This window comes from Klebsiella electrica (assembly GCF_006711645.1).
GTDB lineage: Bacteria > Pseudomonadota > Gammaproteobacteria > Enterobacterales > Enterobacteriaceae > Klebsiella > Klebsiella electrica.
Map to the genome: position 1 here is coordinate 1 of NZ_CP041250.1, position 56,659 is coordinate 56,659.

A 56,659-nucleotide genomic window follows, 5' to 3' on the forward strand; every position below is an offset into this window, starting at 1 on the left:
ATGAATGAGAATGTTTATATCGGCGAGGTTATAGGTCCAGATTGTGAAAGTGTTAACAATAAACTCACCGTCACAAGTAAGGCCACAGTTCAGCCTGTAGCCCTGATGAGATTAAATGTTTTTGTTCCTTCAAGCAGGCCTGCAAAGGGCACCAGAACATCAATCGATGCGACCTCTGTTCTCAAGGATCTGGAATTCTCAAGGCGGGAGGGGTACGACGATATTCGTATAACCGGTGAACGGTTGAGTATGGCCATCGACTTCAAGGTATGGGTCGGTATCATAGAAGCTTTCAGTAAGTACGGTTTAAAAACCAACAGCATTAAGCTTACTTTTCATGAGTTTGCTGGAATGTGCCGCTTTGAGTCTAAGAGATTCGATTCCCGTCTTAGAAAAAGTATTTCAGAAGCTTTGACCAGGATACGTGGCAAGACCATTACCTTTACCCGTAGCGACTCAGAGGGCCTTCAAAAAGTTTCCGTAACAGGTTTGCTTAAGACAGGTGAACTGGATTTTGCAAACGACCAGGTGGAACTTGAAGCTGATCAGCGACTATGGGAACTCTACCAAACTGATTACACTGTTCTGCTACGACATAAACCGATAAACGCTTTAACCCGAAAGGAAGCAGCTCAGGCCCTGTATACTTTCATCGAAAGCCTGCCTACGAACCCAGTCCCCATATCTTTCAAACGAATACGAGACAGGCTCTCATTGCTCTCTCCGGTAAAGGAACAGAACCGTATCATTAAACTGGCCCTCAAGCAGTTGCAGGATATTGGGTACCTTGACCACAGCATCACCAAAAAAGGTAAAGAGACTTTCATTCTGATCCACCGTCGCTCAGCAAATCTGAAACCAGGAACAGCTGTATAAGGTGTGTCAAAACGGGAAAGCAACGCGATTAAGGTGTGTTGAAACGGGAGGTCTCTTCTTAAACATCTTGATAGGTGTGTTGTAGGGGGAAGCCTCGCCTTAAACGTCTTAATAGGTGTGTTGTAGCGGGATGAGAACCTGTTAAATGTGTGTTTTTATCTGTATATACTTACGCACCTTCCCACTTCAACACACCTTTTTGGATAGAAATGAGAAGCTATCCCGCTTCTCACCACCTTTTACCAAATTTGTCTCACCGACTCCCCACTTCGACACACCGAAGATTCAAAGGCTTCCCACTACGCCCCACTTTTTGCTTCACGCGGTCATAACTGGTTGATACTACCCTCCCTAAAGGTAGCCTGGAGTTGAAAGCCGCATTATGTGGTTCTATGGGGATTTCGGATAAAGGCACCACTTTGCCATCTTGTTATCTTGTTATCTTGTTATCTTGCTATCTTGCTATCTTGCTATCTTGTTATATTGTTATCCTAACATCTTACTAATTTGTTAAGATACAAAAACAATTCAGTTATAAATCACACAGTTAACAACTTAACAAGATATTAACTTAATAAAGAAATTGCAATATTGTCGCCTGTTTGGCAATATTAAGTTGTTAACTTAACAACTTAATATGAGGCTATGATGATAATAGTATTGGGTAGTCAAAAGGGTGGGGTTGGTAAAAGTACACTGGCGGTATCTATAGCTGCGTATCTGATGTCACTGGGCAATAGAGTGATCATTGTCGACGCAGATGACCAGAAATCTGTATTGACCTGGTACAACAATCGTCCTGAAGATCTTCCCCATATTCCGGTTACTGGCGCAACAGGCAACATCAAAGCCATGCTAAAGGAACACGAGAAATCTTATGACTTTGTCATCGCAGACTGTGCTGGCCGCGACAGTGCAGAAATGCGTAGTGGGTTGATGGCCGCTGACGTATTCATTTCTCCGTTGCGGCCTTCTCAGATGGACCTGGATGTAGTGCCTCATACATGCTCTGTTTTTACAGCAGCAAAAGATTTTAATGAGGACGTCCGGGGATATCTCGTTTTAAACATGACGCCCACGAACATGTTTGTCAATGAAGCAAATCAGGCAGCTGACGTACTCAAGGATTATCCTGAAATGCGTCTGGCTAGTTCCCGAGTTTGTGATCGAAAAGCGCATCGAGATGCCTGGGCAGAATCAATGACAATTTTTGAAACGCAAAATGACAAAGCACAACAAGAAATCGAATCGTTAGTTAAAGAGGTTATTCTGTGAGAAATAGAGCAAATACTCCATCTCGTGATGAGGCAGCGTTTATTAACGGTGGTACTGCTGGTATTGATAATACCAAAGTGACTTCAGAGAGACCATTGGCTGTAAGTAAAGCAAAACCAGTGAGCATTTCCTTTTTTGAAGAAAACTTAAAAGACATTGATGATCTTATAACGGGTGAAATGATTTCAGGTAAAAGCAGAGTGAATCGTTCTGACGTAGTCAGGGCAGCGGTAGAGGCACTAAAAAGTTTATCAAAAACAGAGATATCCAGATTAATCGCAGAAGCGAAACAACGATAATATCTTGTTATCTTGTTATCTTGTTATCTTGTTATCTTGTTATCTTGTTATCTTGTTCAGGGTGGTAACACCTTTTATATCGAGGCAACAACTTCGTGATAGTGAAAATTTGCGGATGGCCTCAGTCCTATACATAAGGGGATATACATGAATTCAAATACTACAATCGCCTTACATTTTTCGCTTGCATTACTATTTACGTTGCTATCAGTGGCTGGTAGCAACCATGATTTAGCAGGAGTTGTATCTCAATTATTCCTTATTTTCATGGCTGCATTTTTTTTCTTTAGGGCAATGAGGGCCTTTCTGAACATAATTAATGTGATTGAAAGCTGTAAAAAGTGAGGCTGGATAAGCCCCCATTAAGCTTGGACTGTTTCCCACACAAGAACTACTTTTGGTCGAAACCTGGGGTATTACCCATAGTTGACCTATGTAGATTGGTTTGGGGTTAACTTTTTTATCAACGCAACAGCTTCAGCTTCCGGCATAGCAAACTGCACCCGGTGCCGTGCCGCGACATCGAGCGCAAACACCTTCGTATAGACCTCCGTGGAACTGATCGATTTGTGGCCCATCAGGCTCTGCAAAACCTTCAGAGGTATGCCGGCGTACAGCATATGCATCGCGTAGGAGTGACGGAACGTATGGGGGGTAACCGGTACTGAGAACGTCACCCCGTCGGCCGCTGCGGCCTCCACCGCTTCGCTAAGCCAGGTGCGCACGGTACGGTCTGTGATCTCCCAGATACGTGCCTTCTCCATTCTGCCGGTGCGCTTGTTTCGTCTTTCCAGCGGAATTTTCAGGGTGGCCACCATCATCTGCAGCTGGCTGACATAGTGGTGATCGGAAAGGGGAACCAGACGATGGACCTGACTGCCTGCGGGGGCACGACCTGCCGTCCTGGCCGCTTTCTCGGTGCGCTGCTTGAGCGTGGCCAGCTGCACGAACGGATACGGCGGCACCAGCGAAAAATCCCCCCGGGTCAGCGCGAGCGCTTCATTAATGCGCGCGCCGGTGTTCCACAGCGTCGCCAGCAGCATCTTGCGGTGAAGATCCGGCACGTAATGGAGCAGGGCGCTGACTTCCGGCGCCAGCAGGTATTTCGGCAGTTCATCCTGCACGAGCGCCATCTGGCGCAGGGCGAGGGCGGCAGGGTAATCGATGGCCACCGGGAGCAATGTTCCGGGAGATGCCGGAGATCCAACTGGAACCAGGTTATTCATAATTTCTGTTAACTTTTTTCGGCTATTTGCATTCTGAGGTAGGATCGCAAATTTAGCTAGGAATTGAAATACATCCCCTTTTGTGCAAAATCTGGTTGACATTCGCAGATTGACTACATTACCGTTCCGTGCAAAAGGTGGTTGGAGTCCAAAATGAACGAATTTACGGGATCGGCAGCTTCACAGGCTGACTTTATTTGGAAGAATGCGGAAGACCTTTGGGGGGACTTCAAGCATACGGACTTTGGCAAGATCATTTTGCCGTTTACCTTGCTGCGCCGCCTGGAGTGTGCGCTGGAGCCGACCCGCGAGGCGGTGAGAGAAGCGCATGACGCTTTCAAGGATGCAGATGTTGAGCTGGATACCATTCTGCGCTCAACCGCTGAATACCCCTTCTACAACACCTCTGAATACTCCCTTGGCACCCTGGGTAGTACCAAGACGCGCCGCAATCTGGAAGACTACATCGCCCTGTTTTCGGATAACGCCCGCGCTATCTTCGAGGAGTTTGAGTTTGGCAATACGGTGATCCGGCTGGAGAAAGCGGGCTTGCTGTACAAGATTTGCCAGAACTTTGCCAAGATCGACCTGCACCCGGACGTGGTGCCGGATCGGGTGATGAGTAACATCTACGAACACCTGATTCGCCGCTTTGGTGCCGAGGTCAATGAAGGGGCCGAGGACTTCATGACGCCGCGTGACATCGTTCACCTGGCGACCGCATTGCTGCTTGACCCGGATGATGCCCTGTTTGAGGCCAGCCCCGGTTTGATTCGTACTCTGTATGACCCGACCTGTGGCACGGGTGGCTTCCTCACCGATGCCATGAACCATGTGGGCGACTACGGTAACCGCGACAAGATCCCGCCAGTGCTGGTGCCGCACGGGCAGGAGTTGGAGCCGGAAACCCATGCGGTTTGTGTGGCCGGTATGCTGATCCGCCGTTTGGAGTCCGACCCTGGCCGAGATCTGTCGAAGAACATTCGTCAGGGCAGCACGCTGTCCAATGACCAGTTTGCCGGTGAGCGTTTCCACTACTGCCTGTCCAATCCGCCTTTTGGCAAGAAATGGGAGAAGGACAAAACCGCCGTCGAAGCGGAACACAAAAAAGGCGAGCTGGGCCGGTTTGGGCCGGGCCTGCCGAAAATTAGCGATGGCTCCATGCTGTTTTTGATGCACCTGGCGAGCAAGCTAGAACTGCCGATCAACGGCGGTGGCCGCGCCGCTATCGTGCTGTCGGGTTCGCCACTGTTTAACGGCGGTGCCGCGTCTGGCGAATCGGAAATCCGCCGTTGGTTGCTGGAAGACGACCTGATTGAAGCCATTGTGGCTCTGCCAACGGATCTGTTCTTCCGCACCAATATCGCCACCTACCTGTGGATTCTGTCCAACAAGAAGCCGCAGGAGCGCAAAGGCAAGGTGCAGTTGATCAACGCCACCGACCTGTGGACTTCAATCCGCAACGAGGGTAACAAGCGCCGTATTGTCAGCGATGAGCAGCGCCGCCAGATTCTGGACATCTACGCCGCATGCGAAACCGGTACGCTTTCCCGTATGCTGGACTACCGTACCTTTGGCTACCGCCGTATCAAGGTCTTGCGTCCGCTGCGCATGACCCTGGAGCTTGATAAGGTGGGCATGGAGCGGCTGGAAGCCGAAGCTGCCTGGGAAAAGCTCTCTGAGGCGCATCAGACATTCTGGCGCGAAGCCCTCAAGCCGTTGATCGGGCAAACGCAGCCCTATAGCTGGGCAGAAACCTTTGTCAGGGACGCGATCAAGTCCGTCGAAGCCAAGCAGCTCAAGGTCAAATCCAGCAAGACATTGATCACCGCGCTGATCAACGCCTTTGGTCACAAAGACCCGAAAGCCGAGCCAGTCACGGATTCAAACGGCGAGCTGGTGCCAGACACAGATTTAACTGATTACGAGAACGTCCCCTATCTGGAGGACATCGACGACTACTTTACCCGCGAAGTGCTTCCTCATGTGCCGGATGCCTGGCTGGATGAGAGCTTTACCGATGCAAGGGATGGCCAATTGGGCCGCGTTGGCTACGAGATCAACTTCAACCGCTTCTTCTACCAGTACCAGCCTCCGCGCAAGCTGCATGATATTGATGAAGACCTGAAGCAGGTAGAAGCCGAGATTGCCGCGCTACTGGCGGAGGTGGCCAGCGAATGAGCCAGTACAGAGCATATCCCGCGTATAAGGATTCCGGCGTTGAGTGGATTGGGCAGGTGCCTGAGCATTGGAAGGTAGCGAGAGTCAAGCGACTGGCGTCATTGCGCAATGAACGACGAAATGATGTATCTACTGATACCATTTATATCGGACTTGAGGATGTAGAAGCAGGATCAGGGCAGTACAAGCCAACGAATGGAAGCTCCCGTCAATCAGAAGATTCAACTGTAGGCATCTTTTATGAAGGGGATGTCCTGTACGGTAAGCTGCGTCCATATTTGCGAAAAGCCATTATTTCAGAGATGGCAGGGTGCTGCTCAACAGAATTTTTGGTTCTGAGGGCTGAAAAAACAGAACCCAGATGGCTGCAAGAATGGCTTTTAACTCCTGATGTAACGCATCAAATAGTGTCAGGATGCGAGGGAGCGAAAATGCCTCGTGCAGATTGGGGGCATATCGGTTCAATTGAAGTTGTATACCCAGATCAGCCTGAGCAAGCGAAAATACTAACCTCCCTCGACCGCGAAACCGCCCGCATTGATGCGCTTATCGAGAAGAAAACCCGCTTTATCGAGCTACTGAATGAAAAGCGCCAGGCGCTGATTACCCATGCTGTCACCAAGGGGCTAGACCCCAACGTGAAGATGAAGGATTCCGGCATTGAGTGGATTGGGCAGGTGCCTGAGCATTGGAAGGTAGCGAGAGTCAAGCGACTGGCGTCATTGCGCAATGAACGACGAAATGATGTATCTACTGATACCATTTATATCGGACTTGAGGATGTAGAAGCAGGATCAGGGCAGTACAAGCCAACGAATGGAAGCTCCCGTCAATCAGAAGATTCAACTGTAGGCATCTTTTATGAAGGGGATGTCCTGTACGGTAAGCTGCGTCCATATTTGCGAAAAGCCATTATTTCAGAGATGGCAGGGTGCTGCTCAACAGAATTTTTGGTTCTGAGGGCTGAAAAAACAGAACCCAGATGGCTGCAAGAATGGCTTTTAACTCCTGATGTAACGCATCAAATAGTGTCAGGATGCGAGGGAGCGAAAATGCCTCGTGCAGATTGGGGGCATATCGGTTCAATTGAAGTTGTATACCCAGATCAGCCTGAGCAAGCGAAAATACTAACCTCCCTCGACCGCGAAACCGCCCGCATTGATGCTCTGATTAGCAAGGCGGAACAAAGTATCACCCTGCTCAAAGAACGCCGCGCCGCCTTTATCACCGCCGCTGTCACCGGCCAGATTGATTTGCGAGGAAAACAATAAATGCAATCAGCAGCACATCAGGAAAAACACTTCCAGCAATACATCATTGACCGGTTGGTAGATCAGGGCTGGAAGCTGGGTGATTCCAAGTTCTACGACACCGAGCGGGCGGTGTACCCCGAAGACCTGGAAAGCTGGATCAAAACCAGCGGCCAGCAGGAAAAATGGGACAAGCTGGAACGGCTCAACGGGGCCAAAACCCTTGAAGTGCTGATGGACCGCCTAGATAAAGCACTGGAGAAACAAGGCACCATGCAGGTGTTGCGCCAGGGCTTTTCTATTGCCGGTTGCGGCCTGATCGAGATGACCGAGGTCGCACCGGAAGACAAGCGCAATGCAGCAGTCATTGAGCGCTACCAGGCCAATATCCTGCGCGTGGTGCCGGAGCTGAAGTATCACCCGGCCCGTGAATTTGCCATTGATCTGGTGCTGTTTATCAACGGTCTGCCGGTGGCAACCGTCGAACTGAAGACCGACTTCACCCAGTCCTGCGAAGCGGCCATGGATCAGTACCGCAATAATCGCCTGCCATATGACGCCAAGACCAAACGCAGGGAACCGCTGCTGACCTTCAAGCGTGGGGCTGTGGTACATTTCGCCATGTCCGACTCTGAAATCATGATGGCGACCAAGCTGGATGGAGAAAACACCTTCTTTCTGCCGTTCAATAAGGGGCGCAAGGACGAAAGCGGCACGGTACATGCGGGTAACCCGCCAGGTGAGATTAAGGCCGATGGTACTCAGGAATACCCTGTAGCCTACTTCTGGGAGGAGGTCTGCCAGCCGAATGCCTGGCTGCGGATTTTCCATAGCTTTGTCTACGTCGAGAAAAAGGACGTGGTGGATATTCAGGGCAACTGGTCGAAGAAAGAAACCCTGATTTTCCCGCGCTTTCACCAATGGACGGCAGTGAACCAGATGCTGGCCGATGCTCGCGAAAATGGCGCAGGCATGACCTACCTGTGTGACCACAGCGCAGGTTCCGGCAAGACCAGCACCATTTCCTGGACGGCCCATGACTTGGTGAAACTGCGCGAAGATAACGGCGACGCGGTGTTTAACAGCGTGATCATTGTCACCGACCGTAATGTGCTGGACGGCCAGCTTCAGGACGCGGTGAAGCAGATTGACCATCAGTTTGGTGTGATCGCCGCCATTGACCGGCAGAAGTCATCCAAGTCCAAGAGCAAACAGCTCTCGGATGCCTTGTTGTCTGGCACGCCGATTGTGGTAGTCACGATCCAGACCTTCCCCTACGCGATGGAAGCCATCATCACTGACAAGGCCCTGAAAGGGAAAAACTTTGCTGTGATCATTGATGAGGCGCATAACTCGCAGACTGGCTCTACCGCCGCTAAGCTGCAAGCCGCGCTGGGGATGAGCGGACAAGGCAAGATGTCCACCATGACGGTGGATGAACTACTGGAGCAACTGCAAAAGTCCCGCGCCCGCCCGGACAATATCAGCTACTTCGCCTTTACCGGCACGCCCAAGCACTCCACTTTGATGCTGTTTGGTCGCCCGACAGATCCAAGCCAACCGATCTCGGACGATAACCCGCCGCAAGCCTTCCATCTGTACACCATGCGCCAGGCCATTGAGGAGAAATTCATTCTCGATGTGTTGAACGGCTATGTGCCCTACAAAACGGCCTTCAACCTTTCCAAGCAGCTTGAAGACAGCAAGCGGGTAAGCGGCAAGGCCGCCAAACGCGCCCTGGCACAGTGGATGTCATTGCATCCCACCAATGTGACCCAGAAGGTACAGTTTATCGTTGAGCACTTCACCAAAAACGTCGCCCACCGGCTGGATGGCAAGGCCAAGGCGATGGTCGTGACCAGCTCCCGTGCCGCTGCCATTCGCTACAAAAAGGCGTTTGACCGCTATATCGAGCAGCACAGCGAGTACGGCTTTATTCATTCACTGGTGGCCTTCTCCGGCAAGATGACCGGTAAGCAGGTGATGCACCAGGATGACAGCGAGTTCAAGGATGATGTGTTTATCGTCGATGAGAACGAGGAATTCACCGAGCAGAGCATGAACCCGGATGTCCACGGGCAGGATTTGCGCTTTGCCTTTGACCGCCCGGAATACCGGGTGATGTTGGTGGCCGACAAGTTCCAGACTGGCTTTGACCAGCCCAAACTGGTCGCCATGTACGTGGACAAGAAAATCGCCAACCATGTGGAGATTGTGCAGACCTTCGCCCGCCTGAACCGGACGGCGCCCGGGAAGGATGAAGTCTTTATCATCGACTTCGTGAACGATCCAGAGAACGTGCGCAAGGCCTTTGCCACCTATGACAAGGGCGCTCACATCGGCGAAGTGCAAGACCTCAATGTGGTCTACGAGATCAAGGAGCGACTGGACGAGCACGGCCTGTACGACGAGAAGGACTTGGCCGCGTTCAAAGAAGCCCGCTTCAAAACCATACGTGACATCACCCATACTAAATCGCCACAGCACAAGGCGCTGTATGCCGCTACAGCTGGAGCGACGGCCTTGTATAACGACAAGATGAAAATGTTGCGCGGTGGCATGGCAACCTGGGAAGCAGCGTTTGAGAAGGCCCGCGCCAAGGGTGATGAGGCGGGCATGAAGTCTGCCGATCACCACCAGGATGAGTATGCCGAGCAAATCAAGGCGCTGATGGGCTTCAAGTCGGACCTGGGGCGCTTCTGCCGTACCTATTCCTATATCGCCCAACTGATTGATTTTGGCGACCCGGAGTTGGAGAACTTTGCCGCTTTCGCCAAGCTGCTGCAAAAGCGCCTTCAGCACGAAGCACCGGAAACCGTGGACTTGACAGGCCTGGTGCTTACTGGCTTTGACATCAATGCTCGACCCGATGACGTAGAAGACGAAGGCAAAACCCCGGTATTGCAACCAGCAGGTGCAGGCGGTGGTGGCGCGGCAGGCGACAAGCCGAAATTCGTCAAAGAGATTATCGAGAAGCTCAACAGCCTGTTTGGTGAGGCGACGCCGATCCAGGATCAGGTTGCTTTCGTTAATCAGATTTCAGCGATTACCGGTGAAAGCGATGTCGTCATGGCTCAGGTGGAAAGCAACACCCGTGAGCAGGCTATGAAAGGCAACCTCCCCGGTGCTGTGCAGCAAGCGGTTGTTCGTGCTTTGTCCAGTCATCAGAAGCTGGCAACCCAGGTGCTCAAGTCTGACCGTCAGGGCATGACCGCATTGGTTGATATGGTGTATGACCTGCTGCGTGAAGGCAAAGACATCGATCTGGGTATGGATTAAGCCGATGCTCGACCTGCTGAATCTGCCAGGCATCAAGCCGGTCGATATGCGCCACGAAGGCAAGTGCCTTGTGATAGTTGCTGAGCCGGTAACGGTCCAGGTGCCGTTATGTGGGGACTGCAACATCCCTATGCACAGACACGGTACGCGCAAAAACAAGTTCATGGACACGCCGTTGTACATGGAGCCCGTCCGCCTTGAAGTTCAGCGCCCGCGCTTTCGCTGTGAGTCGTGCGGAAAAATGTCCATGCCGGAGTTGAGTTTTCTGGATGACAAACGCCGAGCCACCAAACGGCTGGTCGATGTTATTCGGCAACAGTGCCTGGGAACCACCTTCCATGCTTTAGCCGAGCAAACCGGTGTGGCGGTGAACACCGTCAAGAACATCGCTCACGATCTCATTGAGGAACTCTCCCAAACCGTTCGTTACGAAACCCCTGTCATCATGGGTATTGACGAAGTGAACCTGGCCGGAGGGTATCGCTGTGTAATCACCAATCTGGCAACCAACAACGTCTTTGATATGTTGGAGCATCGTACTCAAGAGAATTTGAATCCCTTCTTCAAGGATTTGCCGGATGCTGACAAGGTGGAATGGGTCTGTACGGATATGTGGCGACCCTTCAAGCGTTCCTTTGCTCAGTATCTGCCCAACGCCAAACTGGTGATCGATAAGTTCCATGTCGTCAAGATTGCCTCTGAAGCCCTGGAAGCGGAGCGCAAGAACTATCAGGCACAGTTAAGCAAAGAAGATCGCATTTACGTCAAAAAGTCCATTCGCTGGCTTACCCTGAAGCGACCCGGCAACCTGACGCCCGCAGAGCAAAAGGCGCTGGAGGTTGTAAAGCAGGCGATCCCAGCACTTGCCATGGCCTATGACTTCAAGGAAGCCTTCTTCTGCATCTACGACGAACCCGACAAGCAGAGTGCTCAGAACGCCTTTGAGGCTTGGAAGAACAGCCTGCCGCCTTATGGCATGGAGCCTTTCAAAAAACTGGTAAAAACGGTACACAACCATTACGACGACATCTTTGCCTACTGGGATGCGCCGTTCTCACTCACCAATGGCTATACCGAAGGGCTCAACGGTTTGATCAAGATGTCCAACCGGTTAGGTCGGGGTTATAGCTATGAGATCATCCGTGCAAAGACGTTGTACTCCAAAGAAGCCCGCAAGGTTGGCAGTGGTATTCGAGCAGGACGAGGCAAGGTCGAGTATGGACCGCACATTCCGACATTGTTGAAGCAGGCAGAAGGTGGAGAGTTGGATTAACGCGAGAGAGGGCGCGTCTGAGAATCCAACCAATGTTAGATTTTCGCAGGGTGCTGAAAAACAGAGAAATCCAACCAGAAGCAGCTTTTTGTCCGACTAAGAATCAAGGGTTAGAATGGATGAATTCCAACCCTAGAATGCAAATAGCCCTTTTTTCTTTGCCGAGAATTTTCTTCGTAATATTACCGGAGTCAGGATGACTAACCAGCCAGCGACGGCCAGCCAGAAAACAGACGAAGTCACAAACAAAACTACCCCGTCAATGACGGTAGACACGATATTTTCGGGCACAGGTTTCACTCCTCTTCAGTGGGTGGCTATGGAACGGGAACATTCATGACACCAACATCCAGTAGATAAAGCACAGAAAACCCATCCCCCATCCCCAGAACAGGATCTGGCCGCGGTATTTATCCCGCAGGTTAAAAAATGGATGTGCCTGCAGGTCAACGAGCTCCTCACTTTGCGAGGCAAGCTCCCTTTCCAGCTCCAGGATTCTTTTCTGCGACTGAGCACACAGGGTAGCCAGCCGGATGACCCCGGTTGCCCGTTGCGCCACCTCCAGGTCTGAATCCCCGCTCTGCGGCAGAGACAGTTTTTCTGCCCGCAGCGGCAGGGCGTCACATTTATCGTCCGGGAGCTGGCCCTCTTTCCTGTGCAACAGATGATAAAATGGACGATTCTTAAGTGAAGTAATTAACTGTTTTTGCGACCGTTTTTTGCCTTCGAGCTGCGCGATTTTTTCCTGCAGCCCGCGATAACAGTCTTCCAGCCGGCGTACCGCGGATACCAGGGGCTCCACCCGGAGCGTTGAGCACCTGCCCCGTGGCAACTGCAGTTCGTCTGCCCGCAGCGGCATTGAGCTGGTATCCCCCGCCGGGAACCGGAAACCCATTGCGTGCCACAGCCTGTCCCTCCGGATCTTGTTTTCTTCGTTTTCTTCATCAACCCGGGAAATTTCAATCGGCAAAACCAGGGTTGCTGGCGGAAGGCCTCTGGCCCAGAGAACAAACTGCTGCGTGATCCAGCTACCCAGGCCGAGTCCCTGCAGGCGGCGTTCCAGTCTGAACTCATCTGTAAACAGATGCAGGGCCTTCTGTTGAGGCCAGTAGATTGCAGTGAAAGTCTGAGTCTTCGTCAGTTCGGTATCGGCCAGGTACAGTGTCATTATGCAGGAGACCCGGTACAATCCGTCGGGAAAATGGTCAGAAGTTGGCCCCCACGATTCCTCCCTGCTCAGAATAACGACCAGATTTTCCTCCTGGCGGGTACTGTTATTTGTAATGATCTCCGGCAATGTCACGAGCCACATTGTTTTGTCGTCACCAGTCCGGGTAACACAGTCGGTCATGTATTTTTCCCTAACAGTGAACAATACACTTTAAAGACCTTATTGATGAGGCAGGCTTTCCACGGCGGAGCGCTGTGTTCAGACTGCGGCAGATGGTAGTCACCCGTGAGCACCCAGAAATCAGGCTGGCCTGATTGTTCTGCCACCATTCTGCCGTTTCGTTTGAGAATTTTTGGAGATCGCCATTTCTGACGCCTGCGGGCTGTCTCGATGGGGCTGTCCTCATTAAGGCCAGAATAAAGCCACAGCTCCTGGTGGCCATATACATCCTCAAGCTCCCGGACCACATCGTTAAATGAGCTAAATGTTGGTGTACCCATACCTCGCCTCAAAAATAGTATCCGGTTCAATAGTCATTCTTGCCAAACAGCTGAGGCAGTTCATCAAACAACATCACATGGCGGGTGCGCTTTCCCTTGAAAATGCGCCTCATCACTGGCGTGAAATCCGCAGGCTCCCAGCCATAGGGCCACGTATAGAAGATTCCGGCTTTCAGCGTGTTATCTGGTCGTTCAGGGCCAGCGACGATACGTCTTACCTCCGCGCTCAGGGCCTCACCGCGCAGGCCGTACTGTCCCAGGTAACGACGCAGCCGCGTTCTCGGCATCCGCGGATCGGATTTCACGTAAGCATTAATATCCATATGCTGCGTGGCGGTGATGATATTCATGCCGCACTTGCGCATGGTGCTGAAAGCGGTGGCCATCACGTCTGTCTCTGGTTCGCCATCAGTTCTGTTCATCTGGTTTCCTTTTACTGACTTAAGGGTGTTTGTGTGAACCGTTCGTTTAAGCTGACCCCGCGAAAGCCTGCAGGGCATCCGCTCCGGAGGGCAGTTCATGCTGAGGGTTAAGCTCTGCGGCAATGCTTCGTTTTGACATCCTCGATGTCTTTCAGGGCGGGGAGGCTGTCAAATTCCCCAGAACATCAGGTTTATCGCATTTTTGATGTCATTTTCCCGGTGGCTGAGATCGGCCACTTCCTCCCCGGTGACGGAGGACGTGACGCTGGCCATGTCCGTGGTCATCAGGCGGTAGCTTTCGTCCCCGATGTGCACCACCGGATAGAGTTCACGGGAAACCTTATCCGACAGCAGCCAGGCGCTGGCCAGCGGGATCACCATCCGTCGCCCGGGGGTATCGATGATGTCACTCTGCACATCCACGAACAGACGATAGCGGCTCTCTCTTTTATAGGCATAAACCTTAAACTGCATCTCACCAGTCCCTGTTTTCGTCGGCGAATGAACCGTTCATCTCAATAAAGCGGGCAACCTCGGCCATCCCTTCCTGATTTTCAGCCTGCCAGCGTTCGGAACGCAGACGACGGGCCTCATTCTGCATGGCCCTGTTCACCAGGGCGGAGATATTGACGTCTGCGGATTTCAGTAACTGATAACTGTCGCTGTCTATGGTGACGGTGATGCGCTGCTTCATAATGCACTCCGGAATACATACTAATGATATGCATATCAGTATAGCGTAAGGATGCAGCTGACTCACGCCCGCCTGAAACATACTGTTATGTCGCCATTCATTTCACACCGTGAAATTCACATACAAAATAATCACCTTAGAGATAACAAGCAGCCATACAGCCACGCCGTTAAATTACCGGATGGCCGTTCCGGCCGGATCCGATTTTTCACGTTTTGAGAAGTTTCCGGAAGTGAAACACGGTCAGGGAATAAGCAAAGCGCCCTTTTAGGGTAGTGAGCGGCCGGTCACGGGGCAGGGGAGGAACATAACATATAGCGTTGTTGCCAGCTTCATATACCGCTACATCTTGTGTCAGGGGGCCATTTAGCACCGGGGCGGTTCCGGCAGATCCGGGACTCAGGGTTTTCGGATCTGCGGAGAAATGAGAAGAGGCAGGCGTTGTTGTAGCATTAAAATGCTCACATGCAGTAATTTTAGAAGCATCACAATTTTCAAAAACTAAAAAACTGATTAATAGCTAATGATGGAATGCTAGGTTAGCATTAAGAACAAAACAAACATGAAAGGAACGATGATGCTCAGCCAGCTTAACCTGCGTTTTCATAAAAAGCTGATCGAGGCACTGAAAGTGCGTGCCGGTCGCGAAAATACTTCGGTCAACGCCCTGGCCGAACGCTTCCTCGATAACGGACTGAAAACGGTCGCGCCCGGCGACGGGTATTTCCAGCTGATCGCCGACCCTGAAAGCACGATCCGGCAGCTGTACCGCAAGATCGTCGTCGGCATGTCCTTCGAGCCAGTCTCCCGGGACGAACTGCGGTTCATGCTGGTCAGCGCCCGACAGGGTTTCCTGCGCGGACGTCACCGCCTGGTCACCCGGCCGGCGCTCAGCACGCTGCTGCAGATCGTCCAGGAACTGCTGACCTGGCAGGTGGAACAGGACAGGGTGCGGGACGAACATTATTTGCGGGGAACCTACCGGCTGCGCGACGGGGATCTGCTGGCAGACTATGACCGGTTTCTGACCGGACTGCGCCCGGTCATCGACCACGCCACCGCCGAGCAGCTGCTGCGCCCGCTGGAAAGTGGCTGTCTGGAACTGACAGATTTTCCGGATTCCGTGCTGGCAGGGAGTTTCACTCTGGCCAGACTGAGGGAGGTTTTTCCGCTGGTGCTGTGCGGACTGGAGCGGACCGAGACCCAGGTCGAGGCCCTGGTGCAGGAGCTGCGCCCGCTTATCCCGGCCGTGACGGAAACTATTGCAGCCGGTACGTTGCGCCTCGATATTCAGATCGACGGACTCCAGCCTGGGCAGCGTCCTGGCGCGCTGTACAGGACACCGAAACTACATATGATCCTGACCGGGCAGGAGTTTGTGTTCCCCTGCGGCTGGGCGGCATTCTCTGAACTGCTGGGCCTCCTCACTCTGTACACCCGTCACCCGGAAGCCCTGCAGCATGGTCATCAGGGGGAGCGGGTGATGTTCTCTCCGCCGGGGAGCGTAACCAAAGAGGGGTTTTTCGGGATCGACGGCCTGCGGATTTTTTTGCCGGCGGAGGCCTTTGATGTGCTGGTCCGGGAGCTCACCACGCGGTGTAATGAAGGCTCGCTGGCGGAGGCCCTGACCGGGCTGCGCTGCCTGTACGGGGATGTCTGACATGGTGCGTCGGCGATAGCCGGGCCTGGTACTGGAAGACTGGGCGAGATAAAGGAATAAGGCCGCCATCCGACGGCCTGACCACTATTTTGCGATGTCAGTCGTATTCATTTTCAGCGTTAAAAAAGGGCTCGATGCGGATACGTGTATCATCGTGAGTGAGTTTCGGCGGCCTGATAAATCCACTATTTCCCAGCTGGACAGCTAGTTGCCACATGGCATCACTCCAGGGAATGCTACGATAACTCCTCTCTATGAGGAAAGCAGCATAATCCTGATGCCCGAACGTCAAGAGCATCTGTCTGATGAACTGGTGCGACACTTTGTCATTTTTAAGGCATTGCATCAGCAGTATCTGCTTCTGCCGGTCATCGGTTATTTTGGTGGAGAACCTGATCAGGGCTTGCTGGCTGAGAAGTGGTGCCTCAGAGAGCAGGGCTTCATCTTTTTCCCAGAGCCAGTTCAGGATACTGATACAGACTTCGTCTGCAATCTTATCGCCATTCAGAATTAAACGGGTAATGTCCCGATCAAACTCTTCATCAGCAAACAAAACAAGCTCGTAATTCTCACTTAATAATACAGGACGGGCACAGATAAGCGCGTAAAGCAGTGGTGTCAGTTTATCACCGTCTTCGTGCAGTGCCTGATAAAGTTGTTCAAATACGGTGCTGGTTGGTGCCAGCCATTTCTGCTCCATCAGAACTGCAGCATTGTTAATCAGTAAGTTATCAGGTAATTGAATAAGAGATAGCCTGAATGTTTGAGTGACCACGACAAACGCTGCTTTACTGATGATTGCTGACGATACCGTTTTTATAAGTAATTGTGAAAGCTGAACGTCGGTCAATGGCAATGTTTCATCTGGCAGTAATGAGTAATGAATGTTTAGCCATTCACAAAAAGTATCGCCAGCAATAGATACACTATTATCAAGCAGGAATAACATATTATCCCATGTTGGGGTTATATGATTATAATGTGCCAGAAGTGAATGCAGATTTTGCTCGTAATAAAGTTCTGTGGTTTCTGTATTCTCTTTGTTCAGGATAACCGAAACATCTTCTAGCATGAAGCTCATACTTTCTGTCAGGTACTTTGCATCCTCCCAGTCAACAAAAGTCGCATTAAGGAACTCAGGAATGATTTCATCCTCTTCAGAATGAATGAAAATATCACGGATAAATGATGATATATTTTCATTCACATATTTTTCCAGTGCTGGAACGCAAAGCGACCTTATCGTTGATACCGGCCTCTTGCGGAAGATATCGCTGTTATTCTCTGACTCATGAGTAAGTGAGAAACAGAGGCTTTGCAGATTGAAGGCGGAATAGGACCACAATTTTTCCTGTGCTACCAAATGCAGCGTCTGCTGGCCAGATGGGCTCCGAACCAAAGGAATGTTAGTCAGAAGACAGCCTGAATCCCGCAGATTTTCACAGAAATGCTGCGCACAATTATCTGGTAAGGACGCGACGAGATTAGATTGTAAATCAATGAGCCGCTGTAGCGCTTCCCGAGTTGCCTGAGATACGGTGCTCCAGGGCAAAGCCGATAAGGACAGTAATAACGGCAGTAGCGTTTGTTCAGCTTCGGTATCCCTCAGGCTACCAATCTGGTGGATCATACTGGACAAATGGCCATCTCCGTCGACCATCAACCTGATGTATTTCAGCTGCGTGGTGGTGTCCCAGCGAGGGAAGATCTCCTTGGCCAGCCTGATCATGCGCTGCTCGGCTCCGGCCTCTAACTGCATTTGCATGATAGTCTTCATGGAAATGTTATCATTATACAGAAGATGCCTGAGAAGCTGAGAATGCCATGCATTGTCATGCATCAGCATGCCTAGGTTACGCAATTTTACGACAGTGTTAGCAATATTACTGATAGGCATTTTTGCCGTTTCATCTGGGCTTCTTCCTGACGTCACCGCCCTGATAAAGTTATTGTCTTCCGTGCTCAGGCTGCCCGGCATAAATACAGAACGGTAGGCCATATAGTCAGTTGAAAGATAGCCGTGAGATAAAAGGAAAAAAATGAAATCAAGGTTGCTGGAATTATCAGCAGAGGTCACACCTTCGTGATGAACGGATATGTCACTGCCTGCAAACCGTTTTTCGAAGCCTACTCTCCCCATATTTTTGATAAAAAAAGCAAGATCATATGAGAATGTATTCTGAATATCATATTTAATTTTCTTGATAGTTTCCTCTAAACGAAAAATCTCTCCATTTGTTTTTTTTGAATAAAGGCATATCTTTCTTGATACTCTTCTTTTAGCATATTGGCAACTGTTTTATTTATTGTGGCAATAGCAAAATTATATATTCGTGGTTTAATGGTCACATTACCATTGAGCAAAGAAAGAAATGAAGATTCATTACCAATAACATCTTCAATATTGTATTGTGATCCAATATCAGTTACAAAGTGCAACATGGGTCCTGTTTCTTCACTAATATAAGGGCGCAGAATCTCACTCCTTAATCCGTGTTCATTGACCATTCGTTCATTCTGAAGTTGTGTTAGCTCAGATAGATACTCCTCTAATTGAATATTCATTTCGTCGCAAAACTCAGTTCTTAAATTACCCGATGTATACTCGGAAACAATGCCAAAAAGCAGCCCTTTTTTCTGGTCTATCCTGTGATAATCTTCCGCGCAAAGATTTTTATAAGCGATAAGGGAAATAAGCCGCTTTAGATCCTCTCCATTACTCACAATATTCCGGTAAAGACGAAATTCGTTCGCAATGTTATGCATCACCCGCATATCAGGAATAAACAGAGCCAGTCTGGCAAGGCAATCTTTGAACCCACTCTGACTCAGTTCATCGGGTGTAAATTTGCCAAAAAAATGTTCGGAAGCATTCTCACTGTCCATCACCGGAATCACCGGCATGACGAAATCAAAAAATTTTGTCCGCGATTCTGGCGTGCTGAACAGATTATCTCTTACAGCGTAGATAAATCTGACCGGTTTGTCTGAGGGAAGAGAGTTATTGATAAGCTGATTAATTTCACGGAGTTTGATGAAGATGGCCCCATCATTATGACGGTCAAGATCCTCAAATATAACCACATTGTATTGAGTCTGTTCGAAAAAGTAGACGATTTCATCAATGTATACATTAAGAAGAGAGGGGGCTGCAGGGCGTGTTGAAATCGCTCCTTTCAGAACGTCCACCTTGTCAATGCTGACGCGCCGATCAAACACCCCTGTATGGTGCAGTTTCTTCAGTACAAGAAATAAGGCAGTAAAAAGAAATATCCCTGCGCCGCTAGCCCTTCCCAGTACAGGCAAAGCCAGGAGAAACCGACTCAACTCTGGCGGCATGGAAAGCTTCGTGCAGATGTAATCAGGGAAAAGAAAAAGTAGGCCGGTGACCGTCAAAGCCAGTATGAATAACAAATTGGCGGCCATCATGGCTATCTGGCACGTGCTTACATCAGAAATGCGCTCCAGACGGGAATACGGCAAGACGCTTTTTTTCTCTTTGTAGAGCAGCTGTTGCAGGATGCTGTACTCGATTGTTTTCTCTTCAGCTTTGGTCGGTTTTTTATCGTGACCATCACTGTCAGGTTTGCTCTCACCCACATAAGCATCTCCGGGGGATGCGCGCTGCATTTCAAAGTCGGCAAGAGATACGGTCATCACCCGATAATCATTATCCTCAGACTTTTCCCATGTCAGTAATACCGAACTTTTACCTGCCCCGTATGGGCCTGTTACCGCAATATTTCTGATATCCGGGCGAGAACAGGCAAAATTCAATGCTTCAATATAGCTTTGCGCTTTTTCATCATCAATGACTGAGGGAGTCAGAGGTTCATAAGCGATATGTATCTGTTCTTCCTGAGCATTGTCAGTACCGGGTTCCGGTATTAGAACTTCCGTTAGTAATGTTCCTCTCATGTTGTTCACCCAACATTGTTTGTTTAAAAGATATTATATCGCCTGAAAACAGAAATCATAATAAAGGTAGGGGATACAGAAGGAGTCTTTCTCAGCATACTAGGATGAAGAGATCCGACTTAGCATCTTTTCTGATCTACGCGGAGGGAAACGCGCAAAGGATATGATAATCAAACCACATACATAAAATCATACTGAATGTGATAGTTAGCATTAAACACATAATAATATCTGATATGATGTTTGAATTATTAGTAAGAAATCATACATGATATGATTTTCTACTTAACCGGACATTATCAGACGGGGCGGGCAGGATGGATGACGAAATGATGTTTTCGCTCAGCTATGAGCAGATGACGCAGATGGCAGAGGAGGAAATAAAGCAATGCGATTTTCGCAGGGATGGCACCCATTATGTCTGGGAAGTGAACAAGGCTCATGACATCCTCCGCTTCTGGTATCTCCTGGCGCTGCGCGGACACACGGGCCTGGCCACCACGCGGGTCGAAGCAGACTATAAACGGTTAAAAACGCTCATTTCTCAGAGGAACGAGGGACAATGACGCGGGAAAAATCCCGACGTCCGTCGCCGCTGCAGCGGCGGGTGCTGATTGTGCTGGCCGCCCTCGGTGCGAAACGTCCGGGGCCGGTTGCGACGCGGGATATTGAGCGGGTGCTGGAGCAGGGCGGGGACGCCCCGGTGTACGGGCCGAACCTGCGCGCCTCCTGCCGGCGCATGGAAGCCGCGGGCTGGCTGCGCACCCTGCGCGCCCCGAACCTGCAGCTGGCCGTCGAGCTGACGCAGGCCGGTCGCGGCATTGCAGAACCGCTCTACCAGGAAGCACGCGAGGCTGAAAAGGCACGACAACGACTGACCGACGTCCGGCGTCTGCCGTTACGCCAGACGACTGCCGGTGACGCAGTGGAGCTGCAGCTGGATGACGGCCATTACACCATCAGGGAAGCGGCCTACGTGATCCGTCTGGACGGTACCACCTGCCTGCAGCTGACGGATGCCGGTGGCATACGCCGGATAAAAGAGGGCGATCCCCTGCAGGTGGCCAGCTGGTATCAGGCCTGTTTTGATGCAGGCCTGCCGGTCACCGTCCAGGTGAATGAGAGCCGGGACTGATCGCCACCACACAAGGAATATGAGCATAAAATGAAAGTCACTGAACCCGGGCTGAATAAGCTGATCGATAACCTGAACACCCTGATTTGCGAGGACAGCCTGCTCACGCGCCAGGAGCGTGAAACGCTGGTACTGGCCGTCGCCGCCATCGGCGCCATGAAAGCGCGCGTCGGCTTGAAAAAAGTCGATGCGCCGACCGTTGCCAGACGGGAAAAAAGGGAGAAAAAAGACCGCCAGTCTGATCCGCGTTTTCCGCGAGCCGGTCATCCCTGGCAGGAAGACGAAAAAACCTTACTGAGTGATGCGCTCGATTCGGTACCGGACGAAGAAATTGGCAGGCATCTTTTCTGGCTTTCCGAGAAACTGGGCAGAACGCCTTTCAGTGTTGCTTTCCAGATCGCGGCAATCAGGGAGCTGCAGGACGGCTGGGAGGAGCAGTTCAGGGAGATTTCGGATAACATTCGCTTGTCCGGTCTGAGCATCAGTGATTATCTGAAGCAGAACGGCACGGACCTGAACGCCTGAATGCCATTTTCGTTACAGACAAATTATATAACAGAGGGCAGTGATGAAAACAGCGGTATGGGTAGTGGTGTATTTCGTGCTGTTGTTGCTGAGACATCTGTTCGGCGGCTACCGCCATCTCATGACGCTGCACGACTCAGTTGCCCACTCAAGCGTCGCGATAGCTTTCGCTAATCGCATGTACTGGTGCAATATTTGCCGCTACCAGCGACTGCGATCAGGAAAGTCTTTTTCATTGAGTTTGTTCTTTTATGTGAATTGTTCGCACATCACTCCCCGCATACACTTTGCAGGTATGACGGTTTGGCCGTGGTTCCGATTCTGCAATGCCGCCGTTGGCTAAATTAAAATCCATATGCCCGGATACGGACGCGTTTAGCGTAGCGGGGGAGCCGTCAACCGAGAGGATCATGCAATCCGCATCTATTTCTACGGTGTGCTCGCCAATTTTGTACAGTCGACCAGCGGGCTGGCCATCGTCGGCCATTGCGAACGTAATACCTGCCGCCACTATGGCGGCTATCAGTAAAGTCTTTTTCATAATCTTGCCATTAGCACAAAGGAAATTGTTAATGATGGTCAATTATTGACCTTGACGTACAATAATTTTCGATATCCAAACTAACCCCCTATAGTGTGACATGCAAGATAGCTGCTCTCCAGGACATGCCAAATGAGTGGAAAGATCAGTACCGTAAGGGAGAGCGACGGAGGACTTTACTTTTGCTGCGGGATAAGCGTCCAGCGGATGGTTTCCATCAGAAGTTGATAGTGCACAGACGGGCTTTTATCCAGCCGCAAACCCTTCTCCCAGCATTCATCCGAAAATTTTTCCGCTTCATTACCGTTACGCTCTATAGGCAGTGGAAAAAAGAGCGCGTATGGTATCTGGACACACTATAGCACCCTCGCGGATCAATGATGGAGTCGCATAAACAGGAACTATTGTTTTTTACAGATGATAAAAATATTCAAATCTGGCATGAACCAGGCATCAACAACCTGAAATTAATACTGAATAGGGAACAGGGATTATGAGTTTTTTTCTTAAATCATTAGCCGCAGGTGTTTTTACGATAGCCAGCTTCAGTGTTGGGGCTACAACTGCTCCTGTTTTAGACACAACGCCACAGATGGCCTATGAGGATATCTCTCGCTCCTTAACTGAATTGCAGCCGATTACGTTTCAGTCTGGAGTGGAAAAATATAAAATATTAGTTTTTGTAGATAATCAATGTGTTTATTGCAGCTATGTTGTAAAAAACATCAAGAAATACACTGATGCAGGGTTGACTATGTCATTTCTGACGGTGGTTCCATCATCCATCAAAGACTCAGTCATTGAAGATATGGGACGAGTATGGTGTGCATCAGATCGTCAGAAAAGTTTTCAAAATGCGATGGCCGGTTTTTTGCCAGACAATGATAGCTCAGAAAAATGTAAAAATCTGGTGATTAAACAATCTGAACTTGCTGATAGACTGGGCGTTACAGTAACTCCTGCTATGGTAGTGCTGGGGCCGTCTGTGCATACTTTCCTGGGTAGTGTTTCTCCAGATAAAATTCTCTCTGAACTCCAGTAAAAGGACTAAGCGAATGGTTACCTGGAGATGAAAACTGGAGTTTCACATGAATTTAAGAGCGTTCTCAGCCCCCATACTCACCCTGGTGCTACTTATAACAGCCTGTTCAAACCATACTCAAAAAACAAACGTCAGGGTAATGCCCGGCAACGATAAATGTAAGCGTGCAGCGAGAACCGTATTGACGGGGATGTGTTATTCAGTTGGCAGTGCTACGCGCCAGGGGAGTAGTTCGCTGACCCGGTTTATCGGCCAGTCAGCAATGACGTCAAGGACATAACGGAGGTAGCTTTCTGGCTCCACTCCGTTCAGTTTGCATGTCCCGATCAGGCTGTACAGCAGCGCTCCCCGCTCTCCTCCATGATCCGAACCGAAGAACAGGTAGTTTTTGCGGCCCAGGCTGACCATCCGTAGCGCATTCTCAGCTATGTTGTTATCTGCCTCGGCCCAGCCGTCGTCAGTATAGTAAGCCAGCGCCGGCCACTGGTTCAGTACGTACGTGAACGCTTTCGCCAGTTCTGAGTGTCGCGACAGCGTTTTCACCTTTTCACGCAGCCAGCTTTCCAGGGATTTCAGCCGCGGTTTAGCTTTTTGCTGACGTTCTGCAAGGCGTCGCTTCGCCGGCATCCCCCTTATTTCCGCCTCGATGGCATATAACTCACCGATCCGTTTCAGGGCTTCCTCCGTCAGCGCTGACGGGGTGCGAACGTGCACATCGTGGATCTTGCGGCGGGCATGAGCCCAGCAGGCAGCTTCCGTTATCTGTCCATTGCGGTACAGTTCGTTGAACCCGGCGTACGCATCCGCCTGCAGAACACCGCTGAAGCCAGCGAGATGGCTCTGCGGGTGGATACCTTTTCTGTCCGGGCTGTAAGCGAACCACACTGCCGGCGCCAGCTCTGACCCGGCGTTACGGTCGTCACGAACGTACGTCCACAACCGCCCGGTCTTCGTTTTCTTATTACCTGGCAACAGCACCGGGACAGGCGTGTCATCAGCATGGAGCTTACCGTCAGTCAGCACATAGTCCTGAAGCGCCCCTTCCAGCGGTGACAGTAGCCGGCAACACGCATCCACCCAGCCCGACAGCAGTGAGCGGCTCAGCTCCACACCCTGGCGGCCGTATATTTCAGACTGGCGGTACAGCGGGGTGTGCTCTGCATACTTTGAACTCAGCACGCGGGCCAGCAGCCCCGGTCCTGCGATACCCCGCTCGATGGGCCGTGAAGGCGCGGGGGCCTGCACGATGGCATCGCACTGAGTACAGGCATGCTTTTCACGTACTGTCCGGATAACCCGGAAAGCGCTGCGCATCAGCTCCAGCTGTTCGGCGGCATCTTCACCCAGGTAACTCAGCGCACCACCACATTCCGGGCAGCATGACGCTGCCGGCAGCAGCCGTTTTTCGTCACGGGGAAGTGATTCAGGGAACGGTTTGCGGGTACGGGTCTGCCGCAGCGGGCGCTGCACGGCCGGGTCATCCACCCGGCCGGTAAGGGTATCGCTTTCTTTCTGCAACTGCTTAAGGTCGGCTTCCATCTGCGCGATACGGCGGGAGACTTTTTCGGAGCGGCTGCCGAAGTTCATCCGGCGCAGCTTATCCAGTTGCGCCTGCAGGTGATCTATTTCGCGTTCACGCTCGTTCAGCTTTTCCAGAAGGGCACGGTTCAGCGCCTCCTGTTCGGCAAGGAGACGTTTCAGTTCATCGATATCGTCAGGAAGTAAGCTGTTCATACCGGGTATATTACCAGGCTCATTCAGCGTCGACCAGGATAAAGAGGCCTACAACATAGTCAGTGACGTAAGCAGTCTTTTAGGCTGCCGCCAGTCGATACCTTCAAGGAGCATCGCCAGCTGTGCCGGTGTGAGGAACACTTTGCCATCCCGGGCTGACGGCCAGGCGAAGCGGCCGCGCTCCAGCCGTTTGGTCAGCAGACACAGTCCATCGCCGGTAGACCAGAGGAGCTTTACCTGACTGCCATTACGCCCACGGAAGATAAAAACGTGACCTGACATCGGATCGTCTTTCAGCGTCGTCTGCACCTTTGCCGCCAGGCCGTTGAAGCCGTTTCTCATATCGGTGATGCCAGCGACCAGCCAGATCTTTGTCCCTGATGGTAATGGGATCAACGTTTGAGCTCCCGTATCAGCAGGTTCAGGATATTTTCGCTGATGGCACCATTCAGACGGAGTGATCCGTGCCGGAACGTCACTTCACAGCTGATATTGAGTGATTCAGGTGCCGCAGCAGCTACAGGTTGTGACCGGGGGGAGGTTGCAGGGACAACATCTTCGGTATCAAGTGTTATCGGGAGCAGCTCAGGCACGTTGTTTTCTGTTGTTGAAGGAGGACGTAGTTTTCCTTCGCGCCAGTACTGGCGCCACTTGAACAGCAAATTATCGTTGATCCCATGCTCACGAGCGAGTTGCGCTACGGAGATCTCTGGTCGATGCGAGAGTTCAACCATTTTGATTTTGAACTCAACGGGATAATTAGGGCTTTTTTTACGCACTGCGGTTAATGATTTCATGGATAGCGTCCACCATATTTGGTGTCCACTATCCTCTCAGGAATATCAGGATCTGCCAGACGGTGCTGAGACGACGCTTACCGATAAATCAGCGGAAGTTGATGATCTTTTAGGTAACCCAGGGTCTCCAACATTTCCCCCGGATCATTCAAAAATAGTCGTATATGCAGCACAAATACGGAATGCCATTGTTGCCGAAATGTACGAACCCGATGCGTATAAAGGAAAAACCTGCTCTATTCGTATCTATCTTCAGCCTGATGGTTCAGTGAACAGTGCGACAGCAAAAGAGGGTGATGCAAAATTGTGTAAAGCAGCCATTTCAGCGATTACACGAGCGAAAATACCCGCCGCACCAGATAACGAAACATATCAGAGGGTCAAAAATGCCGCTCTTGATTTCAGACTATAGAAATGAAGTTTGAGGTGGTTATTGAGGAAATGCCCTATTGTGATCTATCCGTAATCCGTTTTTTCATCGCAAAGGTCGGGTTGTTGCAGCGACACTGATATGTCGCTGCAAGCTTTGCGATCTCAATGTAATTAACTGATATTTAACATAAAACGCATTAAACGCACTAATACTGTAATGGCTCAATAGTAATGTCCGCCTGTGGCTCAATTCAGATGTCCGCGCTATGGTAAGCTTCACTGGTCCGTTTAAACTACCGGGAGGCATATCATGAGCGCAGAAAGCTCAGGAGTGTTTACTTTGAAAGAGATCAACCGGATCAAGATTATACAGGACGTCATTGAACGTCGCATCACAACGCGCCGTGCGGCCGAGCACCTCGGTATCAGCGACAGGCAATGCCGCAGACTTCTTGCCCGTTACCGTGAAGGCGGACCGCTTGGTATGGCCAGCAGACGATGTGGCATGCGTGGTAACCGCCAGTTGCCACCCGGGCTCGCAGATCAGGCTCTGGAACTGATCAAGACGCGTTATGCTGATTTCGGTCCGACTCTGGCGCGTGAAAAGCTCGAAGAACTCCACGGACTGTTTCTTGGCAAAGAAACTGTCCGGCGCATCATGGTGCGGGCTGGCTTATGGGTTCCCCGTAAACAACGTGCCGCAAGGATCCCTCAACCACGGTACCGGCGTCCGTGTACTGGTGAGCTGATACAAATAGATGGCTGTGATCACGACTGGTTTGAAGGCCGTGGCCCGGCCTGCACCGCGCTGGTCTATGTTGATGATGCAACCAGCAAACTGATGGAACTGTTGTTTGTTAAATCGGAGTCCACGTTTTCTTACTTCGAAGCCACGCGGCGCTATATCGATAAGCATGGTAAACCGCTGGCACTGTACAGCGATAAAGCCGGTGTTTTTCGTGTTAACAATAAACACGCCACAGGCGGAGACGGGCATACTCAGTTTGGGCGAGCCATGCATGAACTGAACATCCAGACTATCTGTGCAGAAACCAGTCCCGCCAAAGGGCGTGTAGAACGAGCTCACCTCACTTTACAGGATCGTCTGGTCAAAGAGCTGCGGTTACAGGGCATTTGTTCAATGGAGGCTGCAAATGACTTCGCTGAGGCCTATATGGCTGACTATAACCGCCGTTTTGGCAAAGTACCGCGACATGATTTTGACGTACACCGTGCTGTAGAACATGATGAGGACCTGGGGCTTATTTTCACTGTTCGTGAAAAACGTAAAGTCTCAAAATCGTTGACGATACAATATGATAAAATGTTGTACCTGATTGAAGACAGCGAACTGAGTCGCCGTGCAATAGGTAAATATATCGATGTGTATCACTATCCTGATGGCAGAAAAGAGCTGCGCCTGAACGGTACGCTACTTCCCTACTCTACCTACGACCGACTGTCAGAAATCGACCAGGGCGCGATTGTCGATAACAAGCGTCTTGGCCGAACCCTGGAGTTTATCAGTCTGGTGCAGAGCAAGCGGGATAACACGCGCTCTCAGTCAATTCCCGCTGGAGATGGCCCTTCCCGACGACGGCCAAAGCAGGAAGGGAAGAAATCCCAGCGCTCACTGGATAATGATGACATGCTCGAAGCACTCAAACAGCTTCAGTCACGTTCAGAGGACATTTTTGGTAAAAGAGCCCGCTGATGGTACTCACTGGCCGGACAGTGGTTGCTCACCAGTTGATATTGTCCGGCCAGACCCATGATGTATTATTCATTTCGTTCAGCATCTTTATGTCCTGCTTTTCACGGGCATACTTACCCCATAATGAATGAAAAGAACGAACAATACTGATTAACTGCTTTTTTCTTTGCTCCGGAGATAGGCTGATAAAATAGCAGCACCTGCTGTCAATATTATCCTCAATGAAATTAAAATCAGAGTCTGATGCATATTTTACTGTTAGCATAATATCATTCGACGTTGTTCTCTCAGACTCTGTTAATGCTGATTCTATCAGGTATTCAAAGGCATACATGACAGACAGCTGGTTTTTGTCTGTCTGAATATAACCCATTGAGTTTCTGAGTATTGAGGACTGTACCAGGACCAGAGGCCATAAAAGCTCAACACCATAAAGCTTATATGTATCATGTTGATCATACTGATGTTGCTCAACACGACGATTACCTTCCCGTGCTTTACGAATATCATAGGCAAGGGATAACATAAATCCGTCTTTAACTTTAATCAGTGGGCTTTCATCCACGATGTAATGAATGAGTTCATGTAATTCATTCAGGGCTTCTGAATCTCCCCACAGTATAAAACCTGCATTGTTCGGCGTTAACTCGTATCGAAGCATGGGCTCAATCATCCTGTTGTTTCAGTCGGAGGAAAGTCTATCAGTAAAGAGAATGAGAGATCAAAGTGGTCATTTTAATTGAGCTGGATAACGGACATTTCAATTGAGCCTTGACAAATACTGTGGTGGCTAAATTGAGATGTCCGTCTCTGTCCAAGAGACGAACCGGGCGTGCGTTATCTAAATCCTGGTCCCTTAAGGGTGTCACACACTGCAGCTGGCAGATCGCCAGATTCATATTTATTCGAACAGTCGTTTTCATCCTTAACAAATAGAACTACAGCCATCAGTATCAGAGATACAATTAGGCCCGGAATTACCCCTTTAAAAGCATCTTTAATTTTTCTTTCTTTTTTATAACCCTGAATGCAAAAGAATAAGATGGGAAATGAAAACAGCATCAAATCCATTATATTAAACAAACCGACGATCAATATCGGCAACGCCAGAATGGGACCAAAAATGAATGCAATAATGATTGTGACGATATACCCATTCATAAATCACTCCTTAACTAAATGCTGTCGGATTCATTATATGGAGTACTGCGCCGTCGCCCGGCGCAGCCGGCTACTGTTTTGACAGGTTCTACCTCATCCACCCCTTCCCTTAAGGTCAGGTTAGTGAGCGCAGTCTGCTATGAGCGAGGAGCGGACATAACAAGCTCAACTTTTCAACTTAACTGCATCATCCAACGATGAATATGAATCAATTGATTAAACTTATTTCGGATTGCATCATCAATATTATCGTTAATTATTAATGGAGACCATATTGTTAAATGAGGAGAAACTGGCATGGTACGAACAAGAACACTACCATTTTTGTTTACCATCGTAACATCCTGCATATTTCTCCCTTTATAATCACGTTCTTTATCCAAGCAATTTAAAGCTTCATTTAAAATACGTTCCCATTCCCCATGAGTCAGCTCATTGAGGTTAAATTCCTTGCCGCCTATATATTTCTCTCTAATTTCAGGTCTAGAAACCACCTGCCAGGCATCCCGATAAAAAGTCATGTTAATTTCGTCTTCAGAATCTAATTTTTGTATTACACTTAGCAACCCAGGGACTGCCAACTCTGATTTAATAAGCTTAGCTATAGGCCAATCTTTGTATTTTATACCTTCAAGATTAACACCCATACGGATATTATTACTTTGCGTACAGAAAGAAATATTCCATTGGACGCCTTCATTTCCATCGCTCATACCAAAAAATGGTTTATTGAGCTGGCCAAAAGCCCTTCCTTTCACACCCAGAACTTCGCAAAAAGACTGTAATATCTCTGCATACTCATCAGAACCATGTTTGGAGAGATATCTGTTATTCTTTTTAACTTTATGGTCCGGGTTAATTATTGATAAGGATTTCGACTCCAACTCAATCATCATTTTTATCTCATCCTGAGATTCAAAAATTGACATTACTGCTCTGTATGCATCATCTGCGCGTAAATTAAAAAACTCTCTTCTTTTTTGCCGCAAGGGACTTAACTTATCGTGAATTAATCGTTCTAGTTTTTTACAATCACTAACAAAAATAGAGTGAGAAATAGCCCAAATAAAATCACCTGTTGAGCTCTTATTTATCTCATCACATCGGGAGGTTGGATCTCTGGTCGTCATTCCAATTTTACATACAGGTAAGTCAATATCAGAAACCTCTAATATATATACATATCCAGTCGTTTCGTCAGTCATATTTATCATCTTAAATTTTTTATCAATATATCCTCATTATGACGTGGAAAAAAATAATAATCAATTACCATATGTTTTAAATACACCCATCGAGAGTTTGATAGATAACGTCCGCTCTTGGCACGAAGCGGACCAGATAACTGGGCTGGAGGTCCGCTGTGAGCGAACAGCGGAAGTTCGCAGTTGATCTCGTAGCCAAACAGTCACGTTACTAACATTGCGGCGTGTTAATCAACGGGGAGCAGGTCAGGTGTATAGGACGCGAGTACGTCCTATTGCTATAGACAAGCCTGTACAAAAACTAGGCTTAAAGTACAATAAAGTCGGATCTCCAAACTCACCCCTGTAACTCAAAATAAGGATGTATTAAGTGGAACATAAAAAAAACAATGACGAGGCCGTGTTGGCGGTGATGGACGACATCATCAATACGTTTGATGAGTATGTTGTCTGTTTTTCGTTCGCGACTAAGGGCATCGCGCAACAGGGGGAAGAACTAGGGAAGGTGCGAATAAGCAGGTCATTTCTTCCCAAGCTGACTCGCTGATTAAAATTTCGCGGATCTGGGCCGATTTTTTTCCCGCAAACACATCGAATCAGCCTATTTAGGCTATTTTTTCCACCATTTCTGGCGTTATTTCCGGTTTTTACTGAGATCTCTCCCACTGACGTATCATTTGGTCCACCCGAAACAGGTTGGCCAGGGTGAATAACATCGCCAGTTGGTTATCGTTTTTCAGCAGCCCCCTGTATCTGGCTTTCACGAAGCCGAACTGCCGCTTGATGATGCGAAACGGGTGCTCCACCTTGGCACGGATGCTGGCTTTCATGTATTCGATGTTGATGGCCGTTTTGTTCTTGCGCGGATGCTGCTTCAAGGTTTTTACCCTGCCGGGACGCTCGGCGATCAGCCAGTCCACATCCACCTCGGCCAGCTCCTCGCGCTGTGGCGCTCCTTGGTAGCCGGCATCGGCTGAGACAAATTGCTCCTCTCCATGAAGCAGATTACCCAGCTGATTGAGGTCATGCTCGTTGGCCGCGGTGGTGACTAGGCTGTGGGTCAGGCCACTCTTGGCATCGACACCAATGTGGGCCTTCATGCCAAAGTGCCACTGATTGCCTTTCTTGGTCTGATGCATCTCCGGATCGCGTTGCTGCTCTTTGTTCTTGGTAGAGCTGGGTGCCTCAATGATGGTGGCATCCACCAAAGTGCCTTGGGTCATCATGACGCCTGCTTCGGCCAGCCAGCGATTGATGGTCTTGAACAATTGACGGGCCAGTTGATGCTGCTCGAGCAGGTGGCGGAAATTCATGATGGTGGTGCGATCCGGCAGGGCGCTATCCAGGGATAATCGGGCAAACAGGCGCATGGAGGCGATTTCGTACAGGGCATCTTCCATGGCACCGTCGCTCAGGTTGTACCAATGCTGCATGCAGTGAATACGCAGCATGGTCTCCAGCGGATAGGGCCGTCGGCCATTGCCCGCCTTGGGATAAAACGGCTCGATGACAGCGGTCATATTCTGCCATGGCAGAATCTGCTCCATGCGGGAGAGGAAAATCTCTTTTCGGGTCTGACGGCGCTTAGTGCTGAATTCACTATCGGCGAAGGTGAGTTGATGGCTCATGATGTCCCTCTGGGATGCGCTCCGGATGAATATGATGATCTCATATCAGGAACTTGTTCGCACCTTCCCTAAGCATACCTCGGTCATATTGTTCATAACCTACGCATTATAGCTGTTCTTTATCTTTGCTTCTTACATTTACAATGCGGATAGTTTGGTCAGTTCTAGACATTATTCGGATTTGCCATGGATTCCTTGCTTTCCATGTGACGACTAGTATTTATTCCTTACATGGCATAGCACACCCTCTCAAAGTTAAAAAAGGTCGCGCCAGCGGCCTTTTTTAACGCCTACTCGTTTAATGGGGTCGGTTCCGGCTGAGGGCGAAATGACACCCTAAGCGTTAGCTCTGTGTCGTTGCACGATGTCAGCGACGGTATTCTTGCTGATACCGAGCTCGCGTGCGATCCAGCGATAGCTGCGTCCCTCGGCCCTCATCGCAACCACCTTAGGCAAAAGTCGGTCTGATTTTGGTCGCACTCCGGCCTGACGACCAAGCCTCTTACCACGTGCCTTCGCAACAGCAAGGCCTGACTTGACCCGCTCGCTGATGAGATCCCGCTCAAACTCCGCAATGCCGGAAAGAAACGTCGCCAGCATTCGTCCATACGGCGACGAAAGATCGAACGCCATTCCATTCATGGCTATCACGGAAACCTTCCAGTTCTCCAGTTCACGTAGCGTATTGAGCAGATCGAGCGTCGAGCGCCCCCACCGGGAAAGCTCAGTGACCAGGATTGCATCAATTTGTCTGGACTGGGCAAGCGCCAGGACTTTCTTTCGCTCGGCCCGGTCGAGTTTAGTTCCTGAACCTGTTTCCTTAAATATTCCCACCACGTCGTAGCCGGCACGGCCGGCGAAGGCTCGCAGATCAAATTCCTGGCGTTCACAAGACTGATCCGCTGTTGAAACCCGGCAGTAAATGGCGGCACGATGTCCCAATTGAACCCTCCTGGATTTTTGTATCGGAACGCCCTGATTTATATGGGCTGGCTGTTGTCCAAAACAGACTATACTTCAAAAGGGACGAATTTGTATGTCACGACGCCATATTTTCACCGAACGGCAGCGAGCAGCGCTGTTCGATCTGCCCACGGACGAACTGTCGCTACTGAAGTTCTACACGCTGGGCGATGATGACCTGGAAAACATTAGGCAGCGCCGCAGACCGGAAAACAGGATTGGCTTTGCCCTGCAACTTTGTGCCTTACGATATCCGGGCCGTGCACTGGCTCCTGGTGAGATGATCCCGCGTGAAGTCCTTTCCTTCGTCGGTGCTCAGCTTGGAGTTCCGGCTGATGCGCTTCTCACTTATGCCACACGGCGCCAAACCCGTCAGCAGCACATGGACACGCTGCGCGAAATTTACGGCTACAAGACCTTCACGGGCCGTGGTGCCCGTGATCTGCGGGAGTGGACTTTCGGCCAGGCCGAAGATGCCAGATCAAACGAGGATCTTGCTCATCGTTTTATTGTGCGGTGTCGGGAAACTTCCACCATTCTGCCCGCAGTATCGACAATCGAGCGCTTGTGCGCGGATGCTCTGGTCGCCGCTGAGCGGCGGATTGAAACGCGGATTGCGGAAAATTTAACAGCGGATGTTCGCGATCACCTGGACAAACTTCTGAGTGAAATGCTCGCCGGCAATATCAGTCGTTTCATCTGGCTTCGCAACTTCGAGGTTGGTAACAACTCGGCTGCTGCTAACCGTTTGCTCGACAGGCTCGAATTTCTGCGTACCCTGAATATCAATCATAGTGCTTTGGCCAGCATACCTGCCCATCGCATTGCCCGGCTGCGTCGGCAGGGTGAACGCTACTTCACCGACGGTTTGCGTGACATCACTTCGGACCGCCGCTGGGCGATCCTTGCCGTCTGTGTTGTGGAGTGGGAAGCGGCGATTGCTGATGCCATAGTCGAAACCCATGACAGGATCGTAGGAAAAACCTGGCGGGAAGCGAAGCGCCAGCATGACGAAACAATTTCCGGCTCTAAAGCCACACTCACGGATACGATCCGTACCTTCACCGCGCTGGGAGCTTCGTTGCTTGAGGCCCGCAGTGACGGAACCCCGCTGGAGATGGCTGTCGCCAGTTCGGTTGCATGGGACCGGCTCGCTCAACTGGTAGCGACAGGGACTCAACTCAGCAACACGCTAGCCGATGAGCCTCTTGCATATGTCGGGCAGGGATACCATCGCTTTCGTCGTTATGCGCCCCGCATGTTGCGCTGTCTGAAGCTCGAAGCCGCGCCGGTCGCCGGACCATTGGTAGCAGCAGCTTTGTCGATCGGAGAGATGAAAGGTGTTGCATCGCCAGAAAGGCGTTTCCTGCGGCCCAGCTCCAAATGGAACCGTCATTTACGAGCTCAGGAAAAAGGAGATACCCGTCTTTGGGAAGTGGCGGTACTCTTTCACCTCCGGGATGCTTTTCGTTCCGGAGATGTCTGGCTCGCTCATTCGCGCCGCTATGGTGACCTCAAGCAGGTACTGGTGCCGATGATCGCGGCGCAGGAAAATGCAAAACTGGCCGTGCCTTCCAACCCACAGGATTGGCTGGCAGACAGAAAGGCGCGACTCACGATCGCTCTTAAGCGGCTGGCCCGGGCTGCCCGTAACGGCACTATTCCGCACGGTAGCATAGAAGATGGAACGTTGCGGATCGACAGGTTGACAGCAGACGTGCCGGATGGTGCCGAGGCACTCATACTGGATCTGTATCGCCGAATGCCGTCCGTTCGGATTACCGACATGCTGCTTGAAGTTGATGCAGCCCTTGGTTTCACAGATGCGTTTACCCATCTGAGAACCGGGGCTCCATGTCGCGACCGGATCGGTCTGCTCAACGTCCTGCTCGCTGAAGGGCTCAATCTGGGCCTGCGTAAGATGGCGGAAGCTACAAACACGCATGATTACTGGCAGCTCTCACGCCTTGCCCGCTGGCATGTTGAAAGCGAAGCCATGAACCAGGCATTGGCAATTGTGGTGGCCGCGCAGGGTAAACTGCCGATGTCACGCGTCTGGGGGATGGGCACGTCAGCATCGAGCGATGGTCAGTTTTTCCCGACAGCGCGGCATGGCGAAGTCATGAACATGGTCAATGCCAAATATGGTTCTGTTCCCGGCCTCAAAGCGTATACTCACGTAAGCGACCAGTTCGCGCCATTCGCTTGTCAGTCGATCCCGGCGACCGTGAGCGAGGCACCGTATATTCTCGATGGACTACTGATGAACGAGGTCGGTCGCCATGTTCGCGAACAGTATGCCGATACAGCAGGATTCACCGACCATTTGTTCGGAGCCAGTAGCCTGCTCGGCTACAATCTCGTTCTGCGAATCAGGGATCTGCCATCGAAGCGGTTGTACGTATTTAATCCCGATACGACCCCCAGGGAGTTACGCAAGTTGGTAGGCGGAAAAGCCCGGGAGGATCTTATCGTTGCGAACTGGCCTGATATTTTCCGTTGTGCCGCGACGATGACCGCTGGCAAAATCAGGCCCAGCCAACTCCTGCGCAAGCTCGCTTCTTACCCACGACAAAACAACCTTGCAGTTGCGCTTCGTGAAGTTGGTCGTATTGAACGGACCCTTTTCATTATTGAGTGGATCCTGGATACGGACATGCAGCGGCGTGCTCAGATCGGTCTTAACAAGGGAGAGGCCCACCATGCGCTCAAAAATGCGCTCCGTATCGGGAGGCAGGGGGAAATTCGCGATCGCACGACAGAGGGGCAGCACTACCGAATCGCTGGGCTCAATTTATTGACTGCGGTGATCATTTACTGGAATACCGTCCATCTTGGTCATGCCGTCACGGAGCGGCGGAACGAAGGGTTGGATGTTCCCCCTGAATTTCTTCCCCACATATCCCCATTGGGCTGGGCGCACATTCTACTGACTGGCGAATATCTTTGGCCCAAGGAACCGAAAGCTTAGGGTGTCATTTCGCCCTCAGCCGGAACCGACCCCGGAGACGGAAAACATCACCCTGACGCTCAACCGCGCCAGCCTTTCCGATTTGCCGTAGGCAAGGGCCGCTCTCATCAGAGATCTGAACTTGTGCTAAAAAAATCAGCCACCTCTGGTTAGTCACGGAGCCCACCGATATGCGCGCCTGCGTCGACGCTCTGACGCGGAAGGGTTGAGGGGGTGGTAAAATTTATGACAAATATTGATCTCGAGTGAATTTTTGGATATTCTGTACCTTGAAAGCACGTACGGCTTCCATCCTGGAAAGCTGACAAGAAAGGAGCCAGTGACTAGCGGACGCTTTCATCCGTGTAGCCACACCTATTAAGTGAGGTTTTCTACATGACTACCATTTCGCAGAAGTCTGCTCGGGAGATGCTTGGCACCCCTCAGAACTTCAGAGGCGGTGTGTATGTGACAAAAAATGGTGCAGCTGAGCTGTTTATTCAGACCGCAGAAGAACGTGAAGCGGAACTGGTTGAACGCCACCAGCAGCAGCAAGTAAACGCCATGCTGAAACTGGTTAGCCTGTCTCAGCATGATTTTGAGAACGGCCGCCACGAAACCGCCCGTGAGCTATTAGCACGGAGGCGAGCAGAGCGGCATAAATAATATGAGGCCCATAAATGACGGTAGCAATCACCACCCAAGTAACAGAACAAACTTTATCAGTAATTGAGTCCTATAAAGCGGTAACAATGTCAGACGATGATGCTCGCGATTTTGCGACTGATTTGTTGGAACAAGCTATCGTCGATATTGAGGCTAATCCCCTTCAATATCCGTTTGAACAAAACGCGCTGGCCAACGGCGTAAAGTTGCGCCGCTGGTTAGATCCAACCGGGAAATACATCTGTCTTTTCCGCTATAACCAACAGACTGACGAGGCGATTCTCGACATTTTTGCCAGCACACGTCAGGACTGGTTATCACTTCTCTATCTCGTCCAGATCTCCCGCCCATAAAGATCGAAGCATGTGACGACTCCCCCTGCGATGGCTGTGGGGTTCACATTTGTGCTTTTATCATCCCCAATAACCGCCAAGGCGGTTGTGGGGTTTGAGGGCCAATGGAACGAAAACGTACGATAGCGACATAACCCATTGTTTAAATTGTGTGATTCATAGACATCAATATAATTTTTTAGCATTCCCTTTATTCCTGTCTGAATGTTTTCCCTTCAACTTCGTTAGATCTGTGTTCAGCTTCATCATAGGCGCGTCGTGAAGCTTCTATATCCTGCCATGTGTCGCGAATCCAACGGGTAAAACCAGCAAGTGGCTCCAGCATGGAGCACCCTCGTTCAGTCAACTCGTATTCGACACGAGGCGGCAGTTCAGGGTAGTAGTGGCGCGAAACTAGACCATCCCGTTCAAGGTTACGCAACGTTAACGTCAGCATGCGTTGCGAGATGTCCGGGATGCCCCGTCGAAGCACCCCGAAACGCATCGGTGTATCGGGATAGAGAGATAAGAACGAAATAACCAAAATTGTCCACTTGTCTCCCAGTCGGGCTAATACACTTCCGGGAGCACAAGGCGTCAGTACCGGGCCTCTGGGCGTATGTAGAACAGGTCGGCCATTGACCTCATCTGGCATCATGGTCTGTCCATCTTCAGGAATGTTCTCCATTAGTTATCTCTCTGTAACTCAGTATCAAAAAAGTGCCGTCTTGCGGAAATACCATGATAGTTCAAAATGAGAACCTTCAAAAGTTACTATGGGGTACTGAGATGCAACAGTCTTTGGAAGGCACTGTTGCAAAGTTAGCGATGAGGCAGCCTTTTGTCTTATTCAAAGGCCTTACATTTCAAAAACTCTGCTTACCAGGCGCATTTCGCCCAGGGGATCACCATAATAAATGCTGAGGCCTGGCCTTTGCGTAATGCACGCATCACCTCAATACCTTTGATGGTGGCGTAAGCCGTCTTCATGGATTTAAATCCCAGCGTGGCGCCGATTATCCGTTTCAGTTTGCCATGATCGCATTCAATCACGTTGTTCCGGTACTTAATCTGTCGGTGTTCAACGTCAGACGGGCACCGGCCTTCGCGTTTGAGCAGAGCAAGCGCGCGACCATAGGCGGGCGCTTTATCCGTGTTGATGAATCGCGGGATCTGCCACTTCTTCACGTTGTTGAGGATTTTACCCAGAAACCGGTATGCAGCTTTGCTGTTACGACGGGAGGAGAGATAAAAATCGACAGTGCGGCCCCGGCTGTCGACGGCCCGGTACAGATACGCCCAGCGGCCATTGACCTTCACGTAGGTTTCATCCATGTGCCACGGGCAAAGATCGGAAGGGTTACGCCAGTACCAGCGCAGCCGTTTTTCCATTTCAGGCGCATAACGCTGAACCCAGCGGTAAATCGTGGAGTGATCGACATTCACTCCGCGTTCAGCCAGCATCTCCTGCAGCTCACGGTAACTGATGCCGTATTTGCAGTACCAGCGTACGGCCCACAGAATGATGTCACGCTGAAAATGCCGGCCTTTGAATGGGTTCATGTGCAGCTCCATCAGCAAAAGGGGATGATAAGTTTATCACCACCGACTATTTGCAACAGTGCCCTCTTCTCCTTTCATCCGGCGGGCAATGTCGTGCTGGATGTTGCGGGTCACATCAGGCGCGCCCTGAACCACGGCAGGTGAAACCAGAATGACCACATGATGCTGCTGCTGATACTCCGCCAGACTCTTCTCCAGCGCGTCGTTAAACCGATCAGAGAGCGCTTTGGACTGCGCCTCTGTCAGCTGCTTCTGACTCACACTGTCCATAAAGCTGTCGAGCGTTTTCTTCATATCAAAAGCCACCACCCGCGGCGTGGAGTAGTCCAGAACCACGCGTGAGAGAAACGCGCTGGTTGCCAGGGCGAAAAGCACGAGAGCAACGATGACAGGTATCCGGCGAAAGGTAAGAGAGGTCGTACTGACCGGTTGTTCGGTGTTGTTTTTCATCACTGTTTATCCTCCATGTCATTCACCGGTATTCGGGATTCAAGCTCAGCCATTTCGTCTTTAAAGTTGCGACACGCGAGGCCGTACACCGCATCGTGGATATCGACCCCCTCCTGCCGGCGTGCTTTCATGTACTCAAAATCCGGGCCTTTCGAGGAGTACATCGCCCGGCTGAGCGGGTCGACGAACAGGCGGTGCCAGGAGCAGTTCGCTTCCACCTGCAGCATAAAAGAGGAGAACCACTGCTCTTTGGCCGAACCGAAGCCGTTAATCATGTCTTTCTCCAGCTTGCTGAACTGATCCGGGTACAGCTGGTTATACTTGGCAAATTCCTTCGCTGACTGTTTCAGAATGGCCTTGTACGATGAGTTCCCCCAGGCAGCGCGTGCAGCGCTGGAGGCGGTCGGGGAGTCGAAGTCCACGATATTTTGCGTGATGGTGATGTATGCGCCGGTATGTCGACGCGCGGTACGGTAGCCTTTCTCGATGAACTGACCCACTTTTTCATTTTTGAAATCAAGGAGCTTCCAGCCCTCATCGATGACGTTCAGTTTTTTCAGGCCACGCGGTGACTGATACATCCTGTTCTCGATGTAAATAATCAATGAGAACATCACCGCGATAAGCAGAGAGGGCCGCGACTCCAGGCCACCGAGCTCCAGTACCACCATCCGGGCGTCATCGTGAAGTGTTGGTTTATCTGAGTTGAAATAGTCCCCGTAGATCCCATTCACCGTGTACTGATCGAGCAGGATTATCATCTCGTCCAGACGGCCCCGGATTGTCGGGGAATCAGCATATTCATCGCTGTCCTTCGCGTCCTGTAAAAACTGAACTACGTCATCAACGCGTGCATGATTACGCTTGCTTAACCAGGCCGCCTGAACTGCCTGCAGAAGCAGGCCTTCATGGACTTCATCGAGGTTGCCGTTCGGACTGGCCATCACCGACATCTGATCGCGTATACGTTCTGCTGACATGTCGAAGTGAGCATCATCCAGCACGTTGGCGAACGGGTTAAACTTGAGGGTATCGCCATCGAGGTATACGCCCCCCATGTTTTCACACAGGGACTTATAGCCATCCCCCATGTCGAACACCCAGGCAAACCCGCCGGAGTCGAGCACACTGCGAATGAGGGGCTGAATCAGACCGGTTTTACCCGCCCCGGAGGTGCCGCAGACCGCCATGTTGAAATTGGTATTGTTCATTCCCTCGTAGAACAGGTCGATGAACGCCAGCTGATTTCGGTAGGTGGGGGCCAGGAGTCCCGCCGGCGCCAGCGGGCTGTCAGCGACGATCGGCAGGAGGTTAGCCACCTGGAACGTCTCCGCCCGCTTCACCACGCCTGCCGCCTGCAGCTCTTTGAACAGGCCTTCGCCGCATTTGAACGGCATCATGGCCAGAAAATTACGCAGGTGATGGTAGCGGGCCGGGATAAGCTGGAAGCCACCCTTACGGTAACTGTTGAGCACCTGCTGCTCGGTAGCGAGAGAGGCCTCTGCGTTATCGGCGGTATACGTGGTGATATTAAAGAAGTAGGACACCAGGGAGGTCTGGTTGGTCGCCAGTCGCTGGCGGATATCGCCCCACTCCTGCATTTCCTTTATCACGTTCGGAAAGTACTTCGCGTAGGAGGTTTTGCTTTTCTTCTCCACGTCCATGAATTTCAGGTTGGCTTCGTTCTGGGTCTTCACCTGGTCCTCCACCATCAGCGTCAGCGTGATGACAAAGGGGCAGGAGATGGAGAGCTCCGGGTTCAGCAGGTTGGCGTAGTTGTCCGCATTGGACCAGAGGAAGGCCATTTCCGGATCTTTCTCCAGATGGTAGCTCGTCACCCGGGTCACGCACTCTTTCCCGTCTCGCCCCAGGCGGCCAATTTTCAGATGACCGGCCGTGACCTTCATATCAAAGCTGTCATCGACACACTGATAGTTCAGATCCTGATAGGGGTCCAGCTTATACGGTACGCGGTACATCTCGTGCGGGTCCGGGTTAATCAGCTCACGCATCAGTTCGACCAGCCCGGCCGCATCAAGGATACGCGTCGGAATGTAAGCCCCGCCCAGTGACGCCCGCAGGATTTTTATCTGGTTCTCCATCTCCACAATTTGCGTGGCGGAGTTCTTCTTCCGGGGCACGCAGCAGGAGATGTACACGCGGTAGTTACGCAGCGTCAGGGGTAAATCCAGATTGTCCGGCAGGGGAAATTGTGTTTCCGCCGCCCGGAGATAGTAGGCGCGGGTAATGGCGTTAAACTTTTTAGCCTGTTTACCACTCCAGCGGAATTCACGCAGACCGTAGTCGATATCATTGCCGACCAGTTTGCTGGAGACCAGATGAAAACTGACCGGGACGCCCCGGGGAAGTTTGCTGCGCAGTAAATGCTCCAGTGTGGCGACGATACTTTTATCCGCACCGGGTAAAGGACGCGCCTCAAACATAAAACCGATGGTTTTGTTATTAATAAACAGCCCGGTCGCGGAATCATAATCCTTATAGGGCAAAATACGGCTGAACTGGGGGAAATTCATGCTGCCCAGCGTGTCATTGGCTTTCGCGGATTCGTCGGGCAGCTTCAGTGCTGATACCAGTGAATTCACAGCCTGGGTGACGGCATCGATGATGTTATTACTCATGCGGGCGTTCCTTTAAGAGCATTTCAAAATAACAAGGGTAATAAATGGCAAGAAGAATATTCATATCCGCACTAGAAACTCCTTCTTATAATGGAAAGCACTGGAATAAAAAACAATAAACACATGGAGGCAATAATCTGACCCATAAAGATCGAATCCAACAACACCTCCCCTTGCCACAAACAAATAAGCAGAGTGATAAATAATAAAACCACATGAAAGAAAACAATCAGGAACAGAATGTTCGCTGAGAACTCCCCATCACCAACTTCCACCTCTAAGCAGAAAAAATAAAATACACACAAACTACAGATAATATAGACGCCTTCATGTCGAATACCCTGAAAGAAATCAGGAGAAAACTCTCCTGCCAGTCCATTGTAAGTCAGTCTGGCTCCCAGATAGATGAGCCAGTAGACTGGAGGTATAAACAAAAATCCGTACTTTCGAAGAAACAGCATCATATCCATCCCCTGATTATTTGCTCATAGCGTTCAGTGCGTTAAGTTTTTTTTCACGTACTGCTTTAATCTCTTCTTTATACTTGCATTCTGATGCCATCTTTTTTGCGTCACCGAAAGTTAATGGCTCTGACGAAGTGCCTGTGTTAGTTTGAATTGCTAAACGTAACGCCTCACCTGCACAAGGTGTCTAATGAATAATACTTTGCAGTTGTTCTGGAGTAGCGGGCTGCATATCGCGAGAATCTTCAATATACTGCACAAAAAATACCCAGTTAACACAATTAAAAGAAGAACTATCAAAAAACCAAATTGCTGGCCAATTTCTTGCTGTCTTTCCATTGCTCCATCCCTACCGGTCAATCCAGTTTGTTAATCAGCATTTCATTTTGAGTTAGCTTTATATAATTCCCACTGATGGATATAGGAATAATACTGCCCACCAGGCACATTAATAATGATGCCATCACAGTCCAGTTTATTAACAGGGCTGGTAAAAGCGCCTGTCGGCATGTTTACCTCAAGTGTCCGGCAGTCATCTTTCCAGTGTCTACCTGCTTCAAGTTCATCCATCGAAAATGAGTGAATGGAGATAACGAACATCCCGGAAAACCCAACCACCGCTATAAGCGCACAGTATATGAATGTATCGCCTCTGTTAACTCGAAGATTGAATTTTTCAGGGATGGCAACCATTGCCAGCGCACCGACCACACCAATAACAAAAAGAATCAGGCATATACCGTTAAGCCATGCAACGTTATGTCCAAGTATATAGTACGCTTTCACTTTCTTATTCCTTATGCTGCATACTTTCAAATAACGTGAGATTGTTAATACTGACCATCGGTCTTACTATTCACCTGCCCCTATCCGATCAAAGTAATAAATCAAGACATAAAACATATAAAAGATCACTGTGGCTGTAAAAAATCCAGTTATTACTGACAGCGTCAAATCAGGAAAGTCCGCCCATATGTTTTTATCCTTAAACACCATAAAAGAAAATAAAGCACTGAGACCTGTAAGCCCAAACAACATTAAAATACAGGCAAGCGTATCTCTTATAAAAACACCAATAATTACATAGCCGTAACCGCAGATAATGATTGCCATTGCAAAAAAAAGTCGAACAAAACCATCAAAACTTAACTGGTATTCAGCCATTTACCCACCCTCACTCAATGTTTCTATCACGCTGCTCAAAGGCTCGCGTGTTTTAATTTCAATGCACTCTCCTGTATTACTTCCGTAACCTCTGCCTCCACGTGCTTCGAGTACCCGTAGCATTTTTATGCAGACATCTGTATTAGGCATGGGAGTAATATCCCAAATCCCACCGCCACTACTCGGCGTCATCAGCACCAGAAAAATAAAGGCATGCATACTTTATTGCCTCTGTTTATATATTAACGAATGAATATTTCTTTCATTGCCTCTGCGATAGTTGTTTGCCTATTGCCACTTATCGCTCTGTCATAATCAGACTTGCTTACATTTTCAATAACATCACTACACTGAAGTCGATTTTGCGCTGGAGAGAAAAACCCTTTATCAATATTAGTCTCAAGCAACCGGCAGTCATTTTTCCAGTGATGAGATAGAACTTCGGGCACTGTATTACTGTCAGTAGAAAAAAACAGGCTATAATATGTCAATTAAAACACCACAGCCATCGTACATTTGAATAATTCACTCATAACCAGCCTTTGCTTTCAGTTAAAAACATCATTGCATTTTATATTCAGATGAACTTCCCTCTGGCCTGTACTTAACGGGAAGGTAGCGGGTTATTCCATCAGGACATGACCAGGCGTCTTTGCGACCATTAAATCCTTGTTGAGCATCGAAAGCTGACACCTTGCAGTTTGTTAACGTATACATTGTATTATTTTTTCTAAAAACCATATCTTTATAAGTATCCTCTGGTGACAAAATAACAAGAGCGGTTATAACATGAAGAATTAAAACCCCAGAGAACATGCAACCACGTAACCCCCTTCTCTCAAACGCCCTTGATGCAAAAGATCCAACTATCACTCCCATGCCAATAGCGAGAAAAAAATAAAATATATAAAATGAGTCAGCCCGAACAAGTCTATAAGAGAATGTTAAATAATTAATCATTTTCAACCCCCCCTTTTAAATAACCCTTACATAAAGATACATGAGCGTAATATCTTCGTCTGAGCACGCTACCGCCCATCCCTTTCAACGCAGAGGGCACTCGTTATAATTCAGAAATGAAAACTTACTGCAGCGCCAGTAATGGCGCTGTGAATCAATTAAGGCGAGGCTGTCCCCACGCCGATGGTTTTACGACAAAAAGAACCGTTGCTGGCTGGTGATATACATCATCTGAATCCACATACGGCGCTATCCACAATGACGTTGTCTCCTCCCCTTTTCTTAATGGCCGGGGATAATTACCTGGCGGTGTTGACGGTGACGTAAACGTTGACGCCACTACTGGTAAAGACATTTTCACTACCGGCAAAGACTGGAGCCTTTTCTCGGTTTCGAAATATATTGCCTCATTCTTTGCCGTTGGATTATTTAGGTACACTGCACGTGCTCGTTCTCTCTCCGCTGCCACTCTGGCCCGGTTCAGGTTGGGTTGAGGCGGCAACGGGTACGAATTAACTGACGTGGTTCTGAAATTACCCTCAGCCAGTTGTGGCAACCCGGCCGCAGCCGGCTTTGCATCACTGCGTTCCTCCTTCAGCTTCGCTTTTTCATTTGCCTGCTCCATCGTCATACAGGTATCCGACGTCGTGGCATTACATTGAAATTCAGTCTCTGTGCCCGCGCACCCGGTTAAGAGCAAAGCGCTGCCCAGAGGAATTAACAGCATTAATTCCTTCATAATATTTCTCGCTATTTATCGGTTTTTTTTTTCAGGTTCATCCTGAGCTGGGTATTTTCCTTAATCGCCCGAACTAGCCATTATTTTCCCCCTGCGGCGCTGCGCCCGGAGAGAACTCACGCGGATCAAGTTTGCCCAGCTTCTTCAGCATCTCGTCAGTATTGAATCCGTTCATACCGCCGCCTGACTGATGATGTGCATCAGCCTGCTGTGCCGGCTCCGCCTCCTGATTCTGAGCCTGCTGTTGCCCGTTCTTTTCCGCTTCCAGTTCTTCAATCGTTTTCAGCTGGAATCCATCCTGGAACACGACGGTCACTTCGTTGCCGGCACCAATCGGAATGACCGGGTGATACTGCTCGGCCCTTTTGATGTAGTACTCGCTCAGCGTCTGCGCAGCTTTAGATGCACCACCGCCGACCCCCATTTTCAGAACGTCACCGGCGCCAACAGATGCGGTTGCCCCCAGGCCAACAGCCGGCTGTGAAGCCCGTTCCATGCCCTGACCAATCCCGTCAACAAAACCGGCCCCCCATGCCCAGCCGAGGATTTTTCCGTTACGCATCACCACCTCTCCCTTAACCCCGTTTTTCCCCATAAAGGAAACGTGGCCGTTAATGGGCTGATCGATGGTTTTATCACCTTTGATACAGCTGATATTGCGGGTACGGACGATGGCGCGTTCGCTGGAGACATCGCCCCAGGCTTCAAGGCCCACAAAACACCCTGTCAGGTCGTAGGTTTTGCTGTTTGGCATTTCCACGCGACCGGTGATACGCAACTGCATCGGTACAGTTGATTCATTCCCGGTAACAGACGCGTTGGCATCTGCCCCCTCGATAAGCATGCTTTTTGCAAAGCTCCCCGACGGAATGTACGGCAATGACTTCGTTTTTTTTCCTTTGTCGTAACTGAACGTTTTACGCTGTATCTGGTTTGGTACCGGTACAGACTGGTAGCTGACCTGCGGCGGCGGTGTCATACCATTCCCCGGATAGAATGCCGTCGGAGGCGGTACCGCGGCGCCGGTTTGCGGCGGATAACTGGCTGGCTGCGGCTCCCCTTCCGGACCGGGTGCCGGTGACGGAGGAGTCGGCGCGGGCTCGCCACCAGAGACAGCCGGTTTCACGCCCAGCGCCTTCAGCTGAGTCTGCATGGCTTCATTATCACTGCTGAGCTTGTCGATACGTATCTGGTCAGCGGTTCGCGCCTTACTCAGTAGGTCCACTTCCCCCTGCAGGGAGTCAAAACGCTTGTTGAGATCAGCGGCAGTCGCCTGCATTTCTGTTGTCGCGTGCTGCTCCACCTTACTGTTGAAGCTGCTGTCGACCACCCCGGTCATATCCGGTGCGGGTTCGCCCTGAGCCGGGGCTTCCTCATCAGAGCTCATGTTCAGATCTGACAGATACAGCCCGCCTCCGACTGCTGCCGCGCCGCCCGCCAGAATGAGTCCCAGCCAGATATATTGCTTACGTTTGATCAGCGTGTTGAAGTTGGCCATCAGCGCTTCACTCCTTCATCTGACGTCGTGACCCAGATCTGCATGCGACCACCGGCAGTCTGCAGGCCCGCCGGGGTACTGAACATGACGGCACGTGTTCCGGGCTGCCAGAAATCGCTTTCACGCACCATACGGGCCGACAGGGAGACATTGTCCAGACTGTAACGGACGACTTTCAGGTGGTGGCCGACCCAGACCCTGTCGGCAGTGGCGCGCAGACCAGCCGGCACCTGCAGCACTTCAGAAGTGACGGGGACAGACTGATACTCATCGGGTACGCTGCCCTGACGCACGGCGCGATTCAGCGAAACCAGTAACGATTCATAGGGGTTCGACTCTTCCCAGGCTTTTGCCGGACCGGGGGTACCCGCCAGCTCGCTGACCAGCTGAATTGTCCGGCCTGAGCCCGCACGGGGCACGGCACGAATGGAGAAGTTCAGCCCGCGTTCGGTTTCCACAATGAAGGTGAATGGTTTTTTACTGACGGTCGCCAGAATGGCACCGCCGCTGTCGGTCTGCTCCTGGTTTGTCAGGCCACCGTCCAGGCTGTTTATCGCCGTGATGCGATCTCCAGGTACTGTGAACAGATTCGGGTCGGTGTTACTCACGGCAATATTTGCCTGACCACCATTGGTGAGGGGGACCACTGTCGGCGCCAGCGTACCGCTAAGGGTCGCGGACATCGCGGGGGCGACCAACAGCAGACAGCCTGAAATAAATAACGGGTTAATTTTTTTCATTATTTATTTCTCCAAAACGCGCCAGCCAGCTGACACCATCGACACGACTGAACTGAATGACATAGCTTTTAATTTCACTGTAGGGTTTGGAATCCCCAATCCACGTTTTCAGCTCACCCCGGATATCCACGCGGTTCTCTGCCGGCCAGGCACGCATCGACGTCATATAAAAGGTGGAATTAACGTTATTGTCTTTAATGCGTTTCGCATCTTCAGCCAGCTGGACCTTGAGGCTGTTCTGCGAGGCGGGTAATACATACCGGAGAAGCTGCTGATGCTGGGCATCAACCGTTTCCGGCGTGACATTCAGACGCAGGGCAACAAAGGACAGGCCCAGCTGCTCAATATAAGAGGCGTCAGCCTGGTTCTGAGACACCGCAAAGGGTGCACGGAATAACATCGGTGTCACCGCCACTTTCTGTTCCGTCTGCAGACGGTAATTATTTATGCCCTGGATAATATTGGTCGCAAGACTGAGGGTCAGGAGTGTCCCCAGACTGATAAATCCCACAGCGATAACGCGGGTGGTATTTTGTCTGGCACCATGTTCCATATGTTATTTCCCCGTTGATTTATTTAATCCACTGCCGGAAACAGGAGTCCGGAACATCATGAAAGAAACCTTTAAGAAGGGAGGTTGGCAGATACCAGTAAATCAGGTCGCGTAGCCAGGAACTGCCCCGCCCTTTTTTCAGTTTCTTGATACCCCAGAAAACCAGTACCGCTGAAGCTATGCCAAAAATGAACTTGCTGGTCCAGAAACCCCAGCCGAGACAAATCACGGACGGGATAAGTTCATCGAGATATAAGCCAAACCAGCGGGACTGGTTAGTCAGTGTTTCCGGGAAACGGTATCGCTTTAATTCGTCTCCCGTCATCACGTGCTTCCTGTCAGTAACCGGCGACCGACATACCGATGGTGATAAAGGTGGAAATAATCGCGAAGCCAAACAGGAACTTCACGTTTTTGGTCATCATGTACATGATGCCGCCGGCGACAACTTCTGCCAGAACCACCCATTTGACGACACTGGACTGCTTACCAAACGTGCCTTTAACGGTCGCATCCCCGGACTTCATCAGGTCGGTTGCCGTGGTGCAGGGCCGACGCATGATCATTCTTTGCGCTAGTTGATCAAGTATCGATCAGTTGAGCGGCGCCAAGTACGATTTTAATTGTACCTTGCGTTGCCAAGCTGTAAATAGTCGAGATCTTCGCGAATTCAACTTCGAAGTGCGACACTCGCCTATGCCGCCTGACGGTACTCTTCGAATACCTTGACAGGCTGCCTGAATCCGAGACATTTCCGAGGTCGTAGGTTGAGCCACTGCTCCGCTCTCCTGACATCCTCGTCCGTGACCTCTCTCAGGTCTGTTCCCTTTGGGATAAACTGCCTCAACAGCCCATTGCTGTTCTCGTTCAGACCGCGCTCCCACGAAGAGTAAGGGTGCGCAAAGTAAGTCTCGGCACCCAGCGCTTCCTCTATCGCCTTGTGTTCGGCAAACTCGCCGCCGTTGTCAAAGGTGATGGTATGCACCTGCTCGATGTAGGGCGTTAACATCTCGATTATCGCATCCCGCACCACCCCAGCCTGTTTGCTCGCGACCCGCTTGACCAGATAGAGCCGGCTCTTGCGCTCCACCAGGGTGACCAGTGCACCTGTGCCTTGCTTGCCCAGCACCGTGTCCGCCTCCCAATCACCGAGCCGCTCCCGGCTATCGACGATAGCCGGCCGTTCATCAATAGAGCGGGCTTCCTTGATGGGAGAACGCAGGCTGCTCGCCCCCTTGCGGTAGCGCTTGTGGCCCTGGCGCAGATGGCGGTACAACTGGCCACCCCGGGCTTTGTCGGCGGCCACATGGCGGTATATCCACTCGTGACTCACCATGAGGCCTATCTGCTTGCCCACCGCGCTTATCTGCTCCGGGCTCCACCACCAGGCGAGTGTCAGCTCGACAAACTGGATGACATCGGCAGATAGCCGAGATTTGGCCGCACTGGCCCGTCGGTGGGTGGCGTGCTGATGCGCATTGTCTGGCTGGTAGCCCTGCGGCCCGGCGTTACGACGCAGCTCCCGGTAGAGGGTGGAGCGATGAACGCCAATGGCGCGTGCGGTGGCAAGGATGGACATCCCCTGTGCGCGAAGCACCGATAACTGGTATCGTTGCCCCTCGGTCAACTGCTGATAGCTCATGGTGATACTGCTTTTACTTTGGCGAGCAGAAGGGTACCACCAATCAGCAGTTGGCCACCTCTCGCCATTCATCCATGAGTGTCGCACTTATTATCTGAATTCCCGCTTAACTAACTGTTTATTTTTATGGCCCAGAAGTCTTTGCTCGACTACCTTGAATCAATTCCAGACCCACGCAATCAGGCCAAGTGCTCGCATATCTTGTCAGAGGTTGTTTTCATGGCCATCTGCGCCATGATGTGCGGTTTTGATACTTGGAGCGAGATTACCTTGTTTGCTCAAGAGCGAGAGCCATGGTTCCGGCGCTGGTTGAGCTTGCCTGGCGGCATTCCATCACACGACACATTCAACCGCATTTTTGCCACTCTGCCTCCCGCCAGTCTGAAATCCATTTTTCAAGCGTGGATCGGCGACATCATGGGCGATGATAAGCTGGTTGGCCAACTAGCGGTTGATGGTAAAGCTCTTCGTGCTACCGCTAAAGGGCGAGGTGCCAACGCTGTTCATATGGTCAATGTCTGGTCAACTGAGCTGGGGATGTGTGTTGGCCAGCAAAAAGTCGCTGACAAATCTAACGAGATCACGGCAATACCTGAGCTACTCCAACTTCTTGAATTAAAAGGGTGTTTAGTCAGTATTGATGCGATGGGTACACAGGTAAAAATCGCCGACACCATCCTCAAAAAGTCGGGTGATTACCTGCTTGCAGTGAAAGACAACCAACCTAGCCTCAATACTGAAGTAAAAGAACAGTTCCAAGCGTATTGGGATAAGAATGAAACCGATGTTTCGGGGCACGGCTTTACTGAACAATTTGACTCAGAACATGGGCGAAAAGAGCATCGACGTTGTTGGGTTCTGATGGTTGATGAAAGCATGCCAGTTTGCCAGCAGTGGAAAGCGAAGACGATCATAGCCGTGCAGGCTGAGCGAATTGAAAATGGCAAAGGCTATGATTTCGTGAGATTTTATATAAGTAGCCGAGCGTTGGATGCCACCTCAGCGCTGAAGGCAACCCGAGCGCACTGGTCGGTAGAAAATCTGCTGCACTGGACTTTAGATATTGCGTTCGGAGAGGATCAACTTCAGGCCAGAGCGGGCTTCGCTGGGGAAAACTTAGCGGTCATCAGGCAGTGGATACTGAACATGCTGAAGCAAAACAAATCACGTAATCTAAGCATGGCCAACAAGCGCAGGCTCTGCTGTCTGAATGAACAATATTTGTTCGAATGTATGGGGTTGTTCAAAGTATAAACACTGATGCGTCAGCCCTGTGCCGTGGTGGTGGCCATCGCAGCATCCGGGAAGAACGCCGCCACAGCAGCAACCGGCAGCGCAACTTTAGCGACTTTCAGGGCTTTCTTTTTATTGAAAACGCGGGACATAAAAGAAGGTTTGGTTTTTTCAGAGACAGCAGAGCCCTGAACACTTAATACAGCATTCATATTTATTTCCTTTAAAGAGAATGTATACGTTAGTTGAAAATCACTTCTGTATTATTTGATTAGGATATTAACTTTCACCCTCCTCTCGCAGTTCAGAAAAGATATAGTTTGGAAAGCGCCTCAGATGATCTTTGAGACGCATCGCGACCTCGGTTGATTTAGTTCTGCCACTACGGTTCTTTGCGCTAACTAAAAGTGCATGAGTGTCGTCATCAAGGTAAACGGAAACAATATTCTTATTTCCAGTGCTGGTATAACGCTTTGACACACTGCTTCTCCGATTAGAAACCTTATAGACAAATCATTACACAGAAAGACACAGGAAATAAAGGGGCTAAACAGCCCCAATCAATTTAACAATTTATTAACATAACATATTCATAAACATTCTCAATAAAAAAATATATTTTCCTGCTCCTGTAGCAATCCGTTACAAATGCTCTAAAAGACGGATAAACCTCCAATACTTTCTCTTTCGCACGATCGATCCTTTTTTTTACAATCTTCTCAGGCACAGAAATATAATTTGATATGTCCATATAGCTAAAACCAAGAACATAAAATGAAAGAGGAATGATATTCAAATCACTTATCCTTGCAATAGCCTCATCAAAATCCGGAATGTCTTTTGATTTTATGAATTTCATTTTTCGGCTGGATAATGGAACCGTTATCAGAAGATTCATTTGCCAAAAAAAATAAAAATCATCATCCAAAAGACTGATAAACTCAATTCGAATTTGAAAATTTGATTTTCCACACGAAAAAATTTTACTTAACACACAACCTTTACCTAGCGCCATGCAATCAAGTTCTAACTGGGAAAGCATCAACTCCAGTTCATGAAATGATCCTGAGAAACTACCTGCTACACCTTCTGTTTTAAAAAAGTCATACATTTGTTCAAATGATGTGTTGGAATATAGGACATCGCGTTGTTGGTTTCTTACGCAAACAGAGACAGGTGAGGTGTTATACAACCCCTTTATGTGAAGAAGAGCATCCCTAACCGATTGACTTAAGCTGTCATCACCACTACGATCCATCGCACACATAGGTTCCTCCTTAGAAGGGTTCTATGGATAGTTGGTGTAGAGAGGTTGCATCTCTCTACACCAATGTTTCTCAAATTTTCAGTTGCTCTTGAATTATAAATCCCATTTAACTGGATGTCATCAAAATAGATTAGATCATTCTTCTAAAGATTCTCAAAAAAGAAGTATATTTATTCAACTTATAATAAAAAACTAGACGGTCCATTATTACATTTCGCAATGCCTTACGCTAATCATTGTCAGTGTCATCCACTTTTGGAAAGAATTGCTCTATCACAGCATTAACGTCATCCCGGATGTTTTCTATTAACCCTGACCATTCCCATCTTGGGTTACCATGAACATGAGGACTCAAACATTCGATCCCCAGCACCTTATTCACAGTAAACTGTGTTTTAACCATGCTTTCAAGCAGCGCTCTATTGAATGCCATCTGATTAAACCCGGATTCTTTGCGTTCCATCTGGGCTTCGTAGACACGCAAACCAAGCTCAAGCAACATCGATGCAATACTTGAATAGCTAATATCTTTCTCTTTCGCACCTTCAGCACGACGCTGAACTGCTATCGCATTAATTTTCTCTGCAACTTTGTCATTTACATAAACTTGGATCTTAGCCATAGTCCCTCACAATTATAATCTCGTATAACCCACAAAACTCTAAGTGCTAAAACTACGCATGTTGCGCGATTCACTATTAGAGTCACTATGATAGAAATGACGATTCATTCCACGAATCACTATCCTTTTAGCCACGAATCTAATATAGATTCATGGCTCTTGTAAATAAATGTTTTACAAAAAAATAGTCTCTAACGAATCCCATACAATTCGCCAGTGAATCTATTTAGATTCATAGGCGAATCGCTTTAACACATTAAATAAATGTACTGCACATTATTTTTGTCATAACTCACTGTTTACAAATACCAATCTGCAAAATTTTAATTTTGCGTGGGGTGTGGTGATTTTGTGGTGAGGAGTGCATATATGTTGAGTCTCGGTCTTGGATGGGTTAAGGTTATTCCGGGATTTGGCACGGAGGGGAATTCATGAAGGGAGTAGCGTTTGGTATCATCCTGTCTTTAATACCATTGTCATCAATGGCAGCAGACTGCTTTGATATGGCTGGCAGGGATTACAAAATTGATCCGGATCTCCTGCGTGCTATATCATGGCAAGAATCACGATTTAAAATTGATGCGATTGGGCGTAATCCTGTTACGGGTTATGGATCAGGCTTGATGCAAATTGACTCGCAGCATTTCAACGAACTGTCGCGATATGGAATAAAACCGGATCATCTTCTTAGCGATGCTTGTCTTAACATCTACACCGGAGCCTATTATCTGGCTCAGGCGTTTAAAAAGTGGGGCGTTTCGTGGGATGCAGTCGGGGCATACAATGCAGGCTTCAAAAAGACCCCGCGCCAGGCAGCAAGACGTTACGAGTATGCGAAGAAGATCCATTACTACTACACGGCTATCAAAGCAAGCAAACGAACTTCTTCTAAAGATCAGAAAATCGCCATGAACTAAAAAACCTTCTGATATAAGAAGGCTTGAATTTCTTAAAAATCTACGGCATCTATACCTGGATAATAATCGGCATCACTATCAAAATGAAAAAGCAGATACCCGCCCTCCCGGTGCATTAGTATGAGATTTTTGCGTAAAAATTTTGACACCCCACCTCTTTTTAGCGCCAGAAGATGGCGTTTGAAATCATACATCCTTATAACACAACCATAAGGTGTATCATGTATCCACTCTAAGTAACTATCGCAAGTTAGATAATTGGTTGTTGATGAAAGCACCTGAAGAACTCTGATATCACCTTCTTCCATATGTGAAATACTGATACAGACAGCTTTAAATTCAAACATAAGTATTCCCACCATCAAAACGCCGGACAGCTGCCCGGCGCTTATAATTAGCCTTTAAGAGTGCGGAATTTCTCCGCAATTAACCACAATGCCTTATTGAGTTTAACATCACCATCGATTGCTTTTACTGGCCGGGTTGTTGTTCTTTTCCCTTTTTCAGTTCGGCCAGGCAAACCGCCTTTAATCAGATTTTCCTGGACCCTTTGATATGTAGTCCAGATGTCATCTTTTTTATCTTCATAACGGCGCGGATGAATTATCTGTTCAATACTGACCGGAGATTTATTTTCATCTTCATATCGGTAGGTTAATGCAGCTTGTCCAAACAGACGCTGTTCTTCCTTGGTTAATGTAATAGACTTCATGACATCAACGCCTTCAGTTATTTTATCGAAAATTCCCAGAACTTCGTAAGCACCTTCGATAACCCTTCCCACAATATCACCTTTATGAGGTACACGAATCTCACCAAACGACGTACCGCACACAAGGCCATTTGTGCATACAAAACGGAACATACCCGGGATCATTTGATAACTGGACGATCCATCATGCGAGTTAAGAAGAATGATTTCGGGTACTTCTGTTCCTTTATTGGCCCCTTCACGGCGAAGTCTTACCATATGCTTAGTATGCCCCCGTTTATCCTCATCCCTTACTCGTGACTGACAGGCAAAAAATGGCTGGAAACCTTCTTCACGTAATTTATCCAGCAGTGTAATGGTTGGAATATAGGTATAGCGATCACTACGTGAATTATGCTTTTCTTCTGAAAACACAGAAGGTACAACCTTGACTAATTCATCGTTAGTCAGTGGGCGTTCCTGACGAATGGAATGAGTAAGTCCAAATCGGGATGCTAAACGCATATTATTCTCCTTCACCTGTTTAATTTTTTAACCATCACCCGTTGAGTTGCCGGGGCCGCGGTTTTGACTTTGTGCGGGGACCTGCTGAACCTGCCCCTGGATATAACCTTCACCCGTTTGAGAGCCGTTCGCCGCAAGGGCGTAAACGAGCACAGCCCGGTGCAGATGTCCGGGGGTGAGCGGGAAATTTTTTTCGGCCTAATGAAGCGGCAGCGGAATGGCCGGGAAAAATTTATTGCGAAAGGCCCTGCCGTCCCCTGGACAGCGGCTTTGTTAATGGAATGGTCGCCTCCCATCTCTTGTGCCACAGTGGGACGATAAATCGTCACTCATTGAACGGAGCGCTGCTATCATGAACGTTAAAACTATTGGAATCGATTTGGCAAAAAACGTTTTCCAGATCCATGGGGTTGACGAGCACGGAAAACGGTTGTTCAACAAACAACTCAGACGGGCACAAATGGCCTCCTTTTTTGCCAACATCCCACCCTGTTTGATCGGCATGGAGGCCTGTGCATCTGCTCATTTCTGGGCCAATAAACTGATATCGATGGGCCATAATGTCAAACTGATGGCCCCTCAGTTCGTCAAACCCTATGTTAAAACCAATAAGCATGATGCTGCAGACGCTGAAGCTATTTGTGAAGCCGTCACTCGACCTAACATGCGGTTCGTGCCGGTCAAAACCGCTGAGCAGCAAGCCGTATTGGCACTTCACCGGAGTCGTCAGAGCTTCATCAAACAGCGAACCGCACAAGCCAATCAAATCAGGGGGTTATTGGCCGAATTTGGCATTGTCGTCCCCCGAGGTATCCAGCAGCTACAGCGACGATTACCTGAGCTCGTGGAAGATGCGGATAACCCGTTACCCGTCCTGTTTCGTACACAGCTGAGTCTACTACAGCACCACATGGCGTACCTGTTCGATGTCATCGCTACACTCGACAAGCAGATTGAGCAGTGCTATCGGCAAAATGCTCTCTGCCAGCGTATCGGCAAGATCCCTGGTATTGGCCCTGTTACCGCCAGCGCGCTGATTGCGACCATTGGTAAAGCCAACAATTTCGAGAATGGCCGACAACTGGCTGCCTGGCTCGGATTGGTTCCACGTCAGCACTCCAGTGGGGGTAAACAAGTCCTGCTCGGGATAAGCAAGCGAGGTGATACCTATTTGAGGACCTTGCTTATCCATGGTGCCAGGGCGGTATTGCAGTCGGCCAAACATAAACAGGATGCCGTATCGAGCTGGGCTAACCAGCTAATGGCGCGCCGGAATAACAACATTGCCTCGGTAGCATTGGCTAACAAGAATGCGCGGACTGTGTGGGCGCTCCTGGCCAAAGAGCGGGAGTATTGTGCACCAATAATAAGCGCTTAAGTTGCTTAATCAGTAAGACAGAAACAACACCACCGATTGCCCAGGCAAGCATGAAGTGATGGCAAGACAGGTCAGACCGCGATGGGGAAAACCCGGTTTATTCAAGGCTCCTGAAAGAGCGCTTTGTTGATAGAGGCCTCCATCAGCGTATTCCATCAGGGACAGAGGTATTTTACATCACCTCGGCAAAGTCCGGATCTATGGCTGCAATCGATGACCAGTAAAGCCACCACAACATATTTAGCTTGGCAAACAGGAGGCGACCATCTATGAATAAATCGAACTTTTGCTGAGTTGAAGGATCAGATCACGCATCTTCCCGACAACGCAGACCGTTCCGTGGCAAAGCAAAAGTTCAAAATCACCAACTGGCCCACCTACAATAAAGCCCTCATCAACCGTGGCTCCATAACTTTCTGGCTGGATGATAAAGCTATTCAGGCCTGGTATGAGTCAGCAACACCTTCTTCACGAGGCAGACCTCAGCGCTATTCTGACCTTGCCATCACGACTGTGCTGGTCATTAAACGCGTGTTCAGGTTGACCCTGCGGGCTGCACAGGGTTTTATTGATTCCATTTTTACACTGATGAATGTTCCGTTGCGCTGCCCGGATTACACCAGTGTCAGCAAGCGCGCAAAGTCGGTTAATGTCAGTTTCAAAACGTTCACCCGGGGTGAAATCGCGCATCTGGTGATTGATTCCACCGGGCTGAAGGTCTTTGGTGAAGGCGAATGGAAAGTCAAAAAACACGGCAAAGAACGCCGTCGTATATGGCGAAAGTTGCATCTGGCCGTTGACAGCAACACACATGAAATCATCTGT

Annotated in this window: 58 protein-coding genes and 4 pseudogenes (1 of these 62 cut by a window edge); 22 read left to right on the top strand and 40 right to left on the bottom strand. The window is 49.8% G+C overall.

Features of this window, described 5'->3' with window-relative positions; genetic code table 11:
* The 3 genes from Electrica_RS28710 to Electrica_RS29085 all read left to right on the top strand — a co-directional run bounded on the left by Electrica_RS28710 (position 1) and on the right by Electrica_RS29085 (position 2,450).
* Positions 1 to 876 (top strand): RepB family plasmid replication initiator protein, encoded by an 876-nt coding sequence (locus Electrica_RS28710; RefSeq protein WP_004098982.1) that lies wholly within the window; start codon positions 1 to 3, stop codon positions 874 to 876.
* A gap of 648 nt (positions 877 to 1,524) precedes the next feature.
* A complete protein-coding gene (locus Electrica_RS27585) occupies positions 1,525 to 2,151 on the top strand; it encodes a ParA family plasmid-partitioning AAA ATPase (RefSeq protein WP_004197649.1) in 627 nt (208 codons plus the stop codon).
* Positions 2,148 to 2,450 (top strand): hypothetical protein, encoded by a 303-nt coding sequence (locus Electrica_RS29085; RefSeq protein ID WP_004197636.1) that lies wholly within the window; start codon positions 2,148 to 2,150, stop codon positions 2,448 to 2,450. Before Electrica_RS27585 ends, Electrica_RS29085 begins: the two co-directional genes overlap by 4 nt.
* A gap of 431 nt (positions 2,451 to 2,881) precedes the next feature.
* Here Electrica_RS29085 and Electrica_RS27595 read toward each other — a convergent pair whose 3' ends face one another.
* Positions 2,882 to 3,676 carry a site-specific integrase gene (locus tag Electrica_RS27595; protein WP_004197635.1) on the bottom strand — a complete coding sequence of 265 codons (795 nt, stop codon included), beginning with the start codon at positions 3,674 to 3,676 and terminating at the stop codon, positions 2,882 to 2,884.
* Positions 3,677 to 3,829: 153 nt separating this feature from the next.
* Between Electrica_RS27595 and Electrica_RS27600 the strand changes: the two genes are divergently transcribed.
* The 4 genes and pseudogenes from Electrica_RS27600 to Electrica_RS27615 all read left to right on the top strand — a co-directional run bounded on the left by Electrica_RS27600 (position 3,830) and on the right by Electrica_RS27615 (position 11,659).
* The gene (locus tag Electrica_RS27600; protein WP_019706038.1) at positions 3,830 to 5,857 is read left to right on the top strand and encodes a type I restriction-modification system subunit M; all 2,028 of its coding nucleotides are present in this window, start codon (positions 3,830 to 3,832) and stop codon (positions 5,855 to 5,857) included.
* A gap of 524 nt (positions 5,858 to 6,381) precedes the next feature.
* Positions 6,382 to 7,128, top strand: a pseudogene (locus tag Electrica_RS29480) (restriction endonuclease subunit S); the annotation flags it as partial.
* The gene (locus Electrica_RS27610) at positions 7,129 to 10,386 is read left to right on the top strand and encodes a type I restriction endonuclease subunit R (protein ID WP_019705992.1); all 3,258 of its coding nucleotides are present in this window, start codon (positions 7,129 to 7,131) and stop codon (positions 10,384 to 10,386) included.
* Positions 10,387 to 10,390: 4 nt separating this feature from the next.
* The gene (locus tag Electrica_RS27615) at positions 10,391 to 11,659 is read left to right on the top strand and encodes an ISL3-like element ISKpn25 family transposase (RefSeq protein WP_142255980.1); all 1,269 of its coding nucleotides are present in this window, start codon (positions 10,391 to 10,393) and stop codon (positions 11,657 to 11,659) included.
* Between the two features lie 334 nt (positions 11,660 to 11,993).
* On the opposite strand, the gene Electrica_RS27620 is transcribed toward Electrica_RS27615, so the two are convergent.
* The 5 genes from Electrica_RS27620 to ccdA form a co-directional block, all read right to left on the bottom strand.
* Positions 11,994 to 13,010, bottom strand: coding sequence for a hypothetical protein (locus tag Electrica_RS27620; RefSeq protein ID WP_020315256.1), 1,017 nt, complete (start codon positions 13,008 to 13,010; stop codon positions 11,994 to 11,996).
* Positions 13,007 to 13,330: a hypothetical protein gene (locus tag Electrica_RS27625; protein ID WP_022644730.1), complete on the bottom strand. Its 324-nt coding sequence runs from the start codon at positions 13,328 to 13,330 to the stop codon at positions 13,007 to 13,009. Before Electrica_RS27625 ends, Electrica_RS27620 begins: the two co-directional genes overlap by 4 nt.
* 26 nt (positions 13,331 to 13,356) lie before the next feature.
* Entirely contained in the window at positions 13,357 to 13,752 is a 396-nt protein-coding gene (locus Electrica_RS27630) for a hypothetical protein (RefSeq protein WP_072158608.1), read from the bottom strand.
* A 168-nt stretch (positions 13,753 to 13,920) separates the two neighbouring features.
* Positions 13,921 to 14,226 carry a type II toxin-antitoxin system toxin CcdB gene (gene ccdB, locus Electrica_RS27635; protein ID WP_001568026.1) on the bottom strand — a complete coding sequence of 102 codons (306 nt, stop codon included), beginning with the start codon at positions 14,224 to 14,226 and terminating at the stop codon, positions 13,921 to 13,923.
* 1 nt (position 14,227) lies between these two features.
* Entirely contained in the window at positions 14,228 to 14,446 is a 219-nt protein-coding gene (gene ccdA / locus Electrica_RS27640; protein WP_001568025.1) for a type II toxin-antitoxin system antitoxin CcdA, read from the bottom strand.
* A gap of 577 nt (positions 14,447 to 15,023) precedes the next feature.
* Between ccdA and Electrica_RS27645 the strand changes: the two genes are divergently transcribed.
* Positions 15,024 to 16,106, top strand: coding sequence for a hypothetical protein (locus Electrica_RS27645; RefSeq protein ID WP_023340900.1), 1,083 nt, complete (start codon positions 15,024 to 15,026; stop codon positions 16,104 to 16,106).
* Positions 16,107 to 16,203: 97 nt separating this feature from the next.
* On the opposite strand, the gene Electrica_RS29090 is transcribed toward Electrica_RS27645, so the two are convergent.
* Entirely contained in the window at positions 16,204 to 18,183 is a 1,980-nt protein-coding gene (locus tag Electrica_RS29090; RefSeq protein WP_228267451.1) for a hypothetical protein, read from the bottom strand.
* Between the two features lie 137 nt (positions 18,184 to 18,320).
* Positions 18,321 to 20,024, bottom strand: a complete 1,704-nt coding sequence (locus tag Electrica_RS29095; protein WP_228267452.1) for a YobI family P-loop NTPase — start codon at positions 20,022 to 20,024, stop codon at positions 18,321 to 18,323.
* 317 nt (positions 20,025 to 20,341) lie between these two features.
* Between Electrica_RS29095 and Electrica_RS27655 the strand changes: the two genes are divergently transcribed.
* The 3 genes from Electrica_RS27655 to Electrica_RS27665 are packed head-to-tail and all read left to right on the top strand — an operon-like array spanning position 20,342 to position 21,684.
* A complete protein-coding gene (locus Electrica_RS27655) occupies positions 20,342 to 20,590 on the top strand; it encodes a hypothetical protein (protein WP_032415726.1) in 249 nt (82 codons plus the stop codon).
* A complete protein-coding gene (locus tag Electrica_RS27660) occupies positions 20,587 to 21,159 on the top strand; it encodes a hypothetical protein (protein WP_040214107.1) in 573 nt (190 codons plus the stop codon). The genes Electrica_RS27655 and Electrica_RS27660 overlap by 4 nt, the downstream gene beginning before the upstream one ends.
* Before the next feature lie 30 nt (positions 21,160 to 21,189).
* Entirely contained in the window at positions 21,190 to 21,684 is a 495-nt protein-coding gene (locus Electrica_RS27665; protein WP_065242274.1) for a DNA-binding protein, read from the top strand.
* A gap of 232 nt (positions 21,685 to 21,916) precedes the next feature.
* On the opposite strand, the gene Electrica_RS27675 is transcribed toward Electrica_RS27665, so the two are convergent.
* Positions 21,917 to 22,267, bottom strand: coding sequence for a hypothetical protein (locus Electrica_RS27675; RefSeq protein WP_167878626.1), 351 nt, complete (start codon positions 22,265 to 22,267; stop codon positions 21,917 to 21,919).
* A 451-nt stretch (positions 22,268 to 22,718) separates the two neighbouring features.
* Between Electrica_RS27675 and Electrica_RS27685 the strand changes: the two genes are divergently transcribed.
* Positions 22,719 to 23,267, top strand: coding sequence for a thioredoxin fold domain-containing protein (locus Electrica_RS27685; protein WP_074405024.1), 549 nt, complete (start codon positions 22,719 to 22,721; stop codon positions 23,265 to 23,267).
* 195 nt (positions 23,268 to 23,462) lie between these two features.
* Here Electrica_RS27685 and Electrica_RS27695 read toward each other — a convergent pair whose 3' ends face one another.
* Genes Electrica_RS27695 through tnpA form a run of 3 tightly spaced genes read right to left on the bottom strand, consistent with a single transcriptional unit; the run spans position 23,463 to position 25,798 of the window.
* Entirely contained in the window at positions 23,463 to 25,001 is a 1,539-nt protein-coding gene (locus tag Electrica_RS27695) for an IS66-like element ISKpn24 family transposase (protein ID WP_023316587.1), read from the bottom strand.
* A gap of 48 nt (positions 25,002 to 25,049) precedes the next feature.
* Positions 25,050 to 25,397 carry an IS66 family insertion sequence element accessory protein TnpB gene (tnpB, locus tag Electrica_RS27700; RefSeq protein WP_000612626.1) on the bottom strand — a complete coding sequence of 116 codons (348 nt, stop codon included), beginning with the start codon at positions 25,395 to 25,397 and terminating at the stop codon, positions 25,050 to 25,052.
* Positions 25,394 to 25,798 (bottom strand): IS66-like element accessory protein TnpA, encoded by a 405-nt coding sequence (tnpA, locus tag Electrica_RS27705; RefSeq protein ID WP_000839182.1) that lies wholly within the window; start codon positions 25,796 to 25,798, stop codon positions 25,394 to 25,396. The genes tnpB and tnpA overlap by 4 nt, the downstream gene beginning before the upstream one ends.
* Between tnpA and tolA the strand changes: the two genes are divergently transcribed.
* Entirely contained in the window at positions 25,797 to 26,210 is a 414-nt protein-coding gene (tolA, locus tag Electrica_RS27710) for a cell envelope integrity protein TolA (protein WP_167686290.1), read from the top strand. The genes tnpA and tolA overlap by 2 nt on opposite strands.
* 270 nt (positions 26,211 to 26,480) lie before the next feature.
* Positions 26,481 to 27,884, top strand: a complete 1,404-nt coding sequence (locus Electrica_RS27715; protein ID WP_001567368.1) for an ISNCY-like element ISKpn21 family transposase — start codon at positions 26,481 to 26,483, stop codon at positions 27,882 to 27,884.
* 28 nt (positions 27,885 to 27,912) lie between these two features.
* Here the strand turns inward: Electrica_RS27715 and Electrica_RS27720 are convergent, their stop codons facing one another.
* From Electrica_RS27720 to Electrica_RS27730, 3 genes are all read right to left on the bottom strand, one after another.
* Positions 27,913 to 28,545 (bottom strand): DUF6904 family protein, encoded by a 633-nt coding sequence (locus tag Electrica_RS27720; protein ID WP_001567369.1) that lies wholly within the window; start codon positions 28,543 to 28,545, stop codon positions 27,913 to 27,915.
* A 176-nt stretch (positions 28,546 to 28,721) separates the two neighbouring features.
* Positions 28,722 to 29,045, bottom strand: coding sequence for a hypothetical protein (locus Electrica_RS27725; RefSeq protein ID WP_086074166.1), 324 nt, complete (start codon positions 29,043 to 29,045; stop codon positions 28,722 to 28,724).
* 173 nt (positions 29,046 to 29,218) lie between these two features.
* Positions 29,219 to 30,250: a GIY-YIG nuclease family protein gene (locus Electrica_RS27730; protein ID WP_117254344.1), complete on the bottom strand. Its 1,032-nt coding sequence runs from the start codon at positions 30,248 to 30,250 to the stop codon at positions 29,219 to 29,221.
* Positions 30,251 to 30,620: 370 nt separating this feature from the next.
* Here Electrica_RS27730 and Electrica_RS28555 point away from each other — a divergent pair, with 370 nt between their 5' ends.
* A complete protein-coding gene (locus Electrica_RS28555; RefSeq protein WP_167686291.1) occupies positions 30,621 to 30,797 on the top strand; it encodes a hypothetical protein in 177 nt (58 codons plus the stop codon).
* A 100-nt stretch (positions 30,798 to 30,897) separates the two neighbouring features.
* On the opposite strand, the gene Electrica_RS27735 is transcribed toward Electrica_RS28555, so the two are convergent.
* Both Electrica_RS27735 and Electrica_RS27745 read right to left on the bottom strand, forming a co-directional pair.
* Positions 30,898 to 31,878 (bottom strand): IS5-like element ISKpn26 family transposase, encoded by a 981-nt coding sequence (locus tag Electrica_RS27735; protein ID WP_009310076.1) that lies wholly within the window; start codon positions 31,876 to 31,878, stop codon positions 30,898 to 30,900.
* Between the two features lie 336 nt (positions 31,879 to 32,214).
* Positions 32,215 to 32,820 carry a recombinase family protein gene (locus Electrica_RS27745; protein ID WP_000509966.1) on the bottom strand — a complete coding sequence of 202 codons (606 nt, stop codon included), beginning with the start codon at positions 32,818 to 32,820 and terminating at the stop codon, positions 32,215 to 32,217.
* A gap of 94 nt (positions 32,821 to 32,914) precedes the next feature.
* On the opposite strand from Electrica_RS27745, the gene Electrica_RS27750 reads away from it, so the two are divergent.
* The 3 genes from Electrica_RS27750 to Electrica_RS27760 all read left to right on the top strand — a co-directional run bounded on the left by Electrica_RS27750 (position 32,915) and on the right by Electrica_RS27760 (position 36,810).
* On the top strand, positions 32,915 to 35,812 hold the full coding sequence (locus tag Electrica_RS27750) for a Tn3-like element Tn5403 family transposase (protein ID WP_023307208.1): 2,898 nt from the start codon (positions 32,915 to 32,917) through the stop codon (positions 35,810 to 35,812).
* A 375-nt stretch (positions 35,813 to 36,187) separates the two neighbouring features.
* Complete coding sequence (locus Electrica_RS27755; RefSeq protein ID WP_023280901.1) at positions 36,188 to 36,457, top strand: hypothetical protein; 270 nt, start codon at positions 36,188 to 36,190, stop codon at positions 36,455 to 36,457.
* Positions 36,458 to 36,471: 14 nt separating this feature from the next.
* A complete protein-coding gene (locus Electrica_RS27760) occupies positions 36,472 to 36,810 on the top strand; it encodes a hypothetical protein (protein WP_023280902.1) in 339 nt (112 codons plus the stop codon).
* A gap of 190 nt (positions 36,811 to 37,000) precedes the next feature.
* Here the strand turns inward: Electrica_RS27760 and Electrica_RS27765 are convergent, their stop codons facing one another.
* The 17 genes and pseudogenes from Electrica_RS27765 to Electrica_RS27850 form a co-directional block, all read right to left on the bottom strand.
* On the bottom strand, positions 37,001 to 37,444 hold the full coding sequence (locus Electrica_RS27765; RefSeq protein WP_074186234.1) for a winged helix-turn-helix transcriptional regulator: 444 nt from the start codon (positions 37,442 to 37,444) through the stop codon (positions 37,001 to 37,003).
* Between the two features lie 204 nt (positions 37,445 to 37,648).
* A pseudogene (locus tag Electrica_RS27770) lies at positions 37,649 to 38,352 on the bottom strand (IS6-like element IS26 family transposase).
* Positions 38,353 to 38,388: 36 nt separating this feature from the next.
* On the bottom strand, positions 38,389 to 38,802 hold the full coding sequence (gene trbI / locus Electrica_RS27775) for a type-F conjugative transfer system protein TrbI (RefSeq protein ID WP_142255982.1): 414 nt from the start codon (positions 38,800 to 38,802) through the stop codon (positions 38,389 to 38,391).
* Entirely contained in the window at positions 38,802 to 41,441 is a 2,640-nt protein-coding gene (gene traC, locus Electrica_RS27780) for a type IV secretion system protein TraC (protein ID WP_142255983.1), read from the bottom strand. The genes trbI and traC overlap by 1 nt, the downstream gene beginning before the upstream one ends.
* Before the next feature lie 71 nt (positions 41,442 to 41,512).
* A complete protein-coding gene (locus Electrica_RS27785) occupies positions 41,513 to 41,911 on the bottom strand; it encodes a hypothetical protein (protein WP_014343490.1) in 399 nt (132 codons plus the stop codon).
* 375 nt (positions 41,912 to 42,286) lie between these two features.
* Positions 42,287 to 42,691: a hypothetical protein gene (locus tag Electrica_RS27795; protein ID WP_004197817.1), complete on the bottom strand. Its 405-nt coding sequence runs from the start codon at positions 42,689 to 42,691 to the stop codon at positions 42,287 to 42,289.
* Between the two features lie 66 nt (positions 42,692 to 42,757).
* The gene (locus Electrica_RS27800; RefSeq protein WP_142255984.1) at positions 42,758 to 43,069 is read right to left on the bottom strand and encodes a hypothetical protein; all 312 of its coding nucleotides are present in this window, start codon (positions 43,067 to 43,069) and stop codon (positions 42,758 to 42,760) included.
* Entirely contained in the window at positions 43,070 to 43,288 is a 219-nt protein-coding gene (locus tag Electrica_RS27805; RefSeq protein WP_014386199.1) for a hypothetical protein, read from the bottom strand.
* A gap of 23 nt (positions 43,289 to 43,311) precedes the next feature.
* On the bottom strand, positions 43,312 to 43,560 hold the full coding sequence (locus Electrica_RS29100; protein ID WP_223175793.1) for a hypothetical protein: 249 nt from the start codon (positions 43,558 to 43,560) through the stop codon (positions 43,312 to 43,314).
* Between the two features lie 70 nt (positions 43,561 to 43,630).
* Positions 43,631 to 44,029 (bottom strand): hypothetical protein, encoded by a 399-nt coding sequence (locus Electrica_RS29105; protein WP_020277946.1) that lies wholly within the window; start codon positions 44,027 to 44,029, stop codon positions 43,631 to 43,633.
* A 154-nt stretch (positions 44,030 to 44,183) separates the two neighbouring features.
* On the bottom strand, positions 44,184 to 44,768 hold the full coding sequence (gene traV / locus Electrica_RS27820; protein ID WP_020277945.1) for a type IV conjugative transfer system lipoprotein TraV: 585 nt from the start codon (positions 44,766 to 44,768) through the stop codon (positions 44,184 to 44,186).
* A 73-nt stretch (positions 44,769 to 44,841) separates the two neighbouring features.
* Positions 44,842 to 46,266 carry an F-type conjugal transfer pilus assembly protein TraB gene (gene traB / locus Electrica_RS27825; protein ID WP_142255985.1) on the bottom strand — a complete coding sequence of 475 codons (1,425 nt, stop codon included), beginning with the start codon at positions 46,264 to 46,266 and terminating at the stop codon, positions 44,842 to 44,844.
* A complete protein-coding gene (gene traK, locus Electrica_RS27830) occupies positions 46,266 to 47,006 on the bottom strand; it encodes a type-F conjugative transfer system secretin TraK (protein ID WP_048235042.1) in 741 nt (246 codons plus the stop codon). The genes traB and traK overlap by 1 nt, the downstream gene beginning before the upstream one ends.
* Complete coding sequence (traE, locus tag Electrica_RS27835) at positions 46,993 to 47,559, bottom strand: type IV conjugative transfer system protein TraE (protein ID WP_004144423.1); 567 nt, start codon at positions 47,557 to 47,559, stop codon at positions 46,993 to 46,995. The genes traK and traE overlap by 14 nt, the downstream gene beginning before the upstream one ends.
* A gap of 19 nt (positions 47,560 to 47,578) precedes the next feature.
* Positions 47,579 to 47,884, bottom strand: a complete 306-nt coding sequence (gene traL / locus Electrica_RS27840) for a type IV conjugative transfer system protein TraL (protein WP_142255986.1) — start codon at positions 47,882 to 47,884, stop codon at positions 47,579 to 47,581.
* A gap of 13 nt (positions 47,885 to 47,897) precedes the next feature.
* A pseudogene (gene traA, locus Electrica_RS27845) lies at positions 47,898 to 48,104 on the bottom strand (type IV conjugative transfer system pilin TraA); the annotation flags it as partial.
* A 149-nt stretch (positions 48,105 to 48,253) separates the two neighbouring features.
* On the bottom strand, positions 48,254 to 49,201 hold the full coding sequence (locus Electrica_RS27850; protein ID WP_019706001.1) for an IS30-like element ISAs2 family transposase: 948 nt from the start codon (positions 49,199 to 49,201) through the stop codon (positions 48,254 to 48,256).
* Positions 49,202 to 49,327: 126 nt separating this feature from the next.
* On the opposite strand from Electrica_RS27850, the gene Electrica_RS27855 reads away from it, so the two are divergent.
* Positions 49,328 to 50,455, top strand: coding sequence for an ISAs1-like element ISKpn9 family transposase (locus Electrica_RS27855; RefSeq protein WP_041204928.1), 1,128 nt, complete (start codon positions 49,328 to 49,330; stop codon positions 50,453 to 50,455).
* Positions 50,456 to 50,475: 20 nt separating this feature from the next.
* On the opposite strand, the pseudogene Electrica_RS27860 reads toward Electrica_RS27855, so the two are convergent.
* From Electrica_RS27860 to traM, 4 genes and pseudogenes are all read right to left on the bottom strand, one after another.
* Positions 50,476 to 50,646, bottom strand: a pseudogene (locus Electrica_RS27860) (type IV conjugative transfer system pilin TraA); the annotation flags it as partial.
* Between the two features lie 67 nt (positions 50,647 to 50,713).
* Positions 50,714 to 50,914 (bottom strand): TraY domain-containing protein, encoded by a 201-nt coding sequence (locus tag Electrica_RS27865; RefSeq protein ID WP_046664192.1) that lies wholly within the window; start codon positions 50,912 to 50,914, stop codon positions 50,714 to 50,716.
* Positions 50,915 to 50,999: 85 nt separating this feature from the next.
* Complete coding sequence (locus Electrica_RS27870; RefSeq protein WP_025712700.1) at positions 51,000 to 51,701, bottom strand: hypothetical protein; 702 nt, start codon at positions 51,699 to 51,701, stop codon at positions 51,000 to 51,002.
* A gap of 229 nt (positions 51,702 to 51,930) precedes the next feature.
* The gene (gene traM, locus Electrica_RS27875; protein WP_004194114.1) at positions 51,931 to 52,323 is read right to left on the bottom strand and encodes a conjugal transfer relaxosome DNA-binding protein TraM; all 393 of its coding nucleotides are present in this window, start codon (positions 52,321 to 52,323) and stop codon (positions 51,931 to 51,933) included.
* Positions 52,324 to 52,754: 431 nt separating this feature from the next.
* Here traM and Electrica_RS27880 point away from each other — a divergent pair, with 431 nt between their 5' ends.
* Positions 52,755 to 53,240, top strand: coding sequence for a transglycosylase SLT domain-containing protein (locus tag Electrica_RS27880; RefSeq protein ID WP_001568108.1), 486 nt, complete (start codon positions 52,755 to 52,757; stop codon positions 53,238 to 53,240).
* Between the two features lie 32 nt (positions 53,241 to 53,272).
* On the opposite strand, the gene Electrica_RS27885 is transcribed toward Electrica_RS27880, so the two are convergent.
* Positions 53,273 to 53,602 (bottom strand): DUF5983 family protein, encoded by a 330-nt coding sequence (locus tag Electrica_RS27885; RefSeq protein ID WP_011977736.1) that lies wholly within the window; start codon positions 53,600 to 53,602, stop codon positions 53,273 to 53,275.
* A gap of 32 nt (positions 53,603 to 53,634) precedes the next feature.
* Positions 53,635 to 54,456, bottom strand: a complete 822-nt coding sequence (locus tag Electrica_RS27890; RefSeq protein WP_004182076.1) for a DUF932 domain-containing protein — start codon at positions 54,454 to 54,456, stop codon at positions 53,635 to 53,637.
* Between the two features lie 352 nt (positions 54,457 to 54,808).
* Here Electrica_RS27890 and Electrica_RS27900 point away from each other — a divergent pair, with 352 nt between their 5' ends.
* Both Electrica_RS27900 and Electrica_RS27905 read left to right on the top strand, forming a co-directional pair.
* Positions 54,809 to 55,834, top strand: a complete 1,026-nt coding sequence (locus Electrica_RS27900) for an IS110 family RNA-guided transposase (RefSeq protein WP_001101446.1) — start codon at positions 54,809 to 54,811, stop codon at positions 55,832 to 55,834.
* A gap of 294 nt (positions 55,835 to 56,128) precedes the next feature.
* Positions 56,129 to 56,659: the 5' portion of an IS5 family transposase gene (locus Electrica_RS27905; protein WP_167686292.1), read on the top strand. Its footprint extends 438 nt past the window's final position; only the first 531 of its 969 coding nucleotides appear in the window; it begins with the start codon at positions 56,129 to 56,131; the stop codon falls past the right edge of the window.

Excerpts from the sequence above, each read along its gene's own strand:
- Electrica_RS28710 (WP_004098982.1), top strand. The coding sequence starts at position 1 with ATGAATGAGAATGTTTATATCGGCGAGGTTATAGGTCCAGATTGTGAA.
- Electrica_RS27585 (WP_004197649.1), top strand. The coding sequence starts at position 1,525 with ATGATAATAGTATTGGGTAGTCAAAAGGGTGGGGTTGGTAAAAGTACA.
- Electrica_RS27595 (WP_004197635.1), bottom strand. The coding sequence starts at position 3,676 with ATGAATAACCTGGTTCCAGTTGGATCTCCGGCATCTCCCGGAACATTG.
- Electrica_RS27600 (WP_019706038.1), top strand. The coding sequence starts at position 3,830 with ATGAACGAATTTACGGGATCGGCAGCTTCACAGGCTGACTTTATTTGG.
- Electrica_RS27610 (WP_019705992.1), top strand. The coding sequence starts at position 7,129 with ATGCAATCAGCAGCACATCAGGAAAAACACTTCCAGCAATACATCATT.
- Electrica_RS27615 (WP_142255980.1), top strand. The coding sequence starts at position 10,391 with ATGCTCGACCTGCTGAATCTGCCAGGCATCAAGCCGGTCGATATGCGC.
- Electrica_RS27620 (WP_020315256.1), bottom strand. The coding sequence starts at position 13,010 with ATGACCGACTGTGTTACCCGGACTGGTGACGACAAAACAATGTGGCTC.
- Electrica_RS27625 (WP_022644730.1), bottom strand. The coding sequence starts at position 13,330 with ATGGGTACACCAACATTTAGCTCATTTAACGATGTGGTCCGGGAGCTT.
- Electrica_RS27630 (WP_072158608.1), bottom strand. The coding sequence starts at position 13,752 with ATGAACAGAACTGATGGCGAACCAGAGACAGACGTGATGGCCACCGCT.
- ccdB (WP_001568026.1), bottom strand. The coding sequence starts at position 14,226 with ATGCAGTTTAAGGTTTATGCCTATAAAAGAGAGAGCCGCTATCGTCTG.
- ccdA (WP_001568025.1), bottom strand. The coding sequence starts at position 14,446 with ATGAAGCAGCGCATCACCGTCACCATAGACAGCGACAGTTATCAGTTA.
- Electrica_RS27645 (WP_023340900.1), top strand. The coding sequence starts at position 15,024 with ATGCTCAGCCAGCTTAACCTGCGTTTTCATAAAAAGCTGATCGAGGCA.
- Electrica_RS29095 (WP_228267452.1), bottom strand. The coding sequence starts at position 20,024 with ATGAGAGGAACATTACTAACGGAAGTTCTAATACCGGAACCCGGTACT.
- Electrica_RS27655 (WP_032415726.1), top strand. The coding sequence starts at position 20,342 with ATGGATGACGAAATGATGTTTTCGCTCAGCTATGAGCAGATGACGCAG.
- Electrica_RS27660 (WP_040214107.1), top strand. The coding sequence starts at position 20,587 with ATGACGCGGGAAAAATCCCGACGTCCGTCGCCGCTGCAGCGGCGGGTG.
- Electrica_RS27665 (WP_065242274.1), top strand. The coding sequence starts at position 21,190 with ATGAAAGTCACTGAACCCGGGCTGAATAAGCTGATCGATAACCTGAAC.
- Electrica_RS27685 (WP_074405024.1), top strand. The coding sequence starts at position 22,719 with ATGAGTTTTTTTCTTAAATCATTAGCCGCAGGTGTTTTTACGATAGCC.
- Electrica_RS27695 (WP_023316587.1), bottom strand. The coding sequence starts at position 25,001 with ATGAACAGCTTACTTCCTGACGATATCGATGAACTGAAACGTCTCCTT.
- tolA (WP_167686290.1), top strand. The coding sequence starts at position 25,797 with ATGGATAGCGTCCACCATATTTGGTGTCCACTATCCTCTCAGGAATAT.
- tnpA (WP_000839182.1), bottom strand. The coding sequence starts at position 25,798 with ATGAAATCATTAACCGCAGTGCGTAAAAAAAGCCCTAATTATCCCGTT.
- Electrica_RS27715 (WP_001567368.1), top strand. The coding sequence starts at position 26,481 with ATGAGCGCAGAAAGCTCAGGAGTGTTTACTTTGAAAGAGATCAACCGG.
- Electrica_RS27720 (WP_001567369.1), bottom strand. The coding sequence starts at position 28,545 with ATGCTTCGATACGAGTTAACGCCGAACAATGCAGGTTTTATACTGTGG.
- Electrica_RS27725 (WP_086074166.1), bottom strand. The coding sequence starts at position 29,045 with ATGAATGGGTATATCGTCACAATCATTATTGCATTCATTTTTGGTCCC.
- Electrica_RS27730 (WP_117254344.1), bottom strand. The coding sequence starts at position 30,250 with ATGACTGACGAAACGACTGGATATGTATATATATTAGAGGTTTCTGAT.
- Electrica_RS27735 (WP_009310076.1), bottom strand. The coding sequence starts at position 31,878 with ATGAGCCATCAACTCACCTTCGCCGATAGTGAATTCAGCACTAAGCGC.
- Electrica_RS27750 (WP_023307208.1), top strand. The coding sequence starts at position 32,915 with ATGTCACGACGCCATATTTTCACCGAACGGCAGCGAGCAGCGCTGTTC.
- Electrica_RS27755 (WP_023280901.1), top strand. The coding sequence starts at position 36,188 with ATGACTACCATTTCGCAGAAGTCTGCTCGGGAGATGCTTGGCACCCCT.
- Electrica_RS27760 (WP_023280902.1), top strand. The coding sequence starts at position 36,472 with ATGACGGTAGCAATCACCACCCAAGTAACAGAACAAACTTTATCAGTA.
- Electrica_RS27765 (WP_074186234.1), bottom strand. The coding sequence starts at position 37,444 with ATGCCAGATGAGGTCAATGGCCGACCTGTTCTACATACGCCCAGAGGC.
- trbI (WP_142255982.1), bottom strand. The coding sequence starts at position 38,802 with ATGAAAAACAACACCGAACAACCGGTCAGTACGACCTCTCTTACCTTT.
- traC (WP_142255983.1), bottom strand. The coding sequence starts at position 41,441 with ATGAGTAATAACATCATCGATGCCGTCACCCAGGCTGTGAATTCACTG.
- Electrica_RS27785 (WP_014343490.1), bottom strand. The coding sequence starts at position 41,911 with ATGGATATGATGCTGTTTCTTCGAAAGTACGGATTTTTGTTTATACCT.
- Electrica_RS27800 (WP_142255984.1), bottom strand. The coding sequence starts at position 43,069 with ATGGCTGAATACCAGTTAAGTTTTGATGGTTTTGTTCGACTTTTTTTT.
- Electrica_RS27805 (WP_014386199.1), bottom strand. The coding sequence starts at position 43,288 with ATGCATGCCTTTATTTTTCTGGTGCTGATGACGCCGAGTAGTGGCGGT.
- Electrica_RS29105 (WP_020277946.1), bottom strand. The coding sequence starts at position 44,029 with ATGATTAATTATTTAACATTCTCTTATAGACTTGTTCGGGCTGACTCA.
- traV (WP_020277945.1), bottom strand. The coding sequence starts at position 44,768 with ATGAAGGAATTAATGCTGTTAATTCCTCTGGGCAGCGCTTTGCTCTTA.
- traB (WP_142255985.1), bottom strand. The coding sequence starts at position 46,266 with ATGGCCAACTTCAACACGCTGATCAAACGTAAGCAATATATCTGGCTG.
- traK (WP_048235042.1), bottom strand. The coding sequence starts at position 47,006 with ATGAAAAAAATTAACCCGTTATTTATTTCAGGCTGTCTGCTGTTGGTC.
- traE (WP_004144423.1), bottom strand. The coding sequence starts at position 47,559 with ATGGAACATGGTGCCAGACAAAATACCACCCGCGTTATCGCTGTGGGA.
- traL (WP_142255986.1), bottom strand. The coding sequence starts at position 47,884 with ATGACGGGAGACGAATTAAAGCGATACCGTTTCCCGGAAACACTGACT.
- Electrica_RS27850 (WP_019706001.1), bottom strand. The coding sequence starts at position 49,201 with ATGAGCTATCAGCAGTTGACCGAGGGGCAACGATACCAGTTATCGGTG.
- Electrica_RS27855 (WP_041204928.1), top strand. The coding sequence starts at position 49,328 with ATGGCCCAGAAGTCTTTGCTCGACTACCTTGAATCAATTCCAGACCCA.
- Electrica_RS27870 (WP_025712700.1), bottom strand. The coding sequence starts at position 51,701 with ATGTGTGCGATGGATCGTAGTGGTGATGACAGCTTAAGTCAATCGGTT.
- traM (WP_004194114.1), bottom strand. The coding sequence starts at position 52,323 with ATGGCTAAGATCCAAGTTTATGTAAATGACAAAGTTGCAGAGAAAATT.
- Electrica_RS27880 (WP_001568108.1), top strand. The coding sequence starts at position 52,755 with ATGAAGGGAGTAGCGTTTGGTATCATCCTGTCTTTAATACCATTGTCA.
- Electrica_RS27885 (WP_011977736.1), bottom strand. The coding sequence starts at position 53,602 with ATGGTGGGAATACTTATGTTTGAATTTAAAGCTGTCTGTATCAGTATT.
- Electrica_RS27890 (WP_004182076.1), bottom strand. The coding sequence starts at position 54,456 with ATGCGTTTAGCATCCCGATTTGGACTTACTCATTCCATTCGTCAGGAA.
- Electrica_RS27900 (WP_001101446.1), top strand. The coding sequence starts at position 54,809 with ATGAACGTTAAAACTATTGGAATCGATTTGGCAAAAAACGTTTTCCAG.